Annotated in this window: 53 protein-coding genes and 1 riboswitch (2 of these 54 cut by a window edge); of the genes, 27 read left to right on the top strand and 26 right to left on the bottom strand. The window is 47.8% G+C overall.

Annotated features, from left to right (window positions below; translation table 11 throughout):
- A protein-coding gene (locus MHM93_RS06645; RefSeq protein WP_138549092.1) for an AEC family transporter crosses the window boundary here: on the bottom strand, positions 1 to 552 show its 5' portion. The gene continues 363 nt to the left of window position 1, outside the view; the window shows 552 of its 915 coding nt (coding positions 1–552); the start codon lies at positions 550 to 552; the stop codon falls past the left edge of the window.
- Positions 553 to 689: 137 nt separating this feature from the next.
- On the opposite strand from MHM93_RS06645, the gene MHM93_RS06640 reads away from it, so the two are divergent.
- Positions 690 to 1,046, top strand: coding sequence for a YacL family protein (locus MHM93_RS06640; protein WP_022946690.1), 357 nt, complete (start codon positions 690 to 692; stop codon positions 1,044 to 1,046).
- Here the strand turns inward: MHM93_RS06640 and MHM93_RS06635 are convergent.
- The 5 genes from MHM93_RS06635 to glnA all read right to left on the bottom strand — a co-directional run bounded on the left by MHM93_RS06635 (position 1,043) and on the right by glnA (position 6,192).
- Positions 1,043 to 1,504: a cyclic nucleotide-binding domain-containing protein gene (locus MHM93_RS06635; protein WP_045980464.1), complete on the bottom strand. Its 462-nt coding sequence runs from the start codon at positions 1,502 to 1,504 to the stop codon at positions 1,043 to 1,045. The genes MHM93_RS06640 and MHM93_RS06635 overlap by 4 nt on opposite strands.
- A gap of 22 nt (positions 1,505 to 1,526) precedes the next feature.
- Complete coding sequence (gene ntrC, locus MHM93_RS06630) at positions 1,527 to 2,918, bottom strand: nitrogen regulation protein NR(I) (RefSeq protein ID WP_022946688.1); 1,392 nt, start codon at positions 2,916 to 2,918, stop codon at positions 1,527 to 1,529.
- A gap of 19 nt (positions 2,919 to 2,937) precedes the next feature.
- Positions 2,938 to 3,990, bottom strand: a complete 1,053-nt coding sequence (gene glnL / locus MHM93_RS06625; RefSeq protein WP_239448444.1) for a nitrogen regulation protein NR(II) — start codon at positions 3,988 to 3,990, stop codon at positions 2,938 to 2,940.
- Between the two features lie 95 nt (positions 3,991 to 4,085).
- Positions 4,086 to 4,619 (bottom strand): DUF4124 domain-containing protein, encoded by a 534-nt coding sequence (locus MHM93_RS06620; protein WP_239448443.1) that lies wholly within the window; start codon positions 4,617 to 4,619, stop codon positions 4,086 to 4,088.
- Between the two features lie 166 nt (positions 4,620 to 4,785).
- On the bottom strand, positions 4,786 to 6,192 hold the full coding sequence (gene glnA, locus MHM93_RS06615) for a glutamate--ammonia ligase (protein ID WP_022946685.1): 1,407 nt from the start codon (positions 6,190 to 6,192) through the stop codon (positions 4,786 to 4,788).
- 442 nt (positions 6,193 to 6,634) lie between these two features.
- Here glnA and typA point away from each other — a divergent pair, with 442 nt between their 5' ends.
- Both typA and MHM93_RS06605 read left to right on the top strand, forming a co-directional pair.
- On the top strand, positions 6,635 to 8,461 hold the full coding sequence (typA, locus tag MHM93_RS06610) for a translational GTPase TypA (RefSeq protein WP_022946684.1): 1,827 nt from the start codon (positions 6,635 to 6,637) through the stop codon (positions 8,459 to 8,461).
- Positions 8,462 to 8,614: 153 nt separating this feature from the next.
- Complete coding sequence (locus MHM93_RS06605; RefSeq protein ID WP_239448442.1) at positions 8,615 to 8,785, top strand: hypothetical protein; 171 nt, start codon at positions 8,615 to 8,617, stop codon at positions 8,783 to 8,785.
- On the opposite strand, the gene MHM93_RS06600 is transcribed toward MHM93_RS06605, so the two are convergent.
- Positions 8,760 to 9,401 carry a DUF2959 domain-containing protein gene (locus tag MHM93_RS06600; protein WP_239448441.1) on the bottom strand — a complete coding sequence of 214 codons (642 nt, stop codon included), beginning with the start codon at positions 9,399 to 9,401 and terminating at the stop codon, positions 8,760 to 8,762. The two genes, MHM93_RS06605 and MHM93_RS06600, sit on opposite strands and share 26 nt — an antisense overlap.
- Before the next feature lie 88 nt (positions 9,402 to 9,489).
- On the opposite strand from MHM93_RS06600, the gene MHM93_RS06595 reads away from it, so the two are divergent.
- From MHM93_RS06595 to dtd, 3 genes are read left to right on the top strand one after another with little or no spacing between them, the layout of a single operon-like run.
- Positions 9,490 to 10,383 carry a virulence factor BrkB family protein gene (locus MHM93_RS06595; protein ID WP_130148017.1) on the top strand — a complete coding sequence of 298 codons (894 nt, stop codon included), beginning with the start codon at positions 9,490 to 9,492 and terminating at the stop codon, positions 10,381 to 10,383.
- Between the two features lie 2 nt (positions 10,384 to 10,385).
- Entirely contained in the window at positions 10,386 to 11,339 is a 954-nt protein-coding gene (locus MHM93_RS06590) for an alpha/beta fold hydrolase (RefSeq protein WP_239448440.1), read from the top strand.
- Positions 11,327 to 11,764 carry a D-aminoacyl-tRNA deacylase gene (dtd, locus tag MHM93_RS06585; RefSeq protein ID WP_239448439.1) on the top strand — a complete coding sequence of 146 codons (438 nt, stop codon included), beginning with the start codon at positions 11,327 to 11,329 and terminating at the stop codon, positions 11,762 to 11,764. Before MHM93_RS06590 ends, dtd begins: the two co-directional genes overlap by 13 nt.
- Here the strand turns inward: dtd and MHM93_RS06580 are convergent.
- The gene (locus tag MHM93_RS06580) at positions 11,761 to 12,450 is read right to left on the bottom strand and encodes an SAM-dependent methyltransferase (protein ID WP_239448438.1); all 690 of its coding nucleotides are present in this window, start codon (positions 12,448 to 12,450) and stop codon (positions 11,761 to 11,763) included. The genes dtd and MHM93_RS06580 overlap by 4 nt on opposite strands.
- 141 nt (positions 12,451 to 12,591) lie before the next feature.
- Here MHM93_RS06580 and MHM93_RS06575 point away from each other — a divergent pair, with 141 nt between their 5' ends.
- Entirely contained in the window at positions 12,592 to 13,497 is a 906-nt protein-coding gene (locus MHM93_RS06575; protein WP_239448437.1) for a bifunctional GNAT family N-acetyltransferase/hotdog fold thioesterase, read from the top strand.
- 29 nt (positions 13,498 to 13,526) lie between these two features.
- Here MHM93_RS06575 and MHM93_RS06570 read toward each other — a convergent pair whose 3' ends face one another.
- The 5 genes from MHM93_RS06570 to dapA all read right to left on the bottom strand — a co-directional run bounded on the left by MHM93_RS06570 (position 13,527) and on the right by dapA (position 18,684).
- Complete coding sequence (locus MHM93_RS06570; protein WP_239448436.1) at positions 13,527 to 14,564, bottom strand: phospholipase A; 1,038 nt, start codon at positions 14,562 to 14,564, stop codon at positions 13,527 to 13,529.
- Positions 14,565 to 14,710: 146 nt separating this feature from the next.
- A complete protein-coding gene (locus tag MHM93_RS06565) occupies positions 14,711 to 15,823 on the bottom strand; it encodes a succinylglutamate desuccinylase/aspartoacylase family protein (RefSeq protein ID WP_239448435.1) in 1,113 nt (370 codons plus the stop codon).
- A 2-nt stretch (positions 15,824 to 15,825) separates the two neighbouring features.
- Positions 15,826 to 17,028 carry a PLP-dependent decarboxylase gene (locus MHM93_RS06560; protein ID WP_239448434.1) on the bottom strand — a complete coding sequence of 401 codons (1,203 nt, stop codon included), beginning with the start codon at positions 17,026 to 17,028 and terminating at the stop codon, positions 15,826 to 15,828.
- A complete protein-coding gene (locus tag MHM93_RS06555; protein WP_151173312.1) occupies positions 17,028 to 17,768 on the bottom strand; it encodes a 2,3,4,5-tetrahydropyridine-2,6-dicarboxylate N-succinyltransferase in 741 nt (246 codons plus the stop codon). The genes MHM93_RS06560 and MHM93_RS06555 overlap by 1 nt, the downstream gene beginning before the upstream one ends.
- Before the next feature lie 28 nt (positions 17,769 to 17,796).
- Complete coding sequence (gene dapA, locus MHM93_RS06550; protein WP_239448433.1) at positions 17,797 to 18,684, bottom strand: 4-hydroxy-tetrahydrodipicolinate synthase; 888 nt, start codon at positions 18,682 to 18,684, stop codon at positions 17,797 to 17,799.
- Positions 18,685 to 18,806: 122 nt separating this feature from the next.
- Positions 18,807 to 18,998, bottom strand: a riboswitch (Lysine riboswitch).
- Positions 18,999 to 19,145: 147 nt separating this feature from the next.
- On the opposite strand from dapA, the gene MHM93_RS06545 reads away from it, so the two are divergent.
- Positions 19,146 to 20,849 (top strand): response regulator, encoded by a 1,704-nt coding sequence (locus MHM93_RS06545; protein ID WP_239448432.1) that lies wholly within the window; start codon positions 19,146 to 19,148, stop codon positions 20,847 to 20,849.
- On the opposite strand, the gene MHM93_RS06540 is transcribed toward MHM93_RS06545, so the two are convergent.
- Positions 20,818 to 21,705 (bottom strand): TraB/GumN family protein, encoded by an 888-nt coding sequence (locus MHM93_RS06540; protein WP_052698293.1) that lies wholly within the window; start codon positions 21,703 to 21,705, stop codon positions 20,818 to 20,820. The genes MHM93_RS06545 and MHM93_RS06540 overlap by 32 nt on opposite strands.
- Positions 21,706 to 22,188: 483 nt before the next feature.
- Here MHM93_RS06540 and ilvG point away from each other — a divergent pair, with 483 nt between their 5' ends.
- From ilvG to can, 8 genes are all read left to right on the top strand, one after another.
- Positions 22,189 to 23,850, top strand: a complete 1,662-nt coding sequence (gene ilvG / locus MHM93_RS06535; protein WP_239448431.1) for an acetolactate synthase 2 catalytic subunit — start codon at positions 22,189 to 22,191, stop codon at positions 23,848 to 23,850.
- Positions 23,847 to 24,089 carry an acetolactate synthase 2 small subunit gene (gene ilvM / locus MHM93_RS06530; RefSeq protein WP_130148041.1) on the top strand — a complete coding sequence of 81 codons (243 nt, stop codon included), beginning with the start codon at positions 23,847 to 23,849 and terminating at the stop codon, positions 24,087 to 24,089. The genes ilvG and ilvM overlap by 4 nt, the downstream gene beginning before the upstream one ends.
- A gap of 54 nt (positions 24,090 to 24,143) precedes the next feature.
- A complete protein-coding gene (locus MHM93_RS06525) occupies positions 24,144 to 25,067 on the top strand; it encodes a branched-chain amino acid transaminase (RefSeq protein WP_053910196.1) in 924 nt (307 codons plus the stop codon).
- A gap of 86 nt (positions 25,068 to 25,153) precedes the next feature.
- Positions 25,154 to 27,010, top strand: coding sequence for a dihydroxy-acid dehydratase (ilvD, locus tag MHM93_RS06520; RefSeq protein WP_239448430.1), 1,857 nt, complete (start codon positions 25,154 to 25,156; stop codon positions 27,008 to 27,010).
- Positions 27,010 to 28,569, top strand: coding sequence for a threonine ammonia-lyase, biosynthetic (gene ilvA / locus MHM93_RS06515; RefSeq protein ID WP_239448429.1), 1,560 nt, complete (start codon positions 27,010 to 27,012; stop codon positions 28,567 to 28,569). Before ilvD ends, ilvA begins: the two co-directional genes overlap by 1 nt.
- A gap of 47 nt (positions 28,570 to 28,616) precedes the next feature.
- Positions 28,617 to 29,681, top strand: a complete 1,065-nt coding sequence (locus MHM93_RS06510) for an ABC transporter substrate-binding protein (protein WP_239448428.1) — start codon at positions 28,617 to 28,619, stop codon at positions 29,679 to 29,681.
- An 81-nt stretch (positions 29,682 to 29,762) separates the two neighbouring features.
- Positions 29,763 to 30,965 carry a methyltransferase gene (locus MHM93_RS06505; protein WP_239448427.1) on the top strand — a complete coding sequence of 401 codons (1,203 nt, stop codon included), beginning with the start codon at positions 29,763 to 29,765 and terminating at the stop codon, positions 30,963 to 30,965.
- On the top strand, positions 30,962 to 31,627 hold the full coding sequence (gene can, locus MHM93_RS06500; RefSeq protein ID WP_022946622.1) for a carbonate dehydratase: 666 nt from the start codon (positions 30,962 to 30,964) through the stop codon (positions 31,625 to 31,627). The genes MHM93_RS06505 and can overlap by 4 nt, the downstream gene beginning before the upstream one ends.
- A gap of 31 nt (positions 31,628 to 31,658) precedes the next feature.
- Here can and MHM93_RS06495 read toward each other — a convergent pair whose 3' ends face one another.
- Positions 31,659 to 31,931 (bottom strand): accessory factor UbiK family protein, encoded by a 273-nt coding sequence (locus tag MHM93_RS06495; protein ID WP_022946623.1) that lies wholly within the window; start codon positions 31,929 to 31,931, stop codon positions 31,659 to 31,661.
- A 223-nt stretch (positions 31,932 to 32,154) separates the two neighbouring features.
- Here MHM93_RS06495 and rep point away from each other — a divergent pair, with 223 nt between their 5' ends.
- On the top strand, positions 32,155 to 34,170 hold the full coding sequence (rep, locus tag MHM93_RS06490; RefSeq protein ID WP_239448426.1) for a DNA helicase Rep: 2,016 nt from the start codon (positions 32,155 to 32,157) through the stop codon (positions 34,168 to 34,170).
- Here rep and MHM93_RS06485 read toward each other — a convergent pair.
- The 3 genes from MHM93_RS06485 to elbB all read right to left on the bottom strand — a co-directional run bounded on the left by MHM93_RS06485 (position 34,157) and on the right by elbB (position 38,066).
- Entirely contained in the window at positions 34,157 to 36,721 is a 2,565-nt protein-coding gene (locus MHM93_RS06485) for a diguanylate cyclase (RefSeq protein WP_239448425.1), read from the bottom strand. The genes rep and MHM93_RS06485 overlap by 14 nt on opposite strands.
- Before the next feature lie 135 nt (positions 36,722 to 36,856).
- Entirely contained in the window at positions 36,857 to 37,249 is a 393-nt protein-coding gene (locus MHM93_RS06480; protein ID WP_022946626.1) for a cytochrome c5 family protein, read from the bottom strand.
- 166 nt (positions 37,250 to 37,415) lie between these two features.
- A complete protein-coding gene (gene elbB, locus MHM93_RS06475) occupies positions 37,416 to 38,066 on the bottom strand; it encodes an isoprenoid biosynthesis glyoxalase ElbB (RefSeq protein WP_239448424.1) in 651 nt (216 codons plus the stop codon).
- A 491-nt stretch (positions 38,067 to 38,557) separates the two neighbouring features.
- On the opposite strand from elbB, the gene polA reads away from it, so the two are divergent.
- From polA to MHM93_RS06460, 3 genes are all read left to right on the top strand, one after another.
- Positions 38,558 to 41,290 carry a DNA polymerase I gene (polA, locus tag MHM93_RS06470; protein ID WP_239448423.1) on the top strand — a complete coding sequence of 911 codons (2,733 nt, stop codon included), beginning with the start codon at positions 38,558 to 38,560 and terminating at the stop codon, positions 41,288 to 41,290.
- Between the two features lie 430 nt (positions 41,291 to 41,720).
- Positions 41,721 to 42,305: a YceI family protein gene (locus MHM93_RS06465; protein ID WP_239448422.1), complete on the top strand. Its 585-nt coding sequence runs from the start codon at positions 41,721 to 41,723 to the stop codon at positions 42,303 to 42,305.
- Positions 42,295 to 42,840 carry a DUF1285 domain-containing protein gene (locus tag MHM93_RS06460; protein WP_239448421.1) on the top strand — a complete coding sequence of 182 codons (546 nt, stop codon included), beginning with the start codon at positions 42,295 to 42,297 and terminating at the stop codon, positions 42,838 to 42,840. Before MHM93_RS06465 ends, MHM93_RS06460 begins: the two co-directional genes overlap by 11 nt.
- On the opposite strand, the gene yihA is transcribed toward MHM93_RS06460, so the two are convergent.
- Positions 42,804 to 43,451: a ribosome biogenesis GTP-binding protein YihA/YsxC gene (gene yihA / locus MHM93_RS06455; protein WP_022946631.1), complete on the bottom strand. Its 648-nt coding sequence runs from the start codon at positions 43,449 to 43,451 to the stop codon at positions 42,804 to 42,806. The two genes, MHM93_RS06460 and yihA, sit on opposite strands and share 37 nt — an antisense overlap.
- A gap of 255 nt (positions 43,452 to 43,706) precedes the next feature.
- Here yihA and MHM93_RS06450 point away from each other — a divergent pair, with 255 nt between their 5' ends.
- From MHM93_RS06450 to MHM93_RS06435, 4 genes are all read left to right on the top strand, one after another.
- Positions 43,707 to 44,339 (top strand): c-type cytochrome, encoded by a 633-nt coding sequence (locus tag MHM93_RS06450; RefSeq protein ID WP_022946632.1) that lies wholly within the window; start codon positions 43,707 to 43,709, stop codon positions 44,337 to 44,339.
- A 573-nt stretch (positions 44,340 to 44,912) separates the two neighbouring features.
- Entirely contained in the window at positions 44,913 to 45,566 is a 654-nt protein-coding gene (locus tag MHM93_RS06445; protein WP_239448420.1) for a class I SAM-dependent methyltransferase, read from the top strand.
- 2 nt (positions 45,567 to 45,568) lie between these two features.
- Complete coding sequence (yihI, locus tag MHM93_RS06440; RefSeq protein WP_138549109.1) at positions 45,569 to 46,144, top strand: Der GTPase-activating protein YihI; 576 nt, start codon at positions 45,569 to 45,571, stop codon at positions 46,142 to 46,144.
- Positions 46,141 to 46,641 carry a DUF2489 domain-containing protein gene (locus MHM93_RS06435; RefSeq protein WP_022946635.1) on the top strand — a complete coding sequence of 167 codons (501 nt, stop codon included), beginning with the start codon at positions 46,141 to 46,143 and terminating at the stop codon, positions 46,639 to 46,641. Before yihI ends, MHM93_RS06435 begins: the two co-directional genes overlap by 4 nt.
- Before the next feature lie 35 nt (positions 46,642 to 46,676).
- Here the strand turns inward: MHM93_RS06435 and hemN are convergent, their stop codons facing one another.
- Both hemN and MHM93_RS06425 read right to left on the bottom strand, forming a co-directional pair.
- The gene (gene hemN, locus MHM93_RS06430) at positions 46,677 to 48,047 is read right to left on the bottom strand and encodes an oxygen-independent coproporphyrinogen III oxidase (RefSeq protein WP_239448419.1); all 1,371 of its coding nucleotides are present in this window, start codon (positions 48,045 to 48,047) and stop codon (positions 46,677 to 46,679) included.
- Positions 48,048 to 48,130: 83 nt separating this feature from the next.
- The gene (locus MHM93_RS06425; protein WP_239448418.1) at positions 48,131 to 48,553 is read right to left on the bottom strand and encodes a BLUF domain-containing protein; all 423 of its coding nucleotides are present in this window, start codon (positions 48,551 to 48,553) and stop codon (positions 48,131 to 48,133) included.
- Positions 48,554 to 48,622: 69 nt separating this feature from the next.
- Here MHM93_RS06425 and MHM93_RS06420 point away from each other — a divergent pair, with 69 nt between their 5' ends.
- Complete coding sequence (locus tag MHM93_RS06420; RefSeq protein ID WP_239448417.1) at positions 48,623 to 49,384, top strand: NAD-dependent epimerase/dehydratase family protein; 762 nt, start codon at positions 48,623 to 48,625, stop codon at positions 49,382 to 49,384.
- On the opposite strand, the gene hutH is transcribed toward MHM93_RS06420, so the two are convergent.
- The 3 genes from hutH to hutC are packed head-to-tail and all read right to left on the bottom strand — an operon-like array spanning position 49,381 to position 53,355.
- Positions 49,381 to 50,910 carry a histidine ammonia-lyase gene (hutH, locus tag MHM93_RS06415; RefSeq protein ID WP_239448416.1) on the bottom strand — a complete coding sequence of 510 codons (1,530 nt, stop codon included), beginning with the start codon at positions 50,908 to 50,910 and terminating at the stop codon, positions 49,381 to 49,383. The two genes, MHM93_RS06420 and hutH, sit on opposite strands and share 4 nt — an antisense overlap.
- Positions 50,903 to 52,591, bottom strand: a complete 1,689-nt coding sequence (gene hutU, locus MHM93_RS06410) for a urocanate hydratase (RefSeq protein ID WP_239448415.1) — start codon at positions 52,589 to 52,591, stop codon at positions 50,903 to 50,905. Before hutU ends, hutH begins: the two co-directional genes overlap by 8 nt.
- A 50-nt stretch (positions 52,592 to 52,641) precedes the next feature.
- A complete protein-coding gene (gene hutC, locus MHM93_RS06405; RefSeq protein ID WP_053910180.1) occupies positions 52,642 to 53,355 on the bottom strand; it encodes a histidine utilization repressor in 714 nt (237 codons plus the stop codon).
- Positions 53,356 to 53,471: 116 nt separating this feature from the next.
- Between hutC and hutI the strand changes: the two genes are divergently transcribed.
- Entirely contained in the window at positions 53,472 to 54,698 is a 1,227-nt protein-coding gene (hutI, locus tag MHM93_RS06400) for an imidazolonepropionase (protein ID WP_239448414.1), read from the top strand.
- 79 nt (positions 54,699 to 54,777) lie between these two features.
- Positions 54,778 to 56,502, top strand: a complete 1,725-nt coding sequence (locus MHM93_RS06395) for an EAL domain-containing protein (protein ID WP_239448413.1) — start codon at positions 54,778 to 54,780, stop codon at positions 56,500 to 56,502.
- On the opposite strand, the gene MHM93_RS06390 is transcribed toward MHM93_RS06395, so the two are convergent.
- Together MHM93_RS06390 and rraA are read right to left on the bottom strand one after the other, a co-directional pair.
- On the bottom strand, positions 56,499 to 57,551 hold the full coding sequence (locus tag MHM93_RS06390) for a formimidoylglutamase (protein WP_138549117.1): 1,053 nt from the start codon (positions 57,549 to 57,551) through the stop codon (positions 56,499 to 56,501). The two genes, MHM93_RS06395 and MHM93_RS06390, sit on opposite strands and share 4 nt — an antisense overlap.
- Before the next feature lie 8 nt (positions 57,552 to 57,559).
- Positions 57,560 to 57,671: the end of a ribonuclease E activity regulator RraA gene (gene rraA, locus MHM93_RS06385; protein WP_022946645.1), read on the bottom strand. It continues 410 nt past the right edge of the window; 112 of the gene's 522 nt are visible here — the last part of the coding sequence; the start codon falls outside the window, past its right edge; it ends in the stop codon at positions 57,560 to 57,562.

Genomic DNA, 57,671 nt, shown 5'->3' with positions numbered 1-57,671 from the left:
CTTGGGTAGCGCTAAATTAACCGCATTCGCTAACAGCCCTAGGGCAATTGCCAGTATTACCGGGTTGATAACTAATTGTCGGATGATGTTTGGCCAAGTAACGCGCTGCTCTTTACCGGCGAAGCTGTAAGTTAGCAAAAACAATAACGCACTATGAAAGGTAATGATGACGAAAACCGTTGCGGCTACGTGCTTACCGAGTGCTTGCATCGCGATAGGTAAACCGATAAGTACAGTATTGGAATAACACGCCCCAAGCGCGCGAATGGCGCTTATACTCCACTGCCCACAGCGGCACCGATAAAACCCCAGTACCAGTAGATACAGGCCGATAACGGGAAGATAGAAGCTAAGCATGACATCGAGGCTGACAGCTTTGCTGAGCTCAGCTTGGGACATATTAACAAACAAAAAAGCCGGAATGCTGATGTAAAATACAAAGCGGCTTATACCACTAAGGTGTTCGGCTGTTAAAAACGAGCGTGCTGCACTAATGTAACCGGCTGTCGCCACGAAAATGAGTGGAAAAATTATTGCTAGGGTGTTGAACATAATCGATATAGGAAGCCGACAGGGTAGGCGTATACTAACATGATGCCGTTAGTGCTGATATCGCAGTACAATGAGCAGCTCGATTTAGCGTATCGATATTGCTATTATGCGCGCCGCATCTTTTTGGCAGCACTATTATGGAATACCAACTCTACTCAGACCCAACATGGGGTAAGCGGGTAAAAATATCTGACGAACACCGGCTTATTGCCCGTTGGTTCAATGACGAGCTCTATGAAAACGATGAGCTCATTGAAGCGTTTTTTACCGCTCTTGATAGCACTGCAGAGCAGCTCGTGCAGGGACGAGAAATGAGGTTGCTACTCGGTGATGGTGAGGCGTGTTTTCAAAGTCATGGCTTATTTCATGACGACGAGCAGACATTGGCGCTTTATAGTGGGGATGACCTCGCACTTGATGAATCGGAGCTACAAGCATGGTGCGGAGTCGAGGATTTACGTGCGTTAGCGAGTGCGTGGCGACATTTTCGCTAGGGAGTATGGCGCTCTAACAGGCTACTGAGGCGGGCGATGCGCTCGCTCATACCGAGTATCAATTGATCTTTTATTTTCTCACGTACCACCACAGGTAATTTAGTTAAAGCCAGTGGCTCAATGGCTAACACTATGGTGTCGGTGAGCGCTTTGGCATTAGTGCTGCGCTCGCGGTGGGCAATAAAGGCACCTTCACCGACAAAGTCGCCAGGTCGAATATGGCCCAGTTCTTTATGGTCAGATTGGCGGAACACTACCAGCTCGCCGCTTAACACGATATATAGCTGCTGGCTTTGCTCGTGCAACTTGAATACGTAACGCCCTTGTTGGCATAAGTACAGCTGCGAAAATGACTCTAAGAGCATTTGCCGCTCGGCTAACTCAAAGCTGCGAAAGAAAGGCACGCGATTGATAATCTCCATGCGTTTATACATGGCAATATGTTCAATCAGCTTCATGCCTATCCTCTTCGTCGGTGCGTTAATTGGCGTTTATATTGCGCTCTTTTAGCTTACGCGTCAACGTGTTGCGGCCCCATCCGATGCGTTGAGCAGCATCCTGTTTATGCCCTCCACAGCTAGCAAGGGCCGATTTAATCAGCCTGGTTTCCAGCTGTGCTTGAATTTCTGGCCAGACATTGTCTTTGCCTTGCTTAAACTCATTGTTTAGCCATTGTTGGAATAAGTCCAACCAATCGGCATCAACTTGAGACGTTTGCGCATTGAGTATTTCTGGCGGCAAGTCTTCTGCGGTTACGTACTCACCGGGAGCCATTACCGTTAGCCAGCGACAGGTGTTTTCAAGTTGCCGCACATTTCCAGGCCAATTGAACAAGCGCATTTGATCACATGCTTGAGGGCTTAGCGTCTTGCTATCAATTTTTAACTCTTGAGCGCTTTTATTGAGGAAGTACTCTGCCAGTTGCTCTATGTCTTCTGGGCGTTCTCGCAAAGCTGGCAGCTTTAAGCGAACCACATTTAAGCGGTGGAATAAGTCTTCTCGAAACTTACCTTGTTGAGCTAAACGCTCTAAATCCTGATGAGTGGCAGCGATGATGCGCACATCAACTTTTATACTTTGATGGCCACCCACACGGTAGAATTCACCATCGGCGAGTACACGCAGCAGGCGAGTTTGCACATCAAGTGGCATATCGCCAATTTCATCAAGGAAGAGCGTTCCGCCATTTGCTTGTTCAAAGCGCCCTTTACGAACGCTGTCAGCTCCTGTAAACGCGCCTTTCTCATGACCAAATAACTCTGACTCCACCAAATCCTTAGGGATGGCCGCCATATTTAAGGCGATAAACGGATTGTCTTTACGTGGGCTGTGCTGGTGTAAGGCACTGGCAACCAGCTCTTTACCGGTGCCAGACTCGCCATTGATAAGTACGCTCATGCTTGATGCGCTCAACTTGCCAATGGCGCGAAACACCTCTTGCATGGCGGGGGCTTCACCGATAATAACTGAACGCTTTTGTTCACTATTGGCCTTTTTCGCTTTTTTCTGCGAATGCGCACGCATGGCTCGCTCAACAACACTAACAGCTTCTTCTAGGTCGAAGGGCTTAGCTAGGTATTCAAAGGCGCCTTTTTGGAATGCCTGCACTGCAGAGTCTAAATCTGAGTGGGCCGTCATAATGATCACCGGCAGGTTGGGGTTATCTTCGCTGATCTGCTCCAATAAGCGCATGCCATCCATACCCGGCATGCGCACATCCGAGAGCAACACGGCCGGCTTTGAAAACTCCAAGGCACTGAGTACATCATGAGCGTTGGCGAAACTTTCTACCTCATAGCCTGCACGGGAGAGTGCTTTTTGTAATACAAAGCGAATTGACGCATCATCATCGACTAGCCAAACAGATTTCATCGTATACCTCGTGGCCCAATTACAGTGGCAAGTATAGTGTAAACTCGGTATGGCCCGGCCAGCTATCACATTCGATAAACCCTTGGTGTTGGTCTATGAGAGTTTGGGCGATAGATAACCCTAACCCTGAGCCCCCCTCTTTATTGGTCACCATGGGGTAGAACAAGGTCTCTCTAACCTCCGGAGCAATGCCCGGGCCGTTATCAGTTATTTTGATCTGCAGGGCTTTTTTTAGTGTCGTATCGTGTCGGCGTACATGGTATCGCACTCGGGTTTTAACATTAATATGGCCCCCTTCAGTGAGTGCTTGCATAGCATTGCGCACGATATTGAGAAGCACTTGTTGCAACTTATCACCATCAGCCTTTACATCTGGAATGCTCGGATCATAATCTTTGTGCAAGGTAATTGCCTTGCTGCTATCCAAAGTGCAAAGGCGTAAAACATTCTCCAGTGTTTGGTGAATATTAATAGCCTGTTTTTGTAAACGCTGATTCGGGCCGAGTAACTTGTCTACTAAATGGCGTAAACGGTCAGCCTCATCAATAATAAGCTGTGCACATTCATCCCGCTCCTGCTGATCAACCTCATATTGCAATAATTGCGCCGCTCCGCGTATTCCCCCTAAAGGATTTTTAATTTCATGAGCAAGGTTACGAATTAAGGTACGCGCCGCTTGGTGTTGATGCATTTGGTTAGACGCCTGATCAAGGCGAATTTCTTCGTCGGTTTGGCGAATTTCAAACAGCAGAAAATACTGATCTTGGTGGCTTAAACGCCGACAGTTGAGCGCCAAATTGGCATGGCGAGAGTCCACGAATACCACGTCAGCTCTGTGTTGGTGGCAATCGACCCCTTGTTTAAGGGTATAGTCAGCGATGCGCTCTAATTCTACCGAGTGGTAATTAAATAATGCTTTGAAAGGCTGGCCCACGATGCGTTTTAAGCCTAGCCCAAGGAGTTCGGTACAGCTAGTATTGGCATACACCAGATTGAAATCTTGGTCTAAGACTAAAATAGCGGTATGTAGGTTTTCCCACATTTGTTGGAAAAAATCACGAGGAAGCTTCATTATTAATTTCGGTGTTGCACCAATTTGGTGCGATTTATCTTAGCAGTATTTAGCCGGGTTGCCCAATCGGTGCGCAACCCGGAGTGATATGCAGCTTAAGGGCCTGTGATCACTGAACGGCGATGCAGATAAAATGTCACAGGTTCAGAAGTGGCCAGCTGTTTACCATTGCCATCCACTAGGCGTAACCGTACTTGATGCGCCCCTCTATCAACATTACGCATCACAAACACCGTTGATGATTGCGGTTTATCGTAAGGCTTTCCGTCGAGCATAAGTTGCACGCGGTGGCCTTGCATAAAGCGCGGTGATACTTGGCCTGTAACATGTACAGAGCCTGTGTTATCACGAATTGTTTCTTCTTGATTTGGAGTGGTAATAGCGACTGAGAAATTAATTCCTTGGTTAGCGTTATTATCCTGCTCAAGAATTTGCGTGTCAGTTGAGGGCATACTCATCGCAGGGGAGTTTAACTTTACCTTCTCAGCGCCTTTTCTTGGAGAGTCAGAAAAAACTAATACACCGTTCTCATCCTTCCATACATAGATGCTTTTATTGGTTGCGTTGGCGTTAAAGGCACTCAAACCCAGAACCATGAAAACGCATAAGATAGACCACTTCGTTGTCACGCTACTTCCTATTTTACGTTTATTATTCTTATAGTTAGCCGAAAATTAACCAATTACTTGGTTAAACCCTAACTTTAGTCTATTTACAACTTTTTTACCATAAAAAAAGCCTGCTAAGCAGGCTTTGAGAACACACATGATATAACTAAGTGGTAGTTATGCGGTTTTACACGCTGTAGTACATTTCAAATTCTACAGGGTGTGTAGTCATGTTGAGCTTTTCTACTTCAGCTGATTTCAAGCCGATGTATGCATCAATAAGGTCGTCAGTGAATACGCCGCCTTGCGTCAAGAATTCACGATCCGCATCAAGTGAATCAAGAGCTTCTTGCAATGACGCTGCCACTGTTGGAATTTCTGCCGCCTCTTCTGCCGGTAAGTCATATAGATCTTTATCCATGGCGTCGCCAGGGTGGATCTTGTTCTTAATGCCGTCAAGACCCGCCATTAGCATCGCTGAGAAGGCAAGGTATGGGTTCGCTGTAGGGTCTGGGAAGCGCACCTCAATACGGCGAGCTTTCTCTGATGGAACCACAGGGATACGAATAGACGCTGAGCGGTTACGTGCTGAATAAGCAAGCATAACAGGTGCTTCGAAACCCGGAACAAGGCGCTTGTATGAGTTTGTCGAAGCGTTGGCAAAGGCGTTAATAGCTTTGGCGTGCTTGATGATACCACCGATGTAGTAAAGCGCTTCTTCTGATAGGCCACCATACTTGTCGCCTGCAAAGATGTTCTTACCATCTTTACCTAGAGACTGGTGACAATGCATGCCTGAACCATTGTCGCCAACCACAGGCTTAGGCATGAAAGTAGCGGTTTTACCATACAGGTGCGCCATGTTATGAATAACATACTTCATCTCTTGAATTTCGTCCGCTTTCAAAACCATGGTGTTAAAGCGGGTGGCGATTTCGTTTTGGCCAGCTGTTGCTACTTCGTGGTGATGAGCTTCAACGACTTGGCCGAGTTCTTCAAGCACCATGCAAGTGGCACTACGCCAATCTTGTGATGAGTCCACTGGAGCAACAGGGAAGTAACCACCTTTGACGCCAGGACGGTGACCGGTGTTACCGCCTTCGTAATCTTTATCTGAGTTCCAGCATGCTTCTTCAGCGTCGATTTTATACATTGACCCAGACATATCTGTTTTGTACTTAACATCGTCAAAAAGGAAAAATTCTGGTTCAGGGCCAAACAGAATCGTATCGGCAATACCTGTTGAGCGCATATATTCTTCAGCACGCTTGGCCACAGAGCGAGGGTCGCGCTCATAGCCTTGAAGAGTTGAAGGTTCAACAACGTCACAACGTACGATAAGTGTGGTTTCTTCGGCGAACGGATCAAGCTTAGCGCTTTCAGCATCTGGCATCAGCACCATGTCTGACTCGTTAATGCCTTTCCAGCCTGCAATTGAAGAGCCGTCAAACATTTTACCGTCTTCAAAGAAATCTTCATCAGCCTGGTGATGAGGAATAGAGACATGCTGCTCTTTACCTTTGGTGTCGGTGAAACGAAGGTCAACGAATTTTACGTCGTGCTCTTTAATAAAATCTAATACCGATTGTGACATGTGTCCTCCAACTATGGATTATTATTTGCTGCAATTTACTGCATTTGTGCATGGGTAAGCTTAAACCATGCCAAAAGTATAAGTGTCTGTTTAGTAGGGGGTTACTTTCTATTTGGTAATCTCAAACTTATTTTTTGCACCAATAGGGTGCGAACTTGCTACATTGTAGTGCAAATTTTTCAGGCTGCATTGTCATGTATCAAGGGATGACTCAAATAAGACAGTGAGCGCACTAAAAAACACTGATAGCACAGTCTCGGTGTCATTTTTATGTCAAGCGACTGGGCTATGTTAGGCACGGAAGTAAATTAATTAGCTGGATAAACTTTCATCTAGTGGCGTTATAAGGGATAATACGCGACCTTTTAAACTCGACACAGGTGGCCCGCGCCGCTGGGTGTGGATCATTTAGGAAATATGGGGTTAGCCTCTAAGTAAATATATGAGCATCGAAAAGTTAAGAAATATCGCGATTATCGCACACGTTGACCATGGTAAAACGACTTTGGTTGATAAATTGCTTGAGCAATCGGGCACACTACAAACCCGTGGTGGCAACGAAGAGCGAGTGATGGACTCGAACGATCTTGAAAAAGAACGTGGTATTACCATCCTAGCTAAAAACACGGCAATCAACTGGAAAGACTACCATATCAATATCGTCGATACCCCTGGGCACGCCGACTTTGGTGGCGAGGTAGAGCGCGTACTTTCGATGGCTGACTCCGTACTATTACTTGTTGACGCACAAGAAGGGCCAATGCCGCAGACGCGCTTTGTAACGCAAAAAGCGTTCGCGCAAGGGCTGAAGCCAATCGTTGTTATTAACAAGGTTGATAAGCCGGGTGCACGCCCTGATTGGGTTATGGACCAAGTATTTGACTTGTTCGATAACTTAGGTGCAACCGATGAACAGTTAGACTTTAAAGTTATTTATGCATCAGCGATTAATGGTTGGGCAACGCTCGATTTAGATGAGCCTTCTGACAACATGGAACCAATGTTTGAAGCCATCGTTAAAGAAGTTGAAGCACCAGATGCGGATCCAGAAGGGCCGCTACAGATGCAAATCTCACAGCTTGATTACAACTCGTACGTTGGCGTTATCGGCGTAGGCCGTATTAAGCGTGGTACTGTGAAAGTAAATCAGCAGGTTACTATTGTCGGTGCTGATGGCAGTAAACGTAACGGCAAAGTGGGCCAAGTGCTTACTTACTTAGGTCTTGACCGTCATGATGCGACAGAGGCAACTGCCGGCGACATCATCGCGGTGAGTGGCCTTGGCGAGTTGAAAATCTCCGATACTATTTGTGATGTCAACACGGTTGAAGCGTTACCAGCACTGAGTGTTGATGAGCCTACTGTTACCATGACGTTCTCTGTAAATACCTCACCTTTTGCTGGCCAAGAAGGTAAATACGTCACCTCACGTAATATCCTTGAACGTTTGCAAGCCGAGCTAGTTCATAATGTGGCATTACGCGTAGAAGAGACCGATAACCCTGATAGCTTCCGTGTATCAGGCCGTGGTGAACTACACTTGGGCGTACTTATCGAAAACATGCGTCGTGAAGGCTATGAACTTGCCGTGTCTCGTCCAGAAGTTATCTTGCGTGAAGTTGATGGTGAAATCCAAGAACCTTACGAAACAGTGACTATCGACTGTGAAGACGAGCACCAAGGCTCTATCATGGAGCAGCTGGGTTTACGTAAAGCAGAAATGACTGATATGTCTCCAGATGGTAAAGGCCGTATTCGTATGGACTTTATGATCCCAAGCCGTGGCTTGATTGGTTTCCAGACTGATTTCATGACGTTAACCTCAGGTTCTGGTTTGATGTACCACACGTTTGATCATTACGGCCCACACAAAGGCGGTAAGATCGGCCAGCGTATGAACGGTGTATTGATAGCGAATGCCCAAGGTAAGGCGCTGACTAACGCGCTATTTAACCTGCAAGAGCGTGGTAAGCTATTTATCGGCCATGGTGTTGAAGTATACGAAGGTATGGTTATCGGTATTCACAGCCGTGACAATGACCTTACGGTTAATGCCCTAAAAGGTAAACAGTTAACCAACGTGCGTGCTTCAGGTACTGATGAAGCGCAAACACTTGTGCCACCAATCAAGATGACCCTTGAGCAAGCGCTTGAGTTCATTGATGATGATGAGCTGGTAGAAGTGACTCCGGAAAGCATCCGTATCCGTAAGAAATTATTGACTGAGAGCGAGCGTAAGCGCGCATCTCGTGAGTCAAAGAAGAGCTAATTAGCCCTTAATTTGAAAAACCCGCACTGTGTTGCGGGTTTTTTTATGCCTAAAGCAAATGCTCTGGGTGTTGTTACCTGTGCGAAATCGTTGGAATAAAGCCTTGCTCATTTCACTCTTTTTCTAGATAGGCAAGAACATTTAGTGCTGGATATGTGGTTAACACATGTCTATGGCCAAGGGGCATGGCAATTCACCATGACTATTGAAAAGTTAGATAGTGGGGTGGGGCAGTTTACTGCAGTACAACAAGTAGAACATGCCCGCCATCAAGCGGGCAGTGGGCTATCAAAGAGAGTTAGCTTTGATTCATTTGCTCAATAAAGCGGTTAGAGTCTTCGATTGAACGATTCATATCATCAATAAGTACTTGAATGTCGCGCTTAAGATTCGTGAATTCACCTTTTATCGCGGCGATTGCTTGCGCGTTGAGGTTGTGCTTAAGGTAGAGCACGTTGTCTTGTAAAGACTCTAACACGGGCTGCATCTTCGCCTCGCTGGCGCGCATAGAACGTAGGAGCTGCTCAAATTGGCGTTCAGTGGCGCGCAACTTTTTACTGCTTTCGCGTTTTAGAGCGGCGCTTTGGTAATCTTCTAGTTCATCGGCCCATTCGTCAAATAGAGCCTCTGCCACATCTTCTACTTTATCAATGTTAGTTGAGACCTCATCAGCCGCCGCGAGACTTGACTCATAGTCATCATTGAGCTGCTCGTAGGCGTCTTGTAAATCACCGCCATCGAAGTTAATTAACGTACTTAAACGCTCCAATGCTGACTGAAATTCCTGTTGTGAATCCTGCTGTGACTCTTTAGTTTCCTCAACACGATCAACAAGGATATCTCGTTTATGTACGCCGACAGATTCCATTGCCGAATAGTAAGCGGACTGACACGCTGTGAGCGTCATAAATGCAGTAGCTAGCGCGATTTTTTTAATCATTTTCAACCCTTGTATGGATACTTGATACTGTAAATTATGTGGTCGATTGCTATGATAAGCAAAAGGTTTTTCATATTTTAGGTAACTCATGCAGTTCAACGGTGAGAAAATCAAAGCGCAACTCTCCATCTGGGTAAAAGCACAGCCGCGCTGGTGGCGGTATTTTTTTACTCGGTGTATGGAAGATCAAATCACTGTTAACGCAGGCTATCTAGCCTATGTAACCCTGCTTTCCTTAGTGCCTTTAATTGCTGTAGGTGTGGCCATTTTCTCGGCTTTCCCTGGCTTTGAAGATACCCGTATTGCTATCGAAAGCTTCATTTTTAATAACATGGTGCCTACCTCAACGGATGTAATTAAAGAGCATATCGGCGCATTTACAGGGAATGCGAATAAAATGACCGCCGTGGGGGTCTCTTTCTTGGCTGTTGTGGCGTTATTTTTAATACGCAATATCGATCTCACCTTAAACCGGATTTGGCGCATCAAGAAGAAACGCCCTGCGGTTATTTCTTTCGCTATTTATTGGATGGTGCTGAGTTTAGGGCCGGTATTGCTTGGGTTAAGTATTGGTGCCACGTCTTACATTGTGTCTTTGGTGTCTTTTGCTGATGGTGGCATTCCTGGTTTTAGTGGTTTTGTTTTAAAGTCGCTTCCTTACGTTATTTCTACTGTTGGCTTTGTGATGCTCTATACTCTAGTACCAAATACACGAGTTCCATTTAGAGCGGCGGTTCCCGGGGCTATTTTTGCAGCACTGTTATTTGAGCTGACAAAAAAGGGGTTTGCTATGTACATCAGCCATTTCCCCTCATATGAAGTGATTTATGGGGCGCTAGCGACAGTACCTATTTTATTTGTGTGGGTGTATCTGTCGTGGGCTGTGGTACTACTCGGTGCAGAGTTCACTGTGTGTATCAGTGTGAGCAAGCCTCCTATCGATGATATTGTCGCCGAGGAGAAACGCGCACTTAAGGAGTAACAATGGCATTGAGCTACCCCGTTAGTGCGCCACGAAAAACCCACCATGTCTTGGTCGGACAAGGGCACCAACTAGAAATTGAGGAACATGGCAGCGGGGATGGCTTGCCGGTGATTGTCTGTCACGGGGGGCCTGGTGGAGGGCTCAGTCGCTTTGAATGCGCACACTTTAATCCCGAGCACTACCGAATTTTACTTTTCAGTCAACGAGGGTGTGGTAATTCCACCCCTCATAGTTGCGAGCATAATACCCTGGAACATTTGATTGGCGACCTCGAATGCATTCGCCGTCATTTGGGAATTGGCCGCTGGGTTGTGTGTGGTGAGTCTTTCGGGGCTACCCTAGCGATGGTGTATGCTTTGCGACACCGTGAGCACGTAAGCGCCTTGATGCTTTGGGCCAGCTTTTTTGCTAGCCAACAGGATTACGACTGGTGTCTGGGGGAAAGTGGCGCCGGAGCACAATTTTACCCTGAATATTATCGCCAATTTAACCCACAAAACCAGCCAACGTCGGCATTGATCGAAGGTTTCCATCAGCAACTTTTTAGTGATAGCGAGCCCACGCAGCTCAAAGCCGCCAAAGCATGGGTGGCCTGGGAGGAAACCTTATGTTGCGGCACGGCACCAAGTATTAAACTGCTAGACCCCGCTGCTCTGATCAACCGAGCACAGCTACAGCTGCACTACTTCAAGCATCAGTTTTTTCTACGTGACAATATGCTCGTGGACCATGCCAAGGAGTTCGCAGGCCTGCCGGTATGGATGGTTCACGGGCGCCACGACTTGGTGTGTTCATACGCGCGAGCCCAAGCATTTGCCACGGCCGCACAAGCACATTTAGATATTTTTGAAGGCCTTGGTCACAGCTTGGCTGATGAGGTATATTGCCAAGCCCAATGTCGGGCAACCGACCATATGTATTTGAAGTTAAAGAGGCAGCAGTGCAAGGATTAATACAGCGCGTTAGTCGCGCCGAAGTCACCGTTGAAGGGCATGTAGTAGGGAAAATAGACCAAGGGGTTGTGCTGTTATTAGGCGTAGAAAAGGCCGATAGTGAACAACAGGTCGACAAACTACTCCATAAAGTGAGTAACTATCGTATTTTTACCGATGAGCAAGGTAAGATGAATTTAAGCCTAAAAGACATCGGTGGTGAGCTTTTGGTGGTGTCGCAGTTCACGCTTGCCGCCGATACTCGCAAAGGAATGCGTCCTAGCTTTTCCAGTGCGGCAACGCCACAACAAGCTAGACAGCTATATGACCTGTTTGTTGATAAAGCTAAAGCATTAGGCATCACTGTGGCGACCGGACAATTTGCTGCAGATATGCAAGTATCATTAGTCAATGATGGCCCGGTGACGTTCAATTTAGCCGTTTAACGGGATAAAAACACTAAATGATTGGAGTAGCCTTTTACTTTAACCATATCGGGTGGCTTGCCAAAACAAGTGATCAACAAATGTTTAAGTTGCTGCAACTGTGACTCATGGTGGGCCAAGAAGTTGATAAAGAGGTGCCCATCATGGTTCAACGCAGCGCGTATTTTGTCGTAAAACCGATGTTTGTAGAGGAACATTGGAGCATCGAGCTCACTGAATAAATCAATGATTATCCAGTCGTAACACCCCGGCTCACTCAGTACTTGATCGGCATCGGCACAGCGTAAAGTAGTGTCATGGCGACCACCGAAGTAGCGTTTATAGCAATGAATAATATCGGGGTTTTGCTCCACGGAAATAAGCTCGGTATCAGGGTAGCTGTGGTGTAAATAGTTGCGTATCGCCCCTCCACCTAGCCCTAATTCCAGAACTCTGTCCGGGGTGGGCAAGGTTTGCCAATACTGAGCAAAAATTTGTAGGTGCGGAAAAAGTAGGTGGTTAGGGCGACTGCGCTCAATAATGGATTGCAGTGTTTGGTTTATCAACAACCAGCGAAACTGTTTATGTTGGCGTACCTGAATACTTGTGCAGCCGAATTTGTGCCAATACAAAAGTTGGCCGATATTTGCACAATCAGCAACAAAGTGCTCGGAGACGGCTCCGCTATGTTCGATTACTGTTTCCATAACAACAGCATAGACACCTTGTGACATTTTACCTAATTGTGCACTAAATTTTACGGTGCGAGAAACCGCAGTGCTTTGGTCTTATTTTATCCCGTTGGTAAATCTTGTAAGGTGAGGCATCACTTTTTATCTGGAGTTGGCATGTTCGAAGTAACTATTCCGCAAAGTAGCGATGATTGGCAGGCCTATTATCATTTACGTTGGCAAGTTTTGCGTGCACCTTGGGAGCAGCCTAGAGGCAGCGAGCAGGATGATTTAGAACAAGAGTCAGAGCATCGGTTTATTAAGAATAAGGACGGTGAGGTGATCGCCGTGGCACGTTTGCACTTTAATAACTCGCAACAAGCCCAAGTCCGTTATATGGCTGTGGATGACGCACACCGAGGCCAACATCTGGGTAGCCGGCTATTACATGAGCTGGAGAAAATAGCTTGGAATCAGGATGCGAGTGAATTGGTTTTGTTTGCTCGCGAGCGAGCTTTGAAGTTTTATCAACGCCATGGCTACGAGCTTAAAGAAAAAGCGCATCTTGCCTTTGGTGATGTGCAGCATTGGAAAATGGTAAAGCAACGCCCTAGCGAGCCAGGTTGGTTTCGTCATCCAGATTGGACTCAGGTCTTGCAAGACACTTGGCGCGAATCGATTCCTATAAGCGATAAGATGGGAATCAAAGTAGAAACGTATACTGACTGGCAGTTTAGTGTCAGTGCTGATCTGGATGCTAATGTTAATGTGCACAACACCATGTTTGCTGGCTCTGTTTATTCTATGGCAACGCTAGCAGGGTGGGGGGCAACTTATTTGGCACTTCAAGAGTCGCAACTTATGGGGGACATTGTGCTTGCTGATGCGCAGATAAAGTACCTTAAACCTATCAACAAAGAGCCTAGAGCCCAGGTTGATTTAACCCAGTGTGAGGGGAATGTTGGCGATTTAACAACCCAAGGGAAAGCACGTTATCAGGTGCCAGTACATATTTATGATGGCGACATTTTGGTCGGGGAGTTTACCGGCCGCTTTGTTATCGTTAAAAGTGAGTCAGATTAAAAAAGCCCCTGAAGGGGCTTTCTTTTATACTACAGAAGGTCGGTGAGTAGAATACCGACACCAAAGCGCTCGGTGTCTTGGTTGTAGTCAATCAAGCTTTCACCATAACCATTAAAGTACTGAGCATAGCCACGAAGACGGCCCCACACAGGGAAAGACCAATCTAGTTGAATGGCACCGCGATTATTCGAATTTAGATTGTTGCGCAGCATAAAGCTAAACTCATGCTCTTCGAAACGGCGCACGCCTTTGAGCTCAAAGTAACCCATGTATTTATAAATATCTGGATTGTCATCACCATCGGCAACCATAGGATCTTCTTTTTCATCTTCAGGGATGCGGTACCAGGGCTTAAAGCTAAATACATAGCCGTCTTTTTCCCAGATAAAGTCGACGTATAAGCGGTTCCAGGAACGCGAGTAAGGTTGGCTACGGCCGTTGGATTGATGCACAGCACCCACAGCAATAGCCATTTCGTCGCCCCAAAGCACGTTTTCGGGGTCTAGATAATTAATCCAAAAAATTTCCGGCTCATAATTGGTTTCTCTAAACGGCGCAGAAATATCTTTGTTGTAATACTGCCAATAAGATTGCAAGGTAAAGCCGAAATAGACGGCTTGGTCCTCGTCACTGAAGTTGTCATAAAGCGGTACTTTTAGCGACAGCTGATACTTAATCTCAACATTATCTAAGTTTTCGCCGGTATCGGTGTCGCCTAAAGCACTGATATCCCCAAAGGGTTCTTCATTAGGGTGCTTCATGTAGGTCACGGGCAAAATATAGTTGCGCTTGTGCGGCGTGATCACGTTGCGGTTTTTCTCCGTCACCTCTTCACGAGCCTTGCGCTTATCAATGGCTGTAAGCTGTTTGCTTTCTTCTAAATCAGAGCACTTTTTACGAAGCTCATCCAAGGTTTGTTTACCGTCACCGGCAATCGCTTCATTAAGAATGCACTGTTTGACAATACTGAGCTCATTGTCTTGTTCGTTATTTGCATTTGTTGCAGGCTCATCCGCCCACGCATGGCCGCTCAGGGTCAAAGCCAATAAAGTGTATCGCCAATTCATAAAAATCCGTGTGCTGAATAAAAGGGACAGAAGATGAAATCAATAGTACACCTTTTTAGCAACAAGCGGGTGAATTTAGGCTGAAAAAGTGGGCGACAAAGTCGCCCACTGGCAGTGAGTAAACTCACTGACTCTCACGCAATGGTTTACAACTCGAAGGTGTTGGTAAAGAATTTATAGAGTTCGGTGCCCTGATTTACACTCGCAGAGGCAAAATGGAGAATGGCAATCGCATCGCTGTCAGCACACAAAGTGTGCAGCGGCGTTTCACTTAAATATCGCTCCATACGCAATATGTTGGCGATTGGAGTTCCCGCTGCAATCGGCTCCCCCAGTGGGGCTAAATACTCCACCATTCCCCCCATCGGGGCATAATAGGTTTTATAATCGCTGAGCATACAACCATAGCGCGTCATTTCTTTTGGGTAGAAGGGTGCGTCTTGCAACACGCCTTGGTAGTTAAGATAAGTTAAAATATTGTCGGCATCGTCTTTGGCGGCACTGAGGTCGATACGCTCTTGTGAGCCAAGCTCAACGGTAAATGCTTCCACAGGCACTTCAAAAGCACAGTCCAATGCATTGAGCTGAGCCTTAAGTTGCCACCAAGGGCAAAACGCCGCTTCATCTAGGGCACCGTCGAACTCATTGGGTATAAGTAAAACGTTAGCGATATTAAAATACTTAGCGCTAGCACGGGCATATTCAGGACAATACAAATGCTGAGTAGATATCGGTCCGGTGTGTAAATCTAAAACAATATCGGCCTGATGTGCGAGCTGCTGAAGTTGCAAAGCGATGCGCTTACCCGTTGACAGCGTGTGCGCAGGGGCCTCAAGTTGAGCGTCGACACTCGCAATTAGCGCGTGCTGAAATGTATTGCGAATTTCGCCGCTAGACAGATGCGCGCATTGCTCGGCCATGGTCTTTGGCAACTGACTATCGTAATGATACATACGATTCCAGTTAACACCGGTAATAGGATCAAAGCGGCCCAGTGTGAACTCGCCTGATTTTTGGTTGCAACCAATGGGGTTCGCATAGGGGACAAGGGTGATGTCGCCGTTAAGCTTTAGGGTCTGTAACTGCTCCAATAGTTGGTAAATGACAGCATTGCCTTGTACCTCTGCGCCATGCATATTGGCCTGAATATACACGCTTTTACCTGTGCCATTCCCCTTTAAACGGTAAACTGGAATGGTTAACGGCAGGCCATTGGCTACCTCACCCACATAAATGTTTTCTTGACTGACAGGATGCATATTTACCTCAGATAAAAACTGGCCGGTTGTGGCTCACGAACCACGCGCAAAGAGCCGTGCTCAAACACGTATTCACCAGCCAATGAGTGGCACAGAAAAAACGGCATACTCTCGGTGAAGCCATAGGCTCCGGCCTGCATAAACACGAGCCAATCATGTTCATCAATATCCTCAGGCAGCGAGTGTTGTCCTAGGCTATCCAGCGCCGTACACAAAGGTCCATGGGTACGATAGTTTACCTGTTCGGCTGTACTTTGGCGTAATAACTGCGCGGGGAAGTTTTGCCCTGCCACAGCGGGGCGTAAAAGATGATTAATACCACCTGCGACGATCAGTTGGCGCTCGCCATAATTTGTTTTTTGTTCAATGACGGGGTCTAAATAGTAACCACATTGTGCGACGGCGTAACGGCCCAACTCCATCCACAACTCTTTTACGCCGCTTTGCCGCTTAATATCGCGCAGTGCGCCGAGCACATCCTGCCACTTTAGCGGGCTGCTTTCGCTGTCATAAGGAACGCCTAAGCCGCCACCCAAATCCAGTACTTGCATGGCAAAACCAAGGCGTTCACAGAGTGCTTGTAATGGCGCTAACATGCTTTGCCATAGGTGAAGCAGCTGGGCCGCATCAAGCATGTTGCCCCACTGAAAAATATGCAGGCCAATGCAATTCAGCGCAGGGTAGTCGGCTAAGTAGAGCCCTTGCCACTGCTCTGGCGCTAAGCCAAACGGAGTCAGGGTATTGCCACCGAGCGGATTGCGCTCACCGTCTGGCCAGCGCAACTGCACTCTGAGCAACACATCCACTTCAATACCTTGGTTATACGCCAGCTCATTAAGCCAGCGAACTTGATTGATACTCTCCAACACAAAGGTACGTACCCCAGCGTCTAAGAATTCGCCTAACTGCTGGCGCGATTTTGCCGGCCCGGTGTTGAGGATGCGTTGTGCACCAACATGCTGTGAAAGCACCTGGTTGAGTTCACCGCTGCTGGCGACATCAAAGTCAAAGCCAGCGGCTGCCAGAGTATCGATAACCGCAGATAAAGGATTCGCTTTTACCGCATACCATAACTTCACCACATCTTGCGCCATCAGCTCATCAAGGTGCTTACGTAGACTGTCAAGATCGTAGACAAAGCAAGGCTCGTGGCGCTCCTGAGTGAGGGTATCAAAAGCGTTTAACAATGCGCCAGAGACAGGCATTAGCGTAATACCTCTTCTAACTCCAGCGATGCATCGCTGTGCTGATCGCGATACTTTACGATAAGCGCACAGCTCATACTGAGCCCTTGTTCGCGTCCCCAAGTGCTAGAGCTTGGGCGCGAGCCAGGTATAACGATGGCGTTGGCCGGAATCGCTTCGCCCTTATCGAGTTGTCGCTCGTTAACGCAGTCATATACTGGGATAGTGGCGCTTAAACGTACACCGGGGGCGAGTACCGCACCTTGGCGAACCACCACCCCTTCGACAATGACACAGCCCGCGCCGATAAAGGCATCATCTTCAATCACCACAGGGTTAGCGCCAATTGGCTCGAGCACGCCACCTAATTGCACGGCGGCGCTAAGGTGAACGTTTTTGCCCACTTGCGCACATGACCCCACCAAGGCATGACTGTCGACCATAGTTCCACTATCGATGAAGGCACCAATATTGACATATGCAGGTGGCATGATGATGGTGCCAGGGGCAACGTAAGCACCTCGACGCACAGCACTACCGCCAGGCACCATGCGAACATTATCTTGGGCGCTAAAACCGCGAGGAGCTAGATTGTGCTTATCAACAAAGCCGCCCGCAAACTCGGTGTTATTACCATTTTTGAAGGCTTCGAGAATGCCTTTCTTTACGTCCACATTGGCGTGCCATTGGCCGTGTTCGTCTTGTGTTGCGGCGCGTACGTGGCCGCTTTCGAGGTCATTTAGTAAGTCTAACCAACTCATAACTGAGGTACCTTGTTAACTAATTTTATCAATGTGCCCACGCAACAATGCGTTCATGGGCATTAAGAAGTGGTAGTGTGTCATTAAGCTCAAGGTGGCTTAATGGGGGTCGTAACACCGGGCTGTTGAGGCGCTCAAGAGCATGCAAAAGGCACTTAACGGGTACTGGATTGGCTGCACTGAACAGCGCATCAATTGCACTGCGCCAGGTTACAAAGGCATTGACGCTTTGCCCTTGAAGGCATTGTTGTACCAGATGCTGTGTCTGCTGTGGCCAGACGTTGGCGGCCACAGATACAAGGCCCGCTGCACCGGCCTGAGCAAAATAAGGGATCAGCGCGTCGTCGCCACTGAAAATCGCTAACTCAGGCGCGGCTTCGCGGTAAGCCTCAAATTGTGCAATATCACCGCTGGCTTCTTTAAGTGCCCAGCACAGTGGGTGCGGTTGTAGCTGTGCTAAGACCGTAGGGGGAATACTAACTGCAGCGCGTCCGGGCACGTTGTACAACATGCACGGCTTTTTGCTGGCATCCAGTAGTGCCGAGTACCAATGTAGCTGCCCTTGAATACCCGGTTTAGCATATAAGGGCGCTCCCAGAAGGTAGGCGTCTATGGGGTGTTGGTTACAAAAACTAAGCCATTGTAGTTGCTGGCTAAGGTTAAAACCGCCCACGCCAACCATCAGTGGCACACGTAAGGTGAGCGCCGTAACGTGACGAACTACGGCTTGTTGCTCATCTATACTGAGAGCCAGAGCTTCACCAGTAGAGCCAAGAATAAGAATGCCGTTTCCTGCTTGCTCTTGCTCGCGCACAAGTAGGGTTAAGGTGTTAAAATCAATGCTGCCGTCAGCATGCATCGGAGTGATCAATGCTGTCCAGACAATGGTATCTGCTAAAGAATGAGTTGTAGTCATCTCTCACGAACTTAGTGCGAGTTCGATTGAATTAGGAAGGGGTTGCCCGCCTCGCATCGAACTGGTTAAATTCGAAGAGCGAATGGGCTTAAAACACAGAGCCAAATGGGCCCAGCGTTACTAAGACCAGAAGCTCTCCACCAAAAACATAGCGCTAAGCGCTAATGGTGACAGTCGCTGGGATTCAACCCATGCGCCCGAGACAGTAAGTAGCAAACTTTACTGGTCTCTCGGCGTACATTCCCCTCGTTATGGTGCTTTGGAGTTTGCTCTCCTTCCCACAACTACCTGAATGACGCTCCTCTTCTAGCCCTTGCGACCGCAGCACATGCGGCCGACTCAATAAGGGTGCCTTTTTATTCAATCACTTTATGCTTAACGCTGTCAACGCTAAAGCGAGAACAAATTTTACAAAGGCTGATTTTGTGTCAGTATTAAGGGGTTATTGCAAAGGCCCTCTTATGCAACGTCTTACCAAACACTTACAAAAACGTTATTTCTGGGCAGCCAGTGTGCTTGTTGTTGTCATACTTAGCTCTACAGTGTATGTGATGAAAAGTATCGATATGCAGCGAAATGACGCGAAAGTAATAAATATTGCAGGTATGCAGCGGATGCTTTCGCAGAAAATTGCATTGCATAAATTGGCCGTCAATGACCGTGCTGTAAGTTTTGAGCAGCAGCAACTCGCTCGTGCCACTATGCGCTTTTACAATAACCATGAGTTTTTATTAGGCTCACAGTTGGTGCTGCAAAGCCCTCAGGTGCTGGCGCTTTATCACCAGCAGGGCTTGGATGGTCGGGTGCGCCAGTATGTGCAGTTAGCGAGTCGCAGCGATGCACCTTTAAGTGCTTTTCAGGGTCAAAAACTACTGTCGTTATTGCAGGACTTAGATGCTGTTGTCACCGTATTAGAGTCAAAATCTAAGCAAAAAATAGAACATTTACAGCTTGTTATTCCCCTTTTAACGCTGGCAGCCATTGCTACTATTTTATGTGAGTGGTGGCTCATCTTTAATCCTTTGACACGTCGAGTGTCAGCCATTCTTTATCGGCTTCGTTACCAACGGCGTCAAGCCGCGCATGCGCATCGGGTAAAATCTGACTTTTTAGCTAATATGAGTCATGAGCTAATGACGCCAATTACGGGGATTATTGGCCTATTGGACTCTCATAATGCGGCTGGTCGCGAAGAACAGCAAACGGCATTGGACTGCGCCCGACATTTGCAGGCGCTAGTGCAAGAAATGTTGGAATTACAGAAGCTTAAGTCGGGATCGTTTACTACTTTAGTGACCGAGCAGTCATTAAAGCAAACGGTGAGTGCAATATTGGCGCCTTGGCAGCTTGAGCCTGAAACCCTGCAGCGATTGAGTGTCGAGGGTGAAGATAGCCTACCTGTTCAAGCACAAACTGATCATCTGCATTTAATCCAAGCAGTTAATCAGCTATTGAGCAACGCCTTTATACATACGCGCGCTGCGGTGCATGTGCAATTTGAATACCATGAACCATCTGGGCTGCTGAGTGTTGTCGTTAAAGATAACGGCGATGGCATTACTACTGCTGATATTGAGGCTGCTCAGCAGCATGCTGTGTATTACAACACCGAGCAGGTACAGCACTTTCAGGGCGTGAAATTAGGTCTCAGCCTCGTGTATGCGTTGGCTCAAGAGGTGGGTGGAAGCCTTACGATTCGTAGTACCACAACAGGCACTGAGGCCAAGCTAACTTGGCCCGTACTTACTATCGACAAAGCCCGGTTAGAGCCAAGCAGCCAGCATGGCGATATTCTGATTGTTGAAGATAACCCAATAAATCAGTTAGTGCTTGCTAAACAAGCTCAGCAAATAGGCTTTAACACCACCATTGTTGATGATGGTGAGCAAGCACTCAATAAATTACTAGAACATCACTATCAATGTGTATTAATGGATTTAAATATGCCAAACAAAGACGGCATAAGTACCATTATTGAGATTCGTGAGCGCTTAGCGCTCAGCGTGCCTATTTTTTTGGTGACTGCCAGTCAAGATGAGCATCGCATCGCGCAGAGTATCACTGTCGGCGCCAATGCCGTACTTAACAAGCCGGTCAACACTCAGCAGTTGAGCGCGTTGTTGAAAAAACACGTTACTGAGAGGGCTGCCTTTTCGTCACCGTGAAACCTTGTTCGCGCAGTAGGTTAACGAGCCCATTTTTTTCCGGCAAATGGAGCGCACCTACGGCGATAAACAGTGACTGCTGCTGCATTGGCTGGTTAAGTTGTGCGACCCAGTTTTGATTACGCTCAATAAGTAAAATATGCTCGTTAAGTTGGCCGAATTCAGAGTCATCAAAAGCATCGTGGTAGTACTGCCTCAGTATGTCAGTATCTCCCTGCTTCCACGCGCTGATCAATCGAGCAAAATAGTGGTCGAGGTCTTTGAGTTGGCGAAAAGTATCGTTGACCATTTCATCAGCGTAATTATCTAAGGCGCTGAACATTTCTAGTTGCTGCTCTAGCGACTCGAGCTCCATTATCGGCTTACCTATTGCGTTTGCCTTAGCTAACACTTGCTTGTCGATTCCGTTTTGCTCTGAATAGCCTGCATTTTGATACTCGATTTGCACCATAGTGAGTAAAACGGCCCAAGGCTTTAAGCCCGAGAACATGGCAATATTAATACTCTTTTGTGCAAAGTAGTCACTGAGGCGTTGATAATTTTTACTGCTCAGTTCAGTTTCTAGCGTGCGGCCGTTACGCAGCATCATTAGCGGCATGGAGCGTTGTTGAATTTGCATAGGTGAGAGCGCGCTGATATCTACTTCAACGACCACTTTATCACTGCGGCTAATTGCTTGCTCAACATAAGAGGGGAGGCCTTTCATTGCTTCATCACCAACATGCACAGTGCCAAACAAATAGGAAGTAACGCCATTTTTCTCCACTTGCCACAGTGCCGGAGTGGTGTTTGCAAGGCAGAGCTGAGTGAAAAATGCAAAACAAATGTACAGCAGTGACCAGAAGGTTTTTTTCATAATGGTATCCAGAGGTAGTTGTTTTTAGCCAGTGTAACTGAGTTCGGTAATTTAGCCTATTGGCTGACCATTTTTACTAAAAATATTCAGCTGTTACAGCACACTATGTTAAATACGTTTTAATGTCGCAATGAAAAAGTTGGAATTATTTTTCTCTTAACTGGCTTTTTAGGTTTTTTTATGTGATTGGTGTCGTCATTTTTAGTTGTTTTGCATTGTTTTTATGGTTGACTTAGAAGGGCTGCCAAGGTACTAATAGAAAAAGAGCGCAGAAATGCGGTAACAAACTTAAAAAAGCGAAGTGAAAAGTACATGTTGAATACGCAACTTAGCCTAGTCCTAGTGATTAACGTCGTGGTGATTATTATTACCACGGGGGCTTTGTAGTGCGTTAAAAAAGTAATTTCGCAAAGAAGCCCCCCGCACTGAAAAGTTCGGGGGGCTTCTTCGTTTATGGGCCAACACATTGAGGAATGAGGAAAAATGACTGGCGCAGAATTAGTGATCGACATATTAGCCAAAGAGGGCATAAACGAGGTATTTGGTTACCCTGGTGGGGCCATCATGCCCATTTACGATGCCCTTTATGAATCCCCAGTCACTCATTACTTAACTCGCCATGAGCAAGGAGCGGGCTTCGCCGCCGTGGGTTACGCACGCAGTAGTGGCAAACTGGGTGTGTGCATGGCCACTAGCGGTCCGGGAGCTACGAACCTGATCACCGCCCTTGCCGATGCCATGATGGACTCCGTGCCGTTATTAGCCATCACCGGGCAGGTACCCACAGCGGCAATCGGCTCGGATGCATTCCAAGAGGTTGACGTTTTGGGAATGTCTCTTTCATGCACTAAACACAGCTTTATGGTTGAGCGCAGTGAAGATTTAGCGCATACCCTGCAACAAGCCATCCACTTAGCTCAAAGTGGTCGCCCAGGCCCTGTGCTTGTTGATATTCCAAAAGATATTCAAATGAATGAGGCGCATTACCAGCCTTGGCTAGCCGAATCAGAGCCGACGTCGCAACCTTGCCAGCAACAAGTTCAATTGGCTAATCAGTTGCTAAGCGAAGCTCAGCGGCCAGTGGCCTATATCGGTGGTGGGGTTCAAAGTGCTGGAGCCCAGCAACAACTCATGCAGTTTTTATACAAGACTAATATGCCAGCGGTGCAAACACTTAAGGCGTTAGGCAGCGTCACACCGGATTATCCACTTAATTTGGGCATGTTAGGTATGCATGGCACTAAGGCCGCTAACTTGGCGGTACAAGAATGTGACCTGCTGTTGTGTATTGGTGCCCGTTTTGACGATCGCGTGACCGGCAACCTGACTAAGTTCGCGGCGAACGCGAAAGTTGTGCACCTTGATATCGATGCTGCTGAAGTAGGCAAGCGAAAGCCTACAGATGCATCGCTGGTGGCGGATTTAAAAATATCACTGCCGCAATTGCAATGTTTTGTCAGCGAGCCGCAGTGGTGTAACCATGTTGAGGAGCTAAACCAAGAGCATGCGTGGCGCTACGACTACCCCGGTGAAACCGTGTATGCACCAGCTTTACTTAACCAACTGTCGCAGCAGCTAAGTGCCGATGCAGTGGTATGTTGTGACGTTGGTCAGCACCAAATGTGGGTCGCGCAGCACATGCAATTTAGCCACCCGAGCAACCACTTAAGTAGCGGCGGGGCCGGGACCATGGGGTTTGGTTTACCTGCTGCCATTGGCGCGAAAATCGCCCGCCCCGAAGATACCGTGGTGGTGGTCTCTGGTGATGGCTCCATCATGATGAATATTCAAGAGCTGGCCACCATCCGCCGTAATAATTTAGATATTAAAATCGTGGTTATTGATAACCAAAGGTTGGGTATGGTGCGGCAATGGCAGCAGCTATTTTTCGCTGAACGTTACAGTGAAACGACCCTTTCTGACAATCCAGATTTTGTCGCTTTAGCGCGCGTTTTTGGCATCGCAGGGCGCTGCATCACTTCCCAGGGGCAAGTACAAGCTGCGCTTAGCGAGTTGCACAGCAGTGACGGCCCGTATTTGCTGCATGTGTGTATTGATGATGCCGATAACGTCTGGCCATTGGTACCGCCAGGTGCCGCGAACGATCAAATGCTGACGCAAACAAACCAACAGGGGCAACCATGAAACATCGCTTAACCTTACATCTTGCCAATCAAACCGTCGCCGTTGAACGCTTTTTACGAGTTGCTCGCCATCGTGGTTTCAAGCTAACGGCGTTGGAATTAGCCAGCAGTGAAGAGCATTATGCTATCAATATGACTGTCGACAGCGACAAACCCATCTATCTTTTAACGCAACAACTGAATAAGCTGGTAGATGTGCAAAGCGTGACTTTGCAACAACGGCAACAACAAGCGATTTAGCGCTGCGACCAGCAAGGCGCACAGCAACACGGATTTATAAGAAGGTATTAACACATGACACAAACATCCGAATTAATCTGGCACAACGGCGAGATGATCCCTTACCAGCAAGCCACCACGCACGTATTAAGCCATGCCTTACATTATGGTAGCTCGGTATTTGAGGGGATCCGTGCCTATGACACCGCTAATGGGCCGGCTATTTTTCGTTTAACTGACCATATGAAGCGGCTCTTTGATTCGGCAAAAATCTACCGCATGGAAATCCCGTTTTCACTGGAAGAGTTAAATCAGGCGTGTAAAGAAGCGGTGAAACAAAATGGCTTTAGCGATGCTTATCTGCGTCCGTTTGCCTTTTTAGGTCACGTTGGCTTGGGGTTAAACCCCAAATCACACCTAGCCGATGTCACCGTAGCGGCCATGGAATGGGGCGCCTATCTCGGTGAGGACAGTCTCGCTCAAGGCGTTGATGTATGTATCTCTTCATGGAACCGCCTGGCGCCTAATACCATGCCCACGGCGGCAAAAGCGGGCGGCAACTATTTGTCTTCGCAGCTTATATCTGGTGAAGCCAAGCGTAACGGCTATGTTGAAGGCATTGCCTTAGACACCAATGGGTGTTTGAGTGAAGGAGCAGGCGAAAACCTCTTTGTGATTAAAAATGGTGTGCTATACACGCCACCGACCACCGCCTGTATTTTACCTGGCCTGACTCGCGACACCATTATGACGCTTGCCAAAGAGCGCGGCTATGAAGTCCGTGAAGAGTCAATTGCCCGTGAGGCATTGTATCTTGCCGACGAATTCTTTATGACCGGTACGGCCGCCGAGGTCGTTCCGGTGCGCAGTGTCGACCAAATTCAGGTTGGCGAAGGTCAGCGTGGCGCTATCACCGAAGAGCTGCAAACCGCCTATTTTGATTTGGTCAAAGGGCGCAGTGAAGACCCGCGCGGCTGGCTAGAGTACGTAAACGACTAACGACGAGGTGCCACTAGCACCAATATTTTGGGAATGAGGTAAGTCAAGGCAGCCACGGCTGCGCTTGCAAATATATAGAGGTAAACATGGCAAAACTGCGCAGCGCAACAACCACCGAAGGACGCAAAAGAGCAGGGGCTCGGGCGCTTTGGCGAGCGACCGGCATGAACGACAGCGATTTTAAAAAACCGATTATCGCGGTGGTTAATTCATACACTCAGTTCGTGCCAGGGCACGTGCATTTGAACCAGCTCAGCGAGCTAATGGCACACACCATTCGTGATGCCGGTGGGGTGCCACGTGAATTTAATACCATCGCCATTGATGACGGTATCGCCATGGGTCACGGCGGCATGCTGTATTCTCTGCCGTCACGAGACCTCATTGCCGATTCGGTGGAGTATATGGTTAATGCTCACTGTGCCGATGCCATGGTATGTATCTCTAACTGTGACAAAATCACCCCAGGGATGATGTTAGCTGCATTGCGATTAAATATTCCGGTGATCTTCGTCTCTGGCGGGCCGATGGAAGCGGGCAAAACTCGCCTTGCGGATATCGACATTAAATTAGATTTGGTTGATGCCATGGTCAAAGGCGCCGACCCTAGTGTCAGCGATGAAGATTCAGAACAAGTAGAGCGCTCTGCGTGTCCAACCTGCGGCTCATGCTCGGGTATGTTTACCGCTAACTCGATGAATTGTTTATTGGAAGCCCTAGGCTTGGCTCTTCCAGGAAACGGCACCACGTTAGCAACGCATAAGGATCGGATGCAGCTTTATGTTGAAGCCGGTCAACGCATCGTTGATTTATGTCAGCGTTACTATGGCCAAGAAGACGAGTCGGTGCTGCCGCGTAATATCGCCAATCAGGCTGCCTTTATGAACTCAATGACGTTGGATATCGCCATGGGCGGTTCATCCAATACGGTGCTGCATTTATTGGCCGCCGCCCAAGAGGCAGGGGTGGATTTCGATATGAATGACATTGATAAGCTCTCACGCAGCACCCCATTTTTATGTAAAGTCGCTCCTGCGACGCAACAATACCATATCGAGGATGTGCATCGCGCTGGCGGGATTATGGCCATTCTCAACGAATTGGCGAAAGCGGATAAGCTGGATTTATCCGTCGGCCACGTCGGGGGGGCCAACCTTGGCGAGGTGATCGCTCGCTATGATGCCAGCAAAGAAGAGAACACGGCGGCGCGCACATTTTACCGTGCAGGTCCTGCTGGCATCCGCACCACCAAAGCCATGAGTCAGGATTACCGTTGGCAAGAGATGGACTTGGACCGTGAGCAGGGCTGTATTCGCAGTGTCGAACATGCCTTTCGCCAAGATGGTGGGCTGGCGGTGCTTTATGGCAACTTAGCTCCCAACGGCTGTATTGTGAAAAGCGCAGGCGTCAGTGATGACATGTTAGTGTTTAAAGGCACTGCTAGGGTGTTTGAGTCACAAGACGATGCTGTTGAAGGCATTTTAGGCGGCCAAGTACAAAAAGGCGATGTGGTGGTGATCCGCTATGAGGGTCCCAAGGGCGGCCCAGGCATGCAGGAAATGCTGTACCCGACTAGTTATCTAAAATCCATGGCCTTAGACAAGGACTGTGCGCTTATTACCGATGGCCGCTTTTCCGGTGGTACGTCGGGCTTTTCTGTGGGTCATGTTTCTCCTGAAGCTGCCAGTGGCGGTGCGATTGCTTTAGTCGAAGATGGGGATGAAGTGGTACTCGATATCCCCAATCGGGGTATCAATCTGAGTTTATCGCAGCAGCAGCTTGAGGCGCGGGCACAAAAACAGCAGCAGCGTGGCAAAGATGCATATAAGCCGCTCAACCGTAATCGTCCTGTAACAGCCGCGCTCAAGGCGTATGCGCTGTTGGCAACCAGTGCGGATAAAGGCGCTGTTCGCGACCTTGAAAAGCTTGAGGAGCTAAGCTGATGGCCGCCTCCGAGCTTGACTATTTTCGCGCTATTATCCAAGCCAATATGGAGCCTTTGGTTAAGTTTACTGAGGTCAGTGAACTGACTGCGTTAGAGCAGAAACTAGGGTGCAAGGTGTGGCTTAAGCGTGAAGACCAACAACCCGTTTACTCCTTTAAGTTGCGGGGCGCTTATAACAAGCTAAGGCAGCTGGAAAAAGGCAGCAAGGTGATCACCGCCTCAGCTGGCAATCACGCACAAGGAGTGGCGTTAAGTGCCACCGAGTTAGGGCATCAGGCCATTATCGTGATGCCCCTTACCACGCCGCAGATCAAGGTCAATGCAGTGCGTGGCTTCGGCGGTGAGGTGATTTTACACGGCCATCACTTTGATGCTGCAAAAGCCCATGCCTTAAAACTGGCCGAGCAACTGCAGGCGGTATTTGTGCCGCCATTCGACGATCCCGATGTGATCATTGGCCAAGGGACGATTGCCCGTGAGCTAATGCAACAACTACCGCAATTGGATGCGGTGTTTGTCCCGGTTGGCGGCGGCGGTTTGTTAGCCGGTATGGCGGTGTATATTAAATCGCTGCGCCCTGATATCCGCATCATTGCTGTAGAGGCCGAGGAAAGCGCGTGTTTGCAAGCGGCTATGGCAGCCGGCAAACCTGTGGAGTTAGAGCGGGTGGGCAGTTTTGCCGATGGCGTTGCGGTGAAGACCATCGGCAGTGAAACCTTTCGCCTGGCGCAGCAGTTTTGCGACGAAGTCGTGACCGTCAGTGGTGATGAAATTTGCGCTGCGGTACAAGATATTTTTGTCAGCACGCGCGCTGTGGCGGAGCCCTCTGGCGCGCTGTCTTTGGCAGGGCTAAAAAAATGGGCGACAACACAGGCTCAGCAAGGAGCTAATTTAGCGGCGGTGCTCTCCGGGGCGAACTTAAATTTTGACCGTCTTCGTCACATCGCCGAGAGAACGGCGCTCGGTGAGAAGAACGAGGCGTTATTGGCGGTGACCATTAAAGAAGAGAAAGGCAGCTTTAAGCGCTTTTGCCAATGTTTAGGCGGGCGTGCGATCACTGAGTTTAATTACCGTTATGCCGGCCCGGGTGAAGCACAAATCTTTGTCGGTATCGGGTTGCGTCAAGGTGTTAGTGAGCTTGAAGAACTACTCGGTGAGCTTGAACATCAGGGCTATCACTATGTTGATATGTCCGACAACGAGCTTGCTAAATTACATGTGCGTTATATGGTTGGCGGCAAGCCAACACAGCAGCTACAAGAGCGGGTACTGCGCTTTGAATTTCCCGAATACCCTGGTGCGCTAGCGCGGTTCCTCGATACTTTGGGGAGCAAATGGAATATTAGCTTATTCCACTATCGTAATCATGGGGCTGCGCTGGGTAATGTATTGGCGGCATTTGAAGTACCCGGGCAAGATTATAATGCCTTTGATGAGCACTTGAAACGCCTTGGATATGGGGTTGTAGAAGAAACAGGTAATTCATGTTATCAGCAGTTTCTCGCACACAACGGCTGCGAAGAGGAGGGTAAAATTGCCCAACAAGCTGGTATTTAAGCCTAAGCTTTAATATAGTATTAATAGCATTAGCACAAGGAAGTACAGTGAAGCAGCGCATGGAATGGAAAAAGGGCCTACTGAGTTTATTTTTGCTTTTTGGCCCTTTTTTTTCAGTAATGGCCAGCCCTACTAAAGTGACCTTACAGTTAAAATGGCGACATCAATTTCAATTTGCAGGTTATTATGTTGCCAAAGAGCTGGGTTATTACCGTGATCTGGGCTTAGAGGTCGACATTGTCGAGGCTGTTGGTAACGACACTGACAGCGTGGCCAAGGTGCTCGATAATCATGCTCAGTTTGGTATCAGTCACTCCGGTTTGCTTAAGCATCGTCTGCAGGGTCAGCCTGTAGTCGCAATGGCCGCACTGATGCAATCCTCCCCCTATTGCTGGCTAGTAAAGAAACACTCACCAATATTCGCTCCGCAAGATTTCGATAGTAAGAAAATCAGCTCGCTTAGCGCCAGTGAGAATGCTGAGCTTATCACTATGCTTGCCAATGAAGGCATACAGCCAGAGGTTGTTGATATTGGTGCTCAGGAGCCATTGGCTGCATGGATTGAAGGGCGCCTCGATGCCATTCAGGTGTACATTACCAACGAGCCCTATACCTTGGCGCAGCAAGGTATTGATTATCGTCTCGTATGCCCAAAGCAACATGGCTTCAATGTATATGGTGACGTGTTGTTTACATCACAGACCTTCCTTGATGCTCAGCCTGAAGTGGTAGCGCGTTTTTATCAAGCGAGCATGCGCGGTTGGCGTTACGCGTTACTCAACCTACAGCACAGTATTGCCCTTACTAAGCGTCATTATGCCGTTGACAAAAGCCTACAAGAGCTGGCTTTTGAAGCAGACCAACTCAAACCTTTGATGATGCGAACTGGCAGTACGCTAGGTGCAATGTCTGATGCGCGATGGCGACTGATTGCAGAGCTTTATGCACTGGATGATAAGCCTATGCAGGAGTACTTTCGCGGTTTTATGTATCAGCCAATGCAACAAAGTGGTATGCGCTTGTCGTGGATGTTCATTCTGGCTATTGCCATCATCTTAGTTGCCGTTCCGACTTATGTTCGACTCGTGGTGCAAGCGCGAAAATCTAAATAGTATAGTGGCGAGATAAAGTTTTCTGCGCTTGAGCCAAGTGATTTGATATAATCTAACAATTGCAGTCCGTTAGTCTTTCTCATGCCATCATTAACATCGCACTTTCAACGCCTAGATCAATTGCTTAATGACACTCGAGATTACTGGCAATGTGTGGCATTTTCATGCGAGCACTACCCTTGGCCTGAACTGACAACAGTGCTGGAGAATCTCAGCGATGAGCAAGTGGCTGAGCTTGATGCCCAGCCATCACAGTTAATAGACTACTTCAGTGCTCATATTGACCAGCTTTCGCAGTTGCCAGAACTAACCGATTTACCTACCAGCACACAGGCACAGCCTCAAGCGCTACCATTTTGGCTAAGTAATGGTATTAAAGGCCGTAAATTGACCCAGCTACAGAGCTTTGTTGATGGACTTGCTCCTGCGCAGGAAGGCAGTACCGTCTTAGAGTGGTGTGCGGGTAAAGGTCATCTCGGGCGCCTCCTCGCGCACCAACATCAGGTGCCCGTGCACAGTGTGGAAATTCAGCAGCATCTATGTGAGCAAGGTGAACATCTAGCGGATAAGCTAAACTTACCGATTCACTTTCACCAAGGCAATGTACTGACAGATGATTTTAGTGCCCTAATTGAGCAGTGTGATCACGCTGTTGCTCTGCATGCTTGCGGAGGCTTGCATCAATCCTTGTTACGTCAGGCCTGTCAGCAGCAAACACCGCGTATTTCAATTTCTCCCTGTTGCTATCATCTGTTTATTGATGGCGACTATTACCAACCAATGAGCGCAGCTGCACAGGCAAGCTCATTGCGGTTGACCAGCAGTGATCTAAAACTTGCGCTGCAACAAACTGTGACAGCACCACAGCGAGTGCGGCGCGTGCGGCAAAAAGAGGTGTTATGGCGACTCGGGTTTGATCAGTTGGTGCGTGAGCAATTTAAGCGCTCACAGTACACGCCCGTGCCTTCGGTTGGTAAGCAAATATTCAGCGGTGAATTCTCAGATTTTTGTTTGTGGGCGGCACGAGAAAAGGGCTTAACCCTGCCAGAAAAGTGCGATTTTACTCGCTATTTGAAGCTCGCAGAGCAAAGGAAGCGCATGACGGAGCGAATCGAACTGGTAAGACATCTCTTTAGAAGGGCAATAGAAGTTTGGCTGGTTTTAGATCGTGCTTTATATTTGCAGCAACACAATTATCAGGTGGACCTCAGTGAGTTTTGCGAAACTGAAATCACACCTCGTAATATCTTAATTGAAGCCAGCATAAACAGTGAGATGCAATGAAGAATCTAGGTCACCTTTTTGAAAGTAATAGGCAATGGGCTGAACGAACTACGGACCATGACCCAGAATTTTTTCAAAAGTTATCGCAGCAGCAAAGCCCTAAATATTTGTGGATTGGTTGTTCAGATTCTCGCGTCCCTGCAAACCAAATAGTAGACCTTATGCCGGGCGAGTTATTTGTTCATCGCAACGTCGCGAACGTTGTGGTGCACACTGATCATAACTGTTTGTCGGTGATGCAATATGCAGTAGAAGTTTTGAAAGTTCAGCATATTATGGTGGTGGGTCATTATGGCTGTGGCGGCGTTAAGGCAGTGCTCGATGAGGCCAAGCTGGGGTTAATTGATAATTGGTTACGCCATGTTGATGACGTTAAAGCCCAGCATTTATCACTGTTAAATAGCGCACCTGAGGCTCAGCGTCTGGCTCGCTTAATTGAGCTTAATGTGATTGAACAAGTACGTAATGTTTGCCGTACCAACATAGTACAAGATGCATGGGCTAGAGAACAGCCGTTGACGGTGCATGGTTGGGTGTATGGGCTTGAAAACGGCCGTTTACATGACCTCGATGCCGTGGTTCGCTGTCATCAAGAGCTACACAGCAGCTACAAAGAGGCGCTGCACAACGTTGCCTTGCGCGTGAGAGCTAATGCGCAATAACGAATAGTTGGGCAGCCAATCTCGCCTCGAATTAACCTTCGTCTTGGTTTTCTTGGTTACCCTGTATTTGCGCTTCTAAAAGCGCCACTTTTTGCTCTAGCGCCGTCAGCTTTTCACGTGTTCTTACTAGCACTTGGCTTTGAATATCGAACTCTTCGCGGCTCACGAAGTCCATCTCTGAGAGTTTATTTTGCAGTACTTGTTTAGTCTTACTTTCAAAGTTTTCGGCCATATCGCGCATGCCTTTAGGCATGTTACTGCCAATCTGGCGAGCAATTTCTTCAATTTTTGCAGGGTTTATCATTGCACAGCTCCTTTTCTCACATACTTAAGTGTAACTAACCTCAAGCACAAATAACAACTTGTTTGCCTTAGGGCAGCGTTTATATACGCTGTATCTAACCCAAGTCACAATATAGTTTGCGTTAGTGCATACTTATTTATTTGTCACGGCCCTGATATCGCGGCTGTATCACTTGCGCTAATAAGATAAAATACGTAGCCCACGGATACTCAGATTAGGTTTTATGAAGCTCAACCCTCAACAAAACGAAGCAGTGAAATACATTAGCGGGCCTTGTCTCGTCCTCGCTGGTGCGGGCTCTGGTAAAACCCGCGTGATCACTAATAAGATAGCTTATTTGGTTCAGAAGTGTGAGTACCGGGCCCGTAACATCGCGGCGGTTACCTTCACCAACAAGGCTGCCAAGGAAATGCGTGAGCGCGTTGCGCAAACTTTAGGTAAGCAAGAGGCCAAAGGGCTGTGGGTATCCACCTTTCATACCCTCGGCTTAGAGATAATTAAAAAAGAGTTGAAAACCTTAGGTTTCAAAGCAGGCTTTTCACTCTTTGACGACCAAGATACGAATCAGCTTCTCAATGAGCTGACCGCAGACGAGCTCGATGGTGACAAAGACTTACTTAAGTTGTTGAAAATGCAAATCAGCGACTGGAAAAACGAGCTGATCTTGCCACAACAGGCAATTGCGGCTGCTCGAGAGCAGCAAAAAGCCCTTTTTGCACAACTTTATGCCCTCTATCAAACCCAGTTGCGTGCTTACAATGCGCTCGACTTTGACGATCTGATTATGATCCCGACGTTATTGCTCAATAGCCATGCCGAGGTGCGTGAGCGTTGGCAAAACCGCTTTCGTTATATGCTGGTGGATGAATATCAAGATACCAATACCAGCCAATACCAATTGGTCAAGCTATTGGTCGGACAGCGGGCGCGCTTTACTGTCGTAGGTGATGATGACCAATCTATTTATTCGTGGCGCGGGGCAAAGCCACAAAACCTCGTACAATTGAGTAAAGACTACCCACATCTGCGTCTTATCAAGCTAGAGCAAAATTACCGTAGTGCTGGACGCATTCTTAAGGCGGCTAATATTCTCATCGCCAATAATCCGCATGTTTTTGATAAAAAACTGTTTAGTGAGCTGGGCTTTGGTGATCAGATTAAAGTCATTGGTACTCGCGATGAGGAGCACGAAGCCGAGCGTGTGGTAGCAGAGATTATTTCCCATAAGTTTACCAAGCGCACAAGCTACCGCGACTACGCTATTTTGTATCGCGGTAATCACCAAGCGCGGGTGTTTGAAAAGGCGCTGATGAGTAACCGTATACCCTATAAAATCAGTGGTGGAATGTCCTTCTTTGCGCGCGCTGAGATCAAAGACATGATGGCTTACCTGCGATTGCTGGTAAACCAAGATGACGATAATGCGTTCTTGCGCATCGTAAACACTCCCAAGCGTGAAATTGGTCCTATGACCTTGGAGAAGCTGGGTTCGTTGGCGAATGACAAGCACATTAGCTTATTTGCTGCATGTTTTGAGCCCGAGCTTGCACAGCGTTTACAAGGGCGAGGGTTTAACGCGTTAATGGGGTTTGCTCGGTGGGTCGTGGAGTTAGCCGATAACTGCCAACGTAGTGACACCCTTGAGGCGGTGAAAGATTTAGTGCGACAAATTAATTATGAAGCCTATTTATATGAGACTTCGACTAGCGCTAAAGCCGCTGAGATGCGCATGAAGAATGTCTCTGAGTTATATCGTTGGATCACCGACATGCTCACTGGTGATGCTGACAATCCACCCCTTACCCTACCTGAGGTGGTAATGAAGCTCACCCTGCGCGATATGATGGAGCGCAATGAAGAGGAAGATGACAGTGATGCAGTGCAACTACTGACACTGCATGCCTCTAAGGGCTTGGAGTATCCTTATGTATTTATGGTAGGTATGGAAGAGGGGCTCTTGCCACACCAAACCAGTATTGACGAGGACAATGTTGAAGAGGAGCGTCGCTTGGCCTATGTGGGGATCACCCGAGCGCAACAAGAGTTAGTGATGACGTATGCCAAAAGCCGTCGTCAATTTGGTGAAACCATAACCCCAGAAATTAGCCGTTTTGTGGAGGAACTCCCGCAGCAAGATTTGGCTTTCGAAGCACGAAAAGCACCACAAAATCAGCAACAACGCATGGAGCAAGGGCAGGCCCGAGTGGCTAATTTAAGGGCCATGCTTAAGAAGGAATAGCGTGCAGTGGTTGTTGCTCGGCAATGGCGTGTTGCTGACCAATAAAGTGATGTACACCGTGATGCTCAAGCAACGAGCGATAATTAAGAATACAGGGCCCTTTAGCGATCACCATACAGTCATTTAGTTGTGTGACTGCCAACACGCCTTGCAGCATATGATCGTAACGTGGGTCCTGTAATACTCGACGGCTAAAGGTGGCATTGAGTAATACACAGAAGTAGGGCAGCTGGGTCAGTAAGCTTAGCTCGCAGCGATCTTTACCAAACTCATTGAGCCCAATATGCAACCCCTGCTGGTAGAGCTTGTCTAAATTTCTCATTTGGTTAGCGCTACAAAAGCGCAGCTCGGCTTCACTGAACAACAGGCAGAGTTTATCTTTATTCGTCAGTTGACCGACCCAATGACTAAGCCCCTCAAAGTGTTTATCATCCAGCAACAAACTTGAGCAATTGAGTAAACTCATAATTTCGCTTTGGTGTTGATTAAAGCCATATTTGAGCAGTTTGAGCTCCACCTTAGCGAGCTCGTAATTATCACTGGCAAAACGCTTAAGTTGCTCAAAACTGGTACTCCCGAGCACCGGGTGCTCGCCATAAGCATCAAGTAATTGCGCGTGAGGTTGCTGCTGGTCGAAGTTTACGATGTCGCTAGCACGAAAATGGGTGTGTAAATCCATTAGATGATGACGTTGATGTGGCTCTTGCTGATCGTTGCCATAGCCTAGCAGTGGGTGATAAAACTCAAAGCGGCCTTTGCCAGTTTGTTTGGCATAATACATGGCGGCATCGGCATCACGAATGATTTCATCGGTATGGCTGTAGTCGCGCTTGCTGTAAGTAATGCCAATACTGGCACCGCTTTGAATACAAACCCCTTGGTTGCAGAAGGGTTGCTGCATCACTGCAATAATGCGCTTGGCAACATCTTCGGCTTGTTGACGCTCGTTGAGTTGGGTGAGCAGAATGACAAATTCGTCGCCACCAAGGCGGGCGATCAAATCATGATCGCGAATACATTGCTTAAGCTTATCCGCCACTTCAATGAGGAATTGGTCGCCACACTGATGACCCAGCTTATCATTGATATCTTTAAACTTATCTAGGTCGATGAACAATACGGCAAAGTCTTTTTCAGGAAAGCGCTGATATTGCCCCAATGTGCGCTCAAGCTGAGATAAGAACAAACTGCGATTAGGTAACCCTGTTAGGGAGTCATGATGAGCATCATGATAAAGCTGCTGCTCTATTTTACGGCGCTCATCAATTTGTAGTTGTAAATGTAAGTTGGCTTGACGTAGCTCCCGCGTTTTTTCGGCCACACGTAACTCTAATTCTTGGTGACTCTGTCGCAGCGCTTGCTGCGATAAATGGTTTTGCAGCACGTTGGCAATTTGGTTGGAGACGTAAGCGATGAGCTCAACATCTTCTTGCACGAAGTCGTACTTGTTGTTGTATGCCTGGCAAACAATGAGTCCAATCACTCCTTGCGCTGTTTTTAGGGGAGCTCCTAGCCAGCTAGTACAGCGACAGCTTGGGTCTAATTTACCTTGGCGCTCAATGATGCCCTCGGCAATCAACTGCTCGCTGCGAGCCCTATCTATTAATTGGCACTGCTTGGATGTTAGTACTAACTCACTAAAGCCTTTTGCAAAGGGTCGCGGACCAAAGTCTTCGCTGCACTCATCGACGGCGTAAGGGAAGGTAAGCCAATTATTGTCTTTATCATACAGCGCAATATAAAGGTTTTCCGCATAGGTGATGGACTTCATGATCTGGTGAACATGGTAGTAGACATCATCAATATTGATCGACTGGCTCGCCAGTTCCGATATTTGGAATAACGTTTGCTGTCGTTCTAAAGCTTTTTTACGTTGGCTAATTTCGTCATTAAGCGCTTGGTTGCTAAGCGTTAATGCTTGAGTACGTTGCTTTACTTGGCTTTCAAGTAATTCGCGCTTTTTTACCCGCTCAATGGCCGTTGCTAGATACAGCGCGATGACCTCAAAAAGCTCAATTTGCTCTTGGCTATAGCCTTGCTTGGCATCATAGCTTTGCGACACCATGACACCAATCACATCGGTATCTTGATAAATAGGCACACCAAGCCAATGTTCGGCTTGCGCCCCTAAAATTTTGAACTTGCCTTGTTGCTGCGCCGCCGTCATGGTTTCACGTGTGAAGTAAGCGGTTGCCCGTGAACGAAATACGTAGCCAGTCACACCTTGCTCAAAATGCTGATCGGTGACTAGGGGAGTTTGTATTCCGTCTTTCTGATCAACGAAGTAGGAGAGCTCCAGTAGCCCTGTATCTGGGTTACGCAGGACCACATAAAAATTTTTACTCGGTACGTAATCGGCTAGCAGACGTTGAATTGCAGGGTAAAAAGAGCACAGCTCAGGAATGGTACTGGCTTGTTCTGACAGTAAAATAAGGGCATGTTGGAGGTGGTGTTGCTGCTTGTATTTTTGCAGCAACGCCTTCAGGCGTTTATTCTTTTTCTGGAGCTTATTGAGCTCCTGCGGGGACCACTCATCCACTGAACGTGCCATTTGTTATTTTTGTTTATTTATTAACCGCCAAATATTCCATCTTTTTTGGTTCAGGTCAAGGAGTATCGACCTCTATACTAGGAACGAAAAAGGGAGGCTATTGCCTCCCTTTTTTAACTCTTTAACAAGTCGTTGTTACTGCTTAACCATAAAGTCGATAGCAGCTTGGATTTCCTCATCCGAACAATCCATACAAGTACCGCGCGGAGGCATTGCATTGAAACCATTAATCGCGTGATCAAGCAATGTATCCATGCCTTTTGCTAGGCGAGGTTCCCAGTCAGCTGCTGTTTTTGGAGCGCCGAGTGCACCTGAACCATGACATGCGAAACAGGCCGCTTGATATACTTGTTCGCCACTGCGAGGGCCGCTTGGCGCCGCATCGGCAGCAGCAGTTTCACCGGCAAGGTAAACATCACCAACAGGTTGCAGGCGCTTTTTGATAGCTTCCTCGGTGAGTGAGTTGTCGTAAGGTTGCGCGTAAACAGCAGTGGATAACAGTAACAGTGCAGCTGATAGTTTCTTCATGTTTCTTTGCTCATTCGGGTGCTAACGGTCTATACGACCTGGTGACGAAATATCGGCAAATTATAACCGCAGCGAGCGATTTATAAAATGCCTAGATTTCATTAATGCGTTAAAAAGTAGCCATTTTATGCGCTAGCGCAAAATATTGTCGCCGTTGCACATCGCGTTAAACCCAGCTCAACAGCTTATTCACGGCTTTTTCGATACCGCTGGCTGCCTCTTTGACGGAACCCGCAAGCATGTATGCAGGCGTGGAAACGACCTTCGCTTTTTCATCAGCGACGATGTCATCCACGGCACAGTCCACATGCTCGGCGCCGAGTGCATTCATCGCCGAGGCAGTATCGTTGTCGTTACCTATGGTCGCTTTTGTGCCTTGTGGGTAGATGTGCGCAATCATTGCTGGCGCGATACACAAATAAGCCGCTGACTTGCCTTGTTCGGCAAAGCTTTTACAGACCCGCTCTACCTCTGAATTTAATGAGCTATCTGCACCTTTTAGAGCGAAGTCGCATAAATTTTTTGCGGCGCCAAAGCCTCCGGGCAAAATAAGGGCGTCGTAGTCGCTAACATTAAGCTCTTTGAGATCAAGAATCTCCCCTCGGGCAATACGCGCCGCTTCTTCCAATACATTGCGCGTTTGCTGCTGCTCTTCCCCAGTTAAGTGATTAATCACATGGTGCTGGTCTATATTGGGGGCAAAACATTGATACTGCGCGCCCGCTTGCTCAAGATAAAGTAAAGTCAGTACTGATTCATGAATTTCGGCGCCATCAAAGACCCCACAGCCACTTAAAATTATCGCCACATTCGCCATTGTTTTGCTCCTTGATCAGATGAAAGATAATATTCTCTGCCCTAGTAAGGTAACGATCCTAGGTAGCTCCCGTCAACGCTGATTTATGCTCAGCTCTCATGCCACTAAGAGAAAAAAGTTATAAAGGATCACTAGGATCTTTGATCCTTTATGCTAGAATGCGTAGCTGGTTATCGAAAAGGACGTTGTACACGCATTCTTAACGCCTCTTAGAAAGCCACTTTCCACATCGGATAAATAAAATAAAAAAGAAAACCGAATTACGCAGTCTTTTCTTTTTCTAACTAAAACAATGAGTTGCAAGCCTATCTGGATTCGAAAAATGAACCTGGAGGGTAAGTCATGGTTTTTATCTACAAAGTTATCCACAGGTTTTTAGTTCATTACTTTTACTCTATTTACAGCGCTTAACAGCAATTGCAACTCGTTTTCTTAAGCGCCTTATGGCATCCTTGCGTTATTAAAAAACTGACATGTTTGAGTGTTGAAAAATGGCGCAGATCGCAGAAAATCCGCTTATCCTCGTTGATGGTTCCTCTTATTTATTCCGTGCATATCATGCGCCACCACACCTAACTAATTCTAAAGGGGAAGCTACGGGGGCTATTTATGGCGTAGTCAACATGCTGAAAAGCCTAGTCAAGCAGTATGACCCTACGCACATGGTGGTGATTTTTGATGCCAAAGGGAAAACCTTTCGCAACGATATGTACAGTGAGTACAAGGCTAATCGCCCACCGATGCCGGATGACTTACGTACTCAGATAGAGCCGTTGCATAATATTATTCGTGCGATGGGTTTTCCTTTGATTAGTATTGAAGGTGTCGAAGCGGATGATGTTATCGGCACCTATGCACGTATTGCCAGTGAGCAGCAGCGTCACGTTTTGATATCCACAGGCGATAAAGATATGGCGCAGTTGGTCAACGAACACGTGACCTTGATCAACACCATGACAGGCAGTATTTCCGATCCCGATAGTGTAAAAGAAAAGTTCGGCGTGGGGCCCGATCGTATCATCGATTATTTAGCCTTGATGGGTGATAAAGTCGACAATATCCCAGGTGTAGAGGGGTGTGGTCCTAAAACCGCAGTTAAGTGGCTCGACAAGTACGGCTCTCTCGATGCAGTGATTGCCCATGCCGATGAAGTCAAGGGCAAAATAGGCGACAAACTGCGCAATGCCGTGGAGCACCTGCCACTGAGCTATGAATTAGCAACGATCAAGCTTGATGTTGAACTCGACAGCGATTTGGAGCAGCTAAAACTGCAGCAACCTGATACCGATGCCCTGATTGAGCTCTATGGTGAGTGTGAGTTCCGTCGTTGGTTGGCTGAAGTGCTGGATAAAGGCAGCAACACCGACACTCATCTTGATGCCCCCACCGATACTCAAGAAGTGCCAACCCGTGATGCTCATTACGAAACGATTTTAACCGAGCAGCAGCTGGATACTTGGGTGGAAAAGCTTAATCAGGCTGAGCTCATAGCCTTTGATACCGAAACCACAAGCGTGAACTACATGGAAGCGCAGCTAGTCGGTATGAGTTTTGCCGTGACTATAGGTGAGGCTGCTTATCTGCCGCTTACCCATGACTACCCTGGAGCACCTGAGCAACTGCCTCTTGACCTTGTATTGGAAAAAATTGGGCCGATTTTGGCCGACGCTAACAAGGCGAAAGTAGGACAAAACCTTAAATACGATAAAAGTGTGTTAGCCAATGCTGGTATCGAGTTTAATGGTATTGCCTTCGATACCATGCTCGAGTCCTATGTGTTTAACAGTGTGGGTACTCGCCATGACATGGATTCCCTCGCATTGAAATATCTGGGCCATAAAACCATTAGCTTTGAGGATATTGCTGGCAAGGGTAAAAAGCAGCTGACTTTCAATCAGATTGAGTTAGAAAAGGCGGCTCCTTATGCTGCCGAAGATGCTGATATTACCCTGCGTTTGCACCAGCATTTGTGGCCAAAAGTTGAGGCGGATAGCAGTTTAAAAACCGTGTTTAGCGATATAGAACTGCCTTTGGTTAATGTGCTCTCTGATATTGAGCGTACTGGCGTTGCTATTGATTCAACGATGCTGGCAAAGCACTCGCAGCGCCTTGGTGAGCGTTTGCAGGAGCTGGAAAAAGAAGCCTTCGACATAGCTGGCGAGGAGTTTAATCTAGGCTCGCCAAAACAGCTACAGGCGATTTTGTTTGAGAAGCTAGAACTGCCGGTGATCAAAAAGACTCCTAAGGGAGCTCCTTCAACCGCAGAAGAAGTCTTGCAAGAGTTGGCGCATGATTATCCACTGCCCAAAGTCATTATTGAGCACCGAGGGCTGGCTAAACTGAAGTCAACTTACACCGACAAGCTACCGCTGATGGTGAACGAGAAAACTCAACGTGTGCACACTTCTTATCATCAAGCGGTGACCGCCACCGGACGTTTAAGCTCGACCGATCCTAACTTGCAGAATATTCCTATTCGTTCAGAAGAAGGTCGCCGTATCCGTGAGGCTTTTGTTGCCGCCTCTGGCTATAAAATTGTCGCTGCCGACTACAGTCAGATAGAGCTGCGCATCATGGCTCATCTTTCACAGGATAAGGGCCTGCTCAGTGCCTTCGCTGACGGCTTAGATGTGCACAGTGCCACTGCCAGCGAGGTTTTCTCTGTACCATTGGAGGAAGTGACCAGTGATATGCGCCGTAAAGCTAAAGCCGTTAATTTTGGTTTGATTTATGGTATGTCGGCATTTGGCCTCTCGCGGCAACTTGATATTCCGCGTCATGAGGCTCAGCATTATATGGATAAATACTTCGAGCGTTTCCCTGGCGTTTTAGAATATATGGAACGCACTCGGGAAGGGGCCGCTGATAAAGGCTATGTCGAAACGCTATTTGGTCGCCGTTTACATTTACCGGAGATCAATGCTCGTAATGGAGCGCGGCGTAAGGCAGCAGAGCGGGCCGCAATTAATGCACCGATGCAGGGAACTGCTGCGGATATTATCAAAAAAGCGATGATCACCGTACACCAATGGGTGCAACAACAACCCGAGGGTACGGTCAAACTATTGATGCAGGTACACGATGAGCTGGTGTTTGAAATCGCTGAGCAACATGTAGATGCCTATACCAAAGAAATCTGCAATCTTATGGCCAAAGCCGCTAGCTTAGATGTGCCGTTAATCGCCGAGGCGGATAGCGGAGATAATTGGCAGCAGGCACACTAGGACCAAGCAGCTTGAGTACTTTGTGCTCAAGCTGAACTTAGTTAAAACCCTGTAAAAGAGTATAAGAAATAGTTTTATTTGGTTTATATAGGATTAAATAAGCGCTGTTACGCGCGCTTTGCGTTTATTTCTTGATATTGATTTGCTACAGTCCGCGCGTCCTCATCCTGTAGGACATCCTGTTGATGATGTGCCACTCGCTTTGCGATGGTACAGCGTATTGATAGCTTCTCCCCAGATTGCTATACCGGCTTACCGTTTTGGTAGGCCGGCTTTTTCTACTCCTTTGCTGTTATGTTTTTATTCTCTTTCCTAGCATTTTGCTGGCTGATCCTTTACTCATTTTCTTAAGTATCCTTGAGTAGTTAGTTCACCTGTAGATAGTTTATTGCTAGCATGGTGATAATCATTCTTATCGAAGGAAAGCGTAATGTTTAATAGTTTTGTTCGTACTTTAATGTATGGTGCGCTGCTTGTAGGCAGTACCAGTGCATTAGCTGCGTGGCAGGTAGATAATAATCACAGCCGCGTAAATTTTGTCTCAGTAAAGAATAACGCTATTGCGGAGAACCACTTCTTCAAAGACGTTTCAGGCAGCGTTGATGAGAGCGGCATGTTTAAGCTAGCGATCGATCTCAACAGTGTTGAGACGCAGATCCCGATTCGCAACGAGCGCATGCAGAAATTTCTTTTTAACACCGTCGAGTTTCCCGCGATGGAAGTTACTGCGAATGTCAGTGAATTAATCGCACAAGCGAAAGATACCGGCGTGGCTCAAGGAAATGTTCAAGCACAGCTGGCGTTACACGGTAAAACTAAAGCTCAGCAAATAGCTGTGAGCGTGGTGGCAAGTCGTGCCGATGACCTGGTGGTTAGTTCTATGATGCCAGTGTTAGTAAGTCCTGCTGACTTTGCGTTGCAACCGGGGATCGACAAGCTGAAGTCATTAGCCGGGTTAGACTCTATAACTCGCGCCGTTCCTGTCTCTTTTGTACTGACCCTAAATGAGCAGTAATGAGCAAGCGCTAGCGGCTCTGTCGCAGCAACTTGAGGGGCAAATTGCGCCTTTAGATCAATGGTCGCCGCAGCAATGCGGCACCATTGACATTCACATTACTGCAGATGGTCGTTGGTTCCATCACGGCACTGAAATTAAACGTGCTCGTTTAGTTAAGTTGTTTGCTTCGGTGTTATGGCGTGAGCAAGGGCAGTACTACCTAAAAACCCCTGTTGAACAGATGGCTATCAGGGTGGACGATGCGCCGCTATTAATTGTCGATTGGCGTCTAGCTACAGCGCAAAACGCAGCGCATTCAGCGGTTATTTGTATCGATAATATTGGCCGTGAATTTGTGCTCGGCGCACAGCATCCGCTGCTTATACATGCCGATCCGCAAGGGCAGAAGCTGCCTTATTTGCAGCTGCCTTATGGGGTGCAAGCGAAATTAGCGCGTACGGTGTATTATGCGTGGGCCGAGCAGCTCGCTCAGCCCCAGGGTGAGGAGTTTATAATCTATTCGGCAGGAGAGTCGTTTTCACTCGGCGGCTGAGTGACAACAGGCCCTAAAAACCACTCATCTAGCTGCTTTCTTAACTCATTCAAGCCGGTACCTTTAAGCGACGAGAATGCGTGTACGGTGATGTTGTCTGCTACCTCAGCAAGCTCGCGGCGCACCTTTAGCACCTCAGACTTACGTTTGCCTTGCTTGAACTTATCAGCCTTAGTCAGTAGCGCCAACACAGGAATGTCGCTGGAGCTGGCCCACTCGATAAGTTGACGGTCGAGATCTTTTAGGGGATGACGTATGTCCATCAACACTACTAAGCCTTTTAGACTCTCGCGTTTTTGTAAATACTCACCTAAAGAGCGTTGCCATTTTAGTTTCATCTCCATTGGCACTTTGGCAAAACCATATCCAGGTAAGTCAATTAGCCGCTGATCCTCTTGCAGCGCAAAAGTATTGATCAATTGTGTGCGTCCAGGCGTTTTACTAGTACGAGCGAGTTTTTGTTCGGTCAGCGTATTTAGTGAACTGGATTTACCGGCATTGGAGCGCCCTGCAAACGCGATCTCAATACCTGTGTCCTCCGGTAATTTACTGATATCCGGGGCACTTGTTATAAACTTAGCTTGCGTATAATCAACGCGGGATTTGGCCACATGAACTCCTCAGTGAGGCACCAAAATTAGATTAACCGCTAGTTTATATCAGAAAGCGGCTAAGCTAAAGGTGCAAGCAATGGGTCAGGAAAGCTCGGCAAAACTATGCGCTGAGACAAATTTTCCTTAAAACCCCGCATTTTATAAGCTTAATGTGGGCAGAAAACGTGCCAGAGAAATTTTTATCGTGTAGAATAGAGCCATTGCATCGAAAAGATTGTAAACGAATACAGGGTCCGAAACAGAGAATTTACCATGAAGAAATTAGCACTATCCTTAACTATGTTAGTTGGTGTGTTGAGTGCAAACAACGCAGCAGCATTTGATGGCGACGCCAGCGCAGGTAAAGACAAATCGGCGACATGTGCTGCGTGTCATGGCGCTGATGGTAACGCGCCTGTCACCATGTACCCTAAGATCGCAGGTCAGCACGCTGAGTATCTATATAAGCAGCTTAAAGAATTTAAATTAGGCATGACCTCTGGGGGCGAAGAAGGTCGCGCGGATCCAGTCATGGGTGGCATGGCAATGCCTTTGAGCGATCAAGATATGAAAGACTTGTCTGCTTATTTTGCCTCGCTCAATATGTCTGAGGGCACAACCCCTGAAGATGTTGTCGAGCAGGGCGAAATGCTTTACAAAGCAGGTGACGCTGAACGTGGAATTCCTGCTTGTGCTGCGTGCCATGGTCCTCGTGGTAATGGTACATCTTTAGCTGGATTCCCAAAAATCTCGTTCCAGCATGCGGAATACCTTAAGGCACAGCTAGAGAAATTCCGTGATGGTGCACGTGCAAATGACCACAATGGAATGATGCGTGACATCGCTAAGAAATTGACTGATGAAGATATCGAGGTCTTATCAAAGTACCTAGGTGGTTTACACTAATATTCAGCCTCGTCCAAATGGATGAGGTTTTGAAAAGTGACTAAGAAAGCAGCATTAGCTGCTTTTTTTGTGCATGTTAATTAAGTTGACGATATCTCCACCTGCTTGTGAGACATTGACCATATGTGAATGTAATCTATTGCTCATTTTAAATCACTAAATAAACCTTAACTTAATGAAATTAAAAAATTTACCTATTTTGGTACAACAACAAAACTACAAAAAATAGTTAAACCAGTTGTAACTAAGTTATGAATCAGTAAATTAGTTGCTGTCGCAACAAACAATAACAACAGGGAAATTCGTAACGGAATCGCGGCAAGTTTGTGCGCTAGGGGAGCATCGAAAGATGCACAACCAAGGAAGAATAACAAAGAGTTAGGAAGACCGAGAAAAATAAAACACCACACGGAAGATAATAAAAACAATACGGAAAGTGATAACAAAAATAATAAAATAAGACTTAAAATCAAGTCGAAGGGAGAAGTGTCCAAATTCATTTTGGCGCTCGAGTTGCGAGGCGGTAGAGGTTAGCTCTACCGCCTTTTTATTTGTCCTGTTACAATAGTCGCTATGAAAGCGAATACCTGCCCGCTGTGTCAAAGCTCAAACCCAAATCACTACTACCGCGACAAAGTACGCGACTACTGGCAATGCCAGCGTTGTGCATTGGTGTTTGTGGCGGCATGCCAATACGTAACGGCAGCACAAGAGAAGGCTATCTATGATCATCATGAGAATGACCTTGATGACCCAGGGTACCGTCGCTTCCTAAGCAGGGTCTTTAATCCGTTGCAGCAACGTTTAGTTGCTCGAAGTAAAGGCTTAGATTTTGGCTGTGGGCCAGCGCCCTTACTCGCTACTATGTTGCAAGAGCAAGAACATACAGTGGCATTGTATGATCTCTATTACTACCCTGATCAATGTGTGCTTAATGATCGTTATGACTTTATATGCAGCACCGAAGTAATAGAGCATTTGGCCGAGCCTCATATTGTCCTTGGACAATGGTACGAATTATTACGCCCAGGGGGCACTTTGGCTTTGATGACCAAGTTAGTTATCAATGCTGATCGTTTTGCCACCTGGCACTATAAAAATGATCCAACACACATTGCCTTTTATAGCAAAGATACCTTTGCTTATATCGCCGAGCAGTTTGGATTTAATGTGGAATTTATTGCGGCTGATGTGATCTTCTTAACACGGCCGCGCGATAGAGATTAACTATGACGAGAAAGAAAAAGTCCCGCAAGGTCATCAATAACGGCACTGCGCGTTTAAGTAAAGATAAGCTCAGAGAGCTTCGAGCGATGAAAGAGCAGCGCAGCAAGAAAAAGAAAAAAGGAGCCGAGCCTGGTAACCGTAATTCACAACTTTTAAAAGTTGAGGGTAGCGAGAGCAGTGAGAGCGGCAAAACAGATAAGCGGGTGGGCAGCAAAAAGCCTGTGAGCTTAACACCACAGGCGCCTAAACAGAGCAAGCCTGAGTCTAAGCCTCGGCGCAATCTTCAACCACAAGCGACTCTGCGCCAAGCGCATGAGCCAGAATTGAGTCCGCAACAAGAGTTGGCACAGATTGAAGCGGATGAACGCCTGTTAGCGCTTATTGAGCGCCACGATCAGGGCGAAGTTTTAACAGGTAAAGACGCCAAGTATTTTAATGCCAAAGTCGCACGTCATGAACAACTATGCGAGATACTGGGTATCGATGATGAAGACTTTGCGGATGACGAAGATCTGCTTGATAGTTATATGAATGACTCGTTGGCGGATGAGTGGCTAGACGAAGAGGATAAAAAATGAATTCCATGTGGATCATTGCCATCGTAATTGGGGCGCTGATCATTGCTGGGTTGGCTTTTTACGCAGGGCGCTTGATTTGGCAAGTGAAGGAGCAAAATCAGGCGATTGCAGCTAAACGAGCGGAGCTCGCCGAAAAGCGCTTAGCCCGTAATGCAAAATTGAGTGATAGTATCCACCTGCTCGCGAAAGCGATGAAAGAAGGTCAATGTGAATACTCGGAAGGGTGTTTACGAGTGTGGGTACTTATGAGTCAGTACAGCTTCGATCAAGAGCGCGACTTGCAGGCGCACTATCCGGGTGTCTATGCCATGTACGATGCGGTCAAGGACTTACCTACTCACGAGGCGCGTAAAAAATATTCGAAGAAGGAAATATTCAAGCAAGACAGTGCGCGCTGGCGTAAAGAAAAAGAGTTGGAAGCGGATATTCTTGAGGATGCAGAAAAAATCCTCAGTGAATTTACCGCTGACCCCAACAGTAAGCATGTGTTTATGTAAGAAAAGCCGCTGTACAGCGGCTTTTCTTATCGCTTCTATATTACTCGAGAAAAGCGTTGTTGGTTGAGTTTTTGTTGTAAGTATTGATCAAAACACATACAGATAATGCGAATGAAGAGAATGCCTTTTGCAGTTACGCGAATATGCTGCCCACTAACGCTAAGCATGTCATCGTTAATAAACCCCTGTAACTGCGCCAACTCGTTGGCAAAGTGCGCTTTAAAGTTTATATCGTATTGATTTGAGAATGCGTCCATATCTAGCTCAAAGTGGCAAATAAGCTGCTTTATTACCGCCGCGCGAATATGGTCTTCATCGTTGAGTGTCAGTGCTTTACAGGCACTCAGAGTATGGTGTTCTAACGCTTGGTAATACAGCTTCAACTCTTTGTGGTTTTGAATGATGTGATTGCCCAGTTGCGAAATGGCGGACACGCCTAAACCCAGTAGGGGAAGGTCGCCGCCGAGAGTGTATCCTTGAAAGTTCCGGTGCAGATGACCTTGACGCTGAGCGACAGCCAGTTCATCGTCCGGCTTGGCAAAGTGGTCCATACCAATGAATTGGTAGCCAGCCGTGAGCATGGCGGAGAGGGTTTCTTTAAACATCGTCAGCTTGGCTTGGGCGCTGGGCAAATCGGCGTCTTTAATTTTGCGCTGCGCGGCAAAACGCTCTGGCAGATGGGCATAATTAAATACCGAGACGCGATCCGGGCCAATATCAATCAGTCTGGCAATCGAGCGCGCAAAGGAAGCCGTTGATTGTTTCGGTAATCCGTAGATCATATCAACATTGACCGAGGTAAAGCCCACCGCTTGCGCGCGACGAACCAGTTGTTCTACATCCTGTGCGCACTGTGGTCGATTAACGGCGTTTTGTACCTCATCATTGAAGTCTTGAACACCAAATGAAATACGATTAAAACCGAGCGTCTTAAGCTCATCGATGCGCTCTAGCGGCAAAGCGCGGGGATCAACTTCAATGCTGCGCTCACTGTCGCTGGCAATATTAAAGTGCTCATTAATGAGAGTCATTAAGCGGTGCATTTGTGCGCTATCTAAAAATGTTGGCGTGCCGCCGCCCAAGTGCAGCTGTTTAACTTTTAAGTGGCGGCTATGCTCACTTAATAGCGCCATTTCCTGGCCTAGATAATCTAGGTATAAATCCGCTTTATGTTGGTGGCGGGTGACAATTTTATTGCAGCCGCAGTAATAGCAAAGTTGGTGGCAGAAGGGGATATGAATATACAACGATAATTCATCGCCCTGACACTGCTGTAGTGCGTTTATCAGCGTATTGCCATCGGCCCCATCGGTTAATTGCAAAGCCGTAGGATAAGAGGTATATCTCGGGCCAGAAACGTTGTATTTGTTTATTAGCTCATTGTGCCATTGTACTTGTGCTATCACGACGCTCTCTCACACAGGTGGAAGTGCGGCTAGTTTACTTAACATGCACAGCGGTGCTTTGATCTACAGCAATTGAGCGTGAACTATTCCAAAGTCGGGGTATTGCGTGCCAGTTCAGCCAATAGTGCATGGGCACTATCGCCGGTCATTTCATACGGGTTAAAGTCGCTTTTGCCGCTAAAGCGCATGGTGGTCTCGCGAATAATGCTTGAAGCGGGAATATAGCCCATGCTCCAACGGCCAAAATTACGTTCAGTGATCTCACCATAGCTCAGCAGCAGTATATCCTGATGCCGTGTATCGCCCAGTATGCGCTGGTACAAAGCATTTACTCTGGCTCTTGAGCCTTCTAAACACTGTAAAAAGTATTCATGGTTGAAACAGAGTAATCCTGATACATCGTTACTTCGGTTGTTGCCTCGCGAGTGCTCTAAAATTTGTGCCACATCGTCAGTGCTGAGAGAATCACTGACACGGGAAGCGTAAACTAAACGAACTAAAAACATAGCAAGTTGAATTCCTTGGTGTTGTACTGTGCAAAGTGTAGATGGCGCTGAGTTAATTTGGGAGAAAATATGACAAAAAAAATCGTGATTATCGGAGCCGGTTGGCTTGGTGAAGCGCTGGCACAGCGCTGTTTATCGTCAGGGTGGCAGGTACAAGCAACGCACCGTCGTCGTGGTGAGCAAAGTCACGAACGTCAATTTGTTATTAACGAGCGTGGTGAACTTGAGCATGACCTCGATTTAACTGATGCATTTTGGCTATGTGCAATGACTCCGGGGAGTCGAAATCCTAATAGCAACTACCTACAAAGCCTTGAGGCGGCGCTGGCGCTCTATCAAGCATTGCAAGGTCGAGGGTTCGTGTTGTGCTCAAGCTCGGGTATCTACCCTCAACAGAGTGGCGACTACAAAGAAAGCAGTGAATTGACGCTAAGCAGTGAACGCCAGCAGCGTTTGTTTGCAGCCGAACAGCGCGTGTTAGAACAGGGTGGCCGGGCATTGCGTCTAGGGGGCCTTATAGGGCCGAAGCGCGAACCGGGGCGTTTTGTTAGTGGTAAAGCGCTATCATCACATGGCGATGATGTGGTGAACATGGTGCACCGTGACGATGTGATTGACGGCATTTTGCAGCTACTGTCGCACTATGAGCAAACGCAAAGCGTTTACAATTTGGTTCATCCACAGCACCCTACGAAACAGCAATATTACCGTGATCACTGTCAGCGTTTGGGCAATGAGCCTCCGACCTTTACCAGTCAGAGGCCCATTAAACGGCGTATCGATGGGAGCGCCATCGAACAATTAGGGTTTAGTTATCAGCAACCTATTTAGGCCGACGGTAACACCCCGTCAATCAGAGCACATAGCGCGCGCTCTTTGAGTAATTGATTAGCGCGCTCAATATCGGGGGCGAAGTATCGGTCCTTGTCATAGTAAGCGACGCGTTCTCGCAAAGTGGCCTTGGCTTGCTCAACACTAGCTGCGGCTTTTAGCGGAGCGCGAAAATCAAGCCCCTGCGCACTAGCTAGATACTCTACTGCGAGTACACCGCGAGAATTCTCGGCCATATCTTGCAGTCGTCGCGCGGCAAAGGTGGCCATCGACACATGGTCTTCTTGGTTGGCCGAGGTAGGTAGACTATCGACCGATGCTGGGTGAGCTAAGGATTTATTCTCCGAGGCCAAGGCTGCAGCGGTGACTTGAGCTATCATAAAACCCGAATTCACGCCGCCGTTTTCCACCAAAAATGGCGGCAATTTAGATAAGTTCGAATCTATGAGTAGGGCGATACGGCGCTCGGACAGCGCGCTGATTTCGCTGATCGCTAAGGCGAGGTTGTCTGCCGCCATGGCGATGGGCTCGGCATGAAAGTTGCCCCCGGAAATGATTTCACCTTGCTCGGCAAAGACCAGTGGGTTATCTGTGACGCCATTGGCCTCGACGAGAATGACTTCACTGGCTTGGCGAATTTGCGTTAAGCACGCCCCTAGTACTTGTGGTTGGCAACGTAAGCAGTAAGGGTCTTGCACTTTTTCACAGTCGATATGGGCACGGCTAATGGCAGACTCTTTATCTAGCAGTTGCCGAAAAACTTGGGCGCTGTCGATTTGCCCTTGTTGGCCTCGGGCGAGATGGATACGCTCATCAAAAGGTGCCCGTGAGCCCATCGCCGCCTCAATGCTCATGGCGCCGATAACCGCACTTTGTGCCCATAAATCCTCGCCCTGAAATAGTCCCTCTAAGGCTAATGCCGTCGACGCTTGAGTGCCGTTGAGCAGCGCCAAACCTTCTTTCGCGGCAAGGGTGATGGGGGTCAGGTTAGCTTTGGCGAAGGCTTGCGCTGCTGGCAAGATATCACCTTGATAGCGCACTTCTCCTTCGCCTAATAGCGGTAGGCACATATGTGCTAATGGCGCTAAGTCTCCAGATGCGCCCACTGAGCCCTTAATGGGAATGCACGGGTAAATACCAGCATTAACTTGGGCAATTAAGAGATCGATAACGCATTGTCGCACGCCGGAAAAACCGCGTGATAACGAGTTGATTTTCAATAACATCATCAAGCGGACAGTACTATCTTGCATCAACTCACCAATACCGGCGGCATGTGAGAGCACAATAGAGCGCTGCAGCAGTTCTAATTCCGGTTCAGCAATTTTGGTGTTCGCAAGTAAGCCAAAGCCAGTATTAATGCCATAAACGGTTCGCTTATCCTTGATCACTTGTTGCACACAGGCGGCGCTTGCGGCGATAGCGCTCAAAGCACTCTCATCTAAGGTGATGTGGATAGGTTGTTGCTGCGCTTGACGCAAAGTCGGTAAATCGAGCTGACCGGGGTGCAGATGAACATTAATCATGGCGTTGCTCCTTATTGACCATAGGTAAATCTAAGCCTTGCTCAGCAGCACAGTCTATGGCGATATCGTAGCCGGCATCAGCATGGCGCATCACTCCGGTAGCGGGGTCGTTCCACAGCACTTTCCCCAGTTTGTCGTGTGCTTCATCGCTGCCATCGGCAACAATGACCACCCCAGCATGTTGGCTAAAGCCCATGCCTACGCCACCACCGTGGTGTAGTGACACCCAAGTGGCGCCGCCAGCGGTGTTCAGTAACGCGTTTAATAACGGCCAATCCGATACCGCATCTGAGCCATCGCGCATTGCTTCTGTTTCTCGGTTAGGGCTTGCAACTGAGCCAGAATCAAGGTGATCGCGGCCAATGACAACCGGGGCTTTTAGTTCACCGTTTTTAACCATAGTGTTAAAGGCTTGCGCTAAGCGGGCGCGATCTTTGAGCCCTACCCAACAAATACGAGCCGGTAGACCTTGGAATTGAATGCGCTCTCGGGCCATATCAAGCCAATTATGCAGATGCGGGTCACCGGCAATAAGCTCTTTCACCTTGGCATCGGTTTTATAAATGTCTTCTGGGTCGCCCGATAAAGCCACCCAGCGAAAGGGGCCAATACCTTGGCAAAAGAGTGGGCGAATATAAGCAGGCACAAAACCAGGGAAATCGAAGGCGTTATTAACGCCCATATCTTGTGCCATTTGGCGAATATTGTTGCCATAGTCTGTGGCAGCGGCGCCTGCGTGTTGCATGGCGAGCATGGCACGTACCTGCACCGCCATGGATTGCTTCGCTTCGCGTACCACCCGCTCTGGGTCTTGCTGGCGCAGCTCATGAGCTTGCTCCAGAGTCCACCCCTGTGGCAAATAGCCATTTAATGGATCATGGGCAGAGGTTTGGTCGGTGACCACATCGGGTGTAACTTGACGCTCAACCAGCTCGCTGTAGACATCGGCGGCGTTACCTAGTAACCCCACTGAGATTGCTTCACCTTGAGCGCAGGCGCTGTTAATCATTGCTAAGGCTTCGTCTAAGCTACTGGCTTGTTTATCCAGGTAACGGGTTTTTAGGCGAAACTCAATTCGGCTTGGGTCACACTCAACCACTAAGGCACTAAAGCCTGCCATGGTTGCTGCTAACGGCTGGGCCCCGCCCATGCCTCCTAGGCCGCCGGTGAGAATCCAACGGCCCTTCGCTTGACCTTCAAAGTGCTGTTTAGCCATTGCCACAAAGGTCTCATAAGTTCCTTGCACTATGCCCTGAGAGCCAATATAAATCCATGAGCCGGCAGTCATTTGTCCGTACATCATCAGACCTTGTTTATCGAGCTCGTTAAAGTGCTCCCAATTAGCCCAATGAGGCACCAAATTTGAATTTGCGATGAGCACTCGAGGAGCATTGCTGTGGGTGGTAAAAACGCCAACAGGTTTTCCTGATTGCACCAATAAGGTTTGGTCATCCTCAAGGCGGTCTAGGGTGCGAATGATCTCATCAAAACAAGGCCAGTCACGAGCTGCGCGGCCTATCCCGCCGTACACAACCAGTGCTTCAGGGTGCTCGGCAACCTCTGGGTCGAGGTTATTCATTAGCATGCGTTTAGCAGCTTCAGTTTGCCAGCTTTTAGCGGCGATTTTATCACCGTGCGGGGCGCGAATAACGCGGCTATTATCTAATCTGTGTGTTGTCATAATGTCACCTGTTGATAGGTTGTATATACAATTGGTTTTTATAAAATTTTTTAACTGCGTTTAGTGAATGTTAAATGGCCACCCAAGCGATATTTGCTGCCCGGAGATACAAGCCTAGCGAAGCTAACAATGCCTCTTTGTGACCAGGTACGACGGATCACTTGTAAGCAAGGCTCTTCGTTATAGAGGTTTAACCAAGTACACATTTGTTGGTTTGGAGTGATAGCCTCGACCGTATGTCGCGCCTCGGTCAGAGGGGCAACTTGAGATAAATACTCATGTGGCGTCAGGGTATGGAAATCCTGCTGCAGGTAGTTAGGTGCCAGCTCCGGGTTAACAAAGCGTTCTTCTACTTGCAGGGGCGCATCGTTTTCAAAGTGCACTAATACTGAATGATACACCTGATCGCCGGGCTCAACGCCTAGCGCTATAGCGATGGGGGCAACGGCATCAATGGACTCTAGGGTTACCGGCGCACAACTGTAACTATGGTTACGCTCACGCACCTCATCGGCGATGTTACGGATCTCCAGCAGTGATGACTGTGATTTAAAACTGGCAACGAAGCTCCCTAAGCCTTGGGTGCGAGTGAGTATGCCGGCATCGGTAAGCTCACTTAGAGCCCGGCGTGCGGTCATGCGGCTGACTGCAAACTGCTGCGCGAGCTGGTTTTCTGATGGCACACGTTGGAACTCTTGCCATTGTCCGCTGCGGATCTGGGTTAAAATATGATCTTTAATTTGATGATACTTAGCTGACGACATGGGGGCTCCTAATCAATACCATCGCGGCACTTTGCACTGCCTTGGTTATTATGTAAACATGGCATAAATATCTTGTATATACAAGTTTAGCAAATTACTCATTAGGAGCACGTCTAATGCACGCGGATCACATTATAGTAGATGTAAATATCGCCACTATGGAGCCTCAAGGTGATGACCTTTACGGTGTTATCGAGCAAGGAGCCGTGGTCATGGGCGAGGGGGTTATTCAATGGCTTGGGCCGATGAGTGAGCTCCCAGAGCTGGATTTATTAAGTATTCCTGTGACCTCGGCAAAAGGGGCGTGGGTGACTCCAGGGCTTATCGATTGCCACACTCACTTGGTGTTTGCCGGTAATCGTGCACGAGAATTTGAGCGCCGTTTGCAAGGAGAAAGTTACCAAGCTATTGCTGAGCAAGGGGGAGGGATTGCGACCACTGTGAGCGCAACCCGCGCGGCAGAGCCGGAACAGTTGTACGTTAGTGCCAAACAGCGCCTTGATGCGCTCTACGCTGAAGGGGTGACCACAGTAGAGACAAAATCAGGGTATGGTTTAGACCTAGCTGCCGAGCTAAAACTGCTGGAGGTCGCCAAGTTACTTGATAGCCATCACCCTGTATCAATTCAGAGCACATTTTTAGGTGCCCATGCATTGCCCAAAGAGTATCAAGGAGACAGTGATGGTTATATCGATCTGGTATGTGAACAGATGCTCCCTGAAGTGGCGGCCAAGAAACTGGCCAATGCGGTAGATGTTTTTTGTGAGCATGTTGGTTTTTCCTATGCGCAAACGGAGCGGGTGCTTAAGGCGGCGCAGGATTTAGGCTTCAAACTTAAGCTCCATGCCGAGCAGCTCTCTAATATGGGCGGTACTGCCTTGGCTGCGAAATATCAGGCGTTATCAAGTGATCATCTTGAATACCTTGACGAACAAGGGGTTAAGGCAATGGCGCAAAGCGGTATGGTTGCGGTATTGCTCCCGGGGGCATTCTATTACCTTAGAGAGAGTCAGTATCCACCAATAGCGTTGTTGCATCGTTATAATGTGCCTATCGCAATTGCCACTGATTTTAATCCCGGCACATCCCCGTTGTGCTCATTGCAGCTAATGATGAATATGGCCTGTACTTTGTTTCGACTAACACCAGCGCAAGCGTTACAAGGCGTGACATGTCATGCGGCACGAGCGTTAGGGCTTGCAGATAGAGGTACGCTTGCACCGGGGATGCGTGCCGATGTGGCGTTGTGGGACATTGAACACCCCGCACAATTAAGTTACGAATTTGGAACCAAGCCCTTGAAACAACTGTGGATTCAGGGAGTGTTAAGCAAAACTTTCTGATCATGGGCGGCTAAATTATAAGCGGCTATACTTGGCTTATTAACAAGCGTCAGCCGCGTCAACAATAACGATAATAATCATGATCACCAGCATTCATTTGAGCGCCTTTATTAGCGGACTGTTTATGATGGCGCTAATCGTCAGCGTTGTTCTCGTCAGTGAGCGCCGTGATGGCTTAAGTGCGATGTTCTACTCAATCGCTGGGCTGGCCTATATCAGTGGCTATTGGCAAGTCGCCAGCGCCATTTTGTTAGGCGCTTATGGCGTTCGTTGTTGGCTTGTATACCGGCATCAAAATAAAAGATTACTGCTTGGCAAGGGTGGGTTAGTGCTATTGCAGAGCTTGCTGATAGCAACGCACCTCTCTTTTGAGTTGCACAGCGCTTGGTTATGCATCGTCCCTTTGTTGTTGCAGCTTAGCGCTTATATGGAGCTGAGCTTTAGTGAGCCGGAAGTTGCATCCAACCAACAAGCTAATACACTTGATAACCACTCTCTCCCTATTATTTCTTGGCCGCAAGCGTTAGCGCAATATCAAGATTGGAGCGCCAATAATCGTGCTGATATCGCCTTGATCTTAGTGCAAATAGAAGGCTATGAGCCTCTTAACCGTCAGCTCGGGCAAGAATTCGCTGAGCTATTATTGATGCAAGCTTTAACGCGGATGAATCAAGTCATCGACCACCCGCAAGTGTTAAATCTCAATGTGCCGCGACGACAAGTGCAACAGAGCGCGCAACTTTTCCAAGTTGCTCCGCTGTGTTACGGCACAGTGGTGGTCTTTGACCAAGAGCGACACGTACATGAGCAAGTTGCTCAGCAGCTAGCCGATGCCGCTCAGCGGCCGTTCAATTCTCAGCAAGGTATCGTCGAGCTAAAACCGCATATCGCTATCGTACAAGGGGCGAGTTCAGCATCAAGCCTTGATGACATGTTGCAGTGCGCGTTTAAAACGCGTGACTTTTATCCCGAGCAACGCATTAGTCATTACAGCGCTGAGCTAGAGCAGCAGGTGCAAGCCCACGAAGTACAACTGAAAGAGTTAGAAAAGGTCGATTTTGAGCAAGACTTTGCTCTTTATTTTCAGCCTGTGATTGGATTGCCCAAACAAGAGCTCTTGTATGTAGAATTATTGCTACGATGGCAGCACCCAGAAAAAGGGTTATTAAAAGCCGAAGAGTTTATTGCTGATCTGCGTGCCGTCGGACGTGGTTATAAGCTGGCATTCCATGTGCTTGAACGTGCAGCGGAAATGGCCTTGGCATTAAAAATGGACGGGCAGCCGACCCCCATAAGCATTAACTTGTATGGTGAAGAAGTCCTGCATGATGAGTTTGTTGATTTTGCTGAGCGTATGGTACGAGAGCACAACCTTGCTCATGGCGATTTAATTGTTGAATGTCCTCTGCCAGTGCTTATGTCGCTGGATAATCGCGCTTTATCATTGTTAACTCGGTTACACCAGGTAGGGGTTCACGTTTGTTTGGATGGTCTTGGCGAAACGCCATTATTTTTAGCGAAATTGCCGAAGCTTAAGCTAAGTTATGTCAAAGTAGACCCCGCATTGACCGAAGATGTTGATTATACCAGCGCCAACAAAGCGCTACTCAATGGCCTTATTGACATGCATCGCCACCTAAAGGCGCAAGTGATTTGCCAAGGTATTGAAACCGAAGCCCAGCTTAGTTATATCAAAGAGTTCAATGTGCAAGGCGCGCAAGGTTTCATTTTTACCCAGCCTTTACCATTAGAAGGGCTATTAGGGTGGGGGCGACAGTGGCGTCACCAACAATCTTTCAGCTAGCGTTGGTATCTTGCACGTAAAAAAGCAATAACTAAGGCAGTGAGAATTTGCCCAGCGGCATTCGCACCAGCGTCATAACCATTAGGGTCTTGCTCTGGAGCCGCTTCGCACAAATGAATGTACGCCAGCGCCGAAGTGCGCGCAGCGCAAAAGACATATTGCTCAGCTTCGCTAAGGCTTACACCTCGGTGATTAAACGCACTGGCTGGCGCGCAGGTAATGGCATCGACATCCAACTCTATGGCCAGTGGGCTATTAAGAGTAAAGCTGTGTAGGGCGCTATTCACCGACTCTGCTATTGATGTGGTCGTGGCTACTTTAAGAGCATGATAACTGGTATAGCTGGCGTGATGTTCATGCAGTGCGGCTAATATATCTTGGTTATTTTTCTGTTCATCCAGAGCAATGACATGGTAGCCCTGTAAATATCCCCGGCGTGCAGCGTAGTGAAAACCATTGCCACTGTGGCGTCCCTCAAGTGCACGAAAGTCACCGTGGGGATCTAGGTTGAGTGCATTGATGGCGCAGCCGAAATGCTTGCTGCTTGCGCTCAGCAACGGGTAACAATTATTGTGACCGCCACCTATCACTATCGGGATTAGTCCGGCCGCTAGAATAGCTGCTACTACAGGCTCGACTAACTGATCTATATTCTCACACAAGGCCCGCAGGCGTACGGTGTCGTCTGGATTAAGATTATCCAAAGCCTGGCTTTGCAGCTGCAGCGCTTGGCAGTCTATTTCCCCTAGCAGGAGTGTATCTTGTACGGGGGTAAATTCATTGACAGGAAGGTTTAAAAACTTTGATAAAAAAGCGCGAAAACCTTGTTGAGCACCGCCTTTACCTAAGTTTGCCCGAGGGCCTATATCTTCTGGAATACCGAGAATAACGTAACGTATGCCAAAGGCATAAGCATCTTTGAGGGCTTGACTGAACTCCAAACGCGTATCGAGCAAGGCCATGGCCTGCCACACACGCTGTTCGCCGGAGCGAGCAGCCACTATGCCTTGTAAGCTCTGCTCATCATAAATAGTGACTGCATGGTTCATATAGTGGATTAATCCTCTAATACATCAAGCTCTTCGTCTTCGATGTACTCCAGCTCTAGCTCCTCGGCGGACAATATAATGCCGGTACTATCAGCATAAATATAATCATCTTCGTAGAAA

The sequence above is a fragment of the Pseudoalteromonas sp. MM17-2 genome, assembly GCF_022347945.1.
In the GTDB taxonomy this organism is placed as follows: domain Bacteria; phylum Pseudomonadota; class Gammaproteobacteria; order Enterobacterales; family Alteromonadaceae; genus Pseudoalteromonas; species Pseudoalteromonas ruthenica.
Note: the sequence above shows the minus strand (reverse complement) of the source record. Positions and strands in the feature narration are given on the sequence as shown.

Bases quoted from the DNA above. Each gene is read 5' to 3' on its own strand.
- MHM93_RS06600 (WP_239448441.1), bottom strand. From the start codon at position 9,401: ATGATTAAAAAAATCGCGCTAGCTACTGCATTTATGACGCTCACAGCG.
- ilvA (WP_239448429.1), top strand. From the start codon at position 27,010: ATGGCCGCCTCCGAGCTTGACTATTTTCGCGCTATTATCCAAGCCAAT.
- hutH (WP_239448416.1), bottom strand. From the start codon at position 50,910: ATGATTAATGTTCATCTGCACCCCGGTCAGCTCGATTTACCGACTTTG.
- MHM93_RS06575 (WP_239448437.1), top strand. From the start codon at position 12,592: ATGTTCGAAGTAACTATTCCGCAAAGTAGCGATGATTGGCAGGCCTAT.
- MHM93_RS06485 (WP_239448425.1), bottom strand. From the start codon at position 36,721: ATGGCACGTTCAGTGGATGAGTGGTCCCCGCAGGAGCTCAATAAGCTC.
- MHM93_RS06480 (WP_022946626.1), bottom strand. From the start codon at position 37,249: ATGAAGAAACTATCAGCTGCACTGTTACTGTTATCCACTGCTGTTTAC.
- glnA (WP_022946685.1), bottom strand. From the start codon at position 6,192: ATGTCACAATCGGTATTAGATTTTATTAAAGAGCACGACGTAAAATTC.
- MHM93_RS06495 (WP_022946623.1), bottom strand. From the start codon at position 31,931: ATGATAAACCCTGCAAAAATTGAAGAAATTGCTCGCCAGATTGGCAGT.
- MHM93_RS06545 (WP_239448432.1), top strand. From the start codon at position 19,146: ATGCAACGTCTTACCAAACACTTACAAAAACGTTATTTCTGGGCAGCC.
- MHM93_RS06505 (WP_239448427.1), top strand. From the start codon at position 29,763: ATGCCATCATTAACATCGCACTTTCAACGCCTAGATCAATTGCTTAAT.
- MHM93_RS06595 (WP_130148017.1), top strand. From the start codon at position 9,490: ATGCAGTTCAACGGTGAGAAAATCAAAGCGCAACTCTCCATCTGGGTA.
- MHM93_RS06460 (WP_239448421.1), top strand. From the start codon at position 42,295: ATGAGCAGTAATGAGCAAGCGCTAGCGGCTCTGTCGCAGCAACTTGAG.
- MHM93_RS06450 (WP_022946632.1), top strand. From the start codon at position 43,707: ATGAAGAAATTAGCACTATCCTTAACTATGTTAGTTGGTGTGTTGAGT.
- MHM93_RS06560 (WP_239448434.1), bottom strand. From the start codon at position 17,028: ATGCCTGTCTCTGGCGCATTGTTAAACGCTTTTGATACCCTCACTCAG.
- hutU (WP_239448415.1), bottom strand. From the start codon at position 52,591: ATGACAACACACAGATTAGATAATAGCCGCGTTATTCGCGCCCCGCAC.
- MHM93_RS06390 (WP_138549117.1), bottom strand. From the start codon at position 57,551: ATGAACCATGCAGTCACTATTTATGATGAGCAGAGCTTACAAGGCATA.
- MHM93_RS06590 (WP_239448440.1), top strand. From the start codon at position 10,386: ATGGCATTGAGCTACCCCGTTAGTGCGCCACGAAAAACCCACCATGTC.
- ilvD (WP_239448430.1), top strand. From the start codon at position 25,154: ATGGCAAAACTGCGCAGCGCAACAACCACCGAAGGACGCAAAAGAGCA.
- MHM93_RS06555 (WP_151173312.1), bottom strand. From the start codon at position 17,768: ATGAGTTGGTTAGACTTACTAAATGACCTCGAAAGCGGCCACGTACGC.
- MHM93_RS06435 (WP_022946635.1), top strand. From the start codon at position 46,141: ATGAATTCCATGTGGATCATTGCCATCGTAATTGGGGCGCTGATCATT.
- polA (WP_239448423.1), top strand. From the start codon at position 38,558: ATGGCGCAGATCGCAGAAAATCCGCTTATCCTCGTTGATGGTTCCTCT.
- ilvG (WP_239448431.1), top strand. From the start codon at position 22,189: ATGACTGGCGCAGAATTAGTGATCGACATATTAGCCAAAGAGGGCATA.
- glnL (WP_239448444.1), bottom strand. From the start codon at position 3,990: ATGAAGCTTCCTCGTGATTTTTTCCAACAAATGTGGGAAAACCTACAT.
- MHM93_RS06605 (WP_239448442.1), top strand. From the start codon at position 8,615: ATGTGGTTAACACATGTCTATGGCCAAGGGGCATGGCAATTCACCATG.
- MHM93_RS06525 (WP_053910196.1), top strand. From the start codon at position 24,144: ATGACACAAACATCCGAATTAATCTGGCACAACGGCGAGATGATCCCT.
- MHM93_RS06540 (WP_052698293.1), bottom strand. From the start codon at position 21,705: ATGAAAAAAACCTTCTGGTCACTGCTGTACATTTGTTTTGCATTTTTC.
- MHM93_RS06640 (WP_022946690.1), top strand. From the start codon at position 690: ATGGAATACCAACTCTACTCAGACCCAACATGGGGTAAGCGGGTAAAA.
- ilvM (WP_130148041.1), top strand. From the start codon at position 23,847: ATGAAACATCGCTTAACCTTACATCTTGCCAATCAAACCGTCGCCGTT.
- MHM93_RS06465 (WP_239448422.1), top strand. From the start codon at position 41,721: ATGTTTAATAGTTTTGTTCGTACTTTAATGTATGGTGCGCTGCTTGTA.
- hutC (WP_053910180.1), bottom strand. From the start codon at position 53,355: ATGTCGTCAGCTAAGTATCATCAAATTAAAGATCATATTTTAACCCAG.
- hutI (WP_239448414.1), top strand. From the start codon at position 53,472: ATGCACGCGGATCACATTATAGTAGATGTAAATATCGCCACTATGGAG.
- yihI (WP_138549109.1), top strand. From the start codon at position 45,569: ATGACGAGAAAGAAAAAGTCCCGCAAGGTCATCAATAACGGCACTGCG.
- can (WP_022946622.1), top strand. From the start codon at position 30,962: ATGAAGAATCTAGGTCACCTTTTTGAAAGTAATAGGCAATGGGCTGAA.
- MHM93_RS06420 (WP_239448417.1), top strand. From the start codon at position 48,623: ATGACAAAAAAAATCGTGATTATCGGAGCCGGTTGGCTTGGTGAAGCG.
- MHM93_RS06425 (WP_239448418.1), bottom strand. From the start codon at position 48,553: ATGTTTTTAGTTCGTTTAGTTTACGCTTCCCGTGTCAGTGATTCTCTC.
- MHM93_RS06395 (WP_239448413.1), top strand. From the start codon at position 54,778: ATGATCACCAGCATTCATTTGAGCGCCTTTATTAGCGGACTGTTTATG.
- rep (WP_239448426.1), top strand. From the start codon at position 32,155: ATGAAGCTCAACCCTCAACAAAACGAAGCAGTGAAATACATTAGCGGG.
- typA (WP_022946684.1), top strand. From the start codon at position 6,635: ATGAGCATCGAAAAGTTAAGAAATATCGCGATTATCGCACACGTTGAC.
- dapA (WP_239448433.1), bottom strand. From the start codon at position 18,684: ATGACTACAACTCATTCTTTAGCAGATACCATTGTCTGGACAGCATTG.
- MHM93_RS06570 (WP_239448436.1), bottom strand. From the start codon at position 14,564: ATGAATTGGCGATACACTTTATTGGCTTTGACCCTGAGCGGCCATGCG.
- MHM93_RS06565 (WP_239448435.1), bottom strand. From the start codon at position 15,823: ATGCATCCTGTCAGTCAAGAAAACATTTATGTGGGTGAGGTAGCCAAT.
- MHM93_RS06580 (WP_239448438.1), bottom strand. From the start codon at position 12,450: ATGGAAACAGTAATCGAACATAGCGGAGCCGTCTCCGAGCACTTTGTT.
- MHM93_RS06635 (WP_045980464.1), bottom strand. From the start codon at position 1,504: ATGAAGCTGATTGAACATATTGCCATGTATAAACGCATGGAGATTATC.
- MHM93_RS06445 (WP_239448420.1), top strand. From the start codon at position 44,913: ATGAAAGCGAATACCTGCCCGCTGTGTCAAAGCTCAAACCCAAATCAC.
- ntrC (WP_022946688.1), bottom strand. From the start codon at position 2,918: ATGAAATCTGTTTGGCTAGTCGATGATGATGCGTCAATTCGCTTTGTA.
- elbB (WP_239448424.1), bottom strand. From the start codon at position 38,066: ATGGCGAATGTGGCGATAATTTTAAGTGGCTGTGGGGTCTTTGATGGC.